Genomic DNA, 57671 nt, shown 5'->3' on the forward strand with positions numbered 1-57671 from the left:
AAATGTTTCCAAGTGGTACGGCGCCTTCCAGGTGCTGACCGACATCAACCTGACGGTCCGCAAGGGCGAACGCATCGTGATTTGCGGTCCGTCCGGATCCGGCAAATCTACCTTGATCCGGTGCTTCAACCGCCTGGAAGCGCACCAGGAAGGTGAGATCGTCGTCAACGGCATCAACCTGCATCCGAAGATGCGCAATGTCTCGGATGTGCGCCGCAACGTCGGCATGGTGTTCCAGCACTTCAACCTTTTCCCGCACATGACCGTGCTGATGAACTGCATGGTCGGACCGATGTGGATCAACGGCGTGCCGGAAGCGGAGGCGCGGGCAAGGGCGCTCACATTCCTCGATCGGGTACGCATCCCGGAACAGGCCCACAAGTTTCCAATCCAGCTTTCCGGCGGCCAACAGCAGCGCGTCGCGATCGCGCGCTCGCTCTGCATGCAGCCGGCCGTGATGCTGTTTGACGAACCGACATCCGCGCTCGACCCCGAGATGGTGTCCGAAGTCCTTGATACCATGACGAGCCTGGCAAAGGACGGCATGACGATGGTCTGCGTCACCCACGAGATGGGGTTCGCCAGGGCCGTCGCAGATCGCGTAATCTTCATGAACTCGGGACAGATTCTCGAGGAGGCTAGGCCCGATGATTTCTTCGACAATCCAAAACACGAGCGGACCAAGCTGTTTCTCGGTCAGATCCTGAAGCATTAGCTCGGCGCCCAACAGTTTCAGCTACCAGTTGATGCTCGTTGGTGCGTTCTGATGCGCGGAACGCGCTCGGCGTGTCTCCGAACGCTTTGCGAAACTCACGCGAGAAGTGCGCTGTGTCCGCGAAGCCTGTGATATTTGCAATTTCCATCACAGTCAGCGAGCCCCCGGAAAGCAGGTACCGCCCGTAGTTCAGTCGCAAAAAGGTTCAGCCCTTCTGCGCGGCCCGCAAGGCGGAGGCCGGATAACGTAGGGTCGGGTCGAAAGGATTGAGCTTACTGCTGATCGCTTGCGCCTCTGCCTTCAAGAGATCGGTGATCGTGCCGCTTCGCGTTTCCGTCAGGCGCGATGCCAGCGTGCCGATGCTCAAGGAGGCGACGGCGATGCCGTTGCGGTCAAGAACCGGCACGCCGAGCCCGGCCATGCCCTCGATCATCTCGAAGTTCATCTGGGCTGCGCCGATCCGCCTGACCTCCTCGATCTTGATGCGCAGGTCCACCTCGTCGATCGCCGCCCGGTCCATGATGCGAGGCATATTGAACTTGATGATCGCCTCGCGTTCTTCCTCTGGCAGGTGGGCGAGGATGGCGATGCTGCCCTGGCCGATGCCGAGCGGCACCTTGCCACCGATGTCGCCGGTAAAGGAGCGGATCGGGAAGGGACCCTCGACGCGGTCGAGGCAGATTGCGTCAAAATTGCTGCGCACCAGCAGAAAGACCGTGTCGTTGAAGGTGGCGGACAGCCTCAAGAGCGACGGCCGGGCGATGTCGAGGATGCCTTCTCGCCGGCGCGCCTGCGAGGCGATCGAGAAGAACTCCAGCGACAGGCGGTAGGATTTCCCCTCTGGCATTTGCTCGACGAGGCCTTCGGCAATCAGGGTCTTCAATAGCCGATGCGCCGATGGCTGGCTGAGATTCAGCCTCCGCGCGAGATCGATGACCCGCACACCCTCGCTCGCGTTATCTGCGAGGTCTTTCAGGATGTGGATCGCCTTGGTGAGGCTGGAGCTTCCGGCGTTCTCTGATTCCGACATTTGCGAAAATCTTTCAAAATCTGCGTGGCGTAATTCCGTATATCGGATTTTTCTAACAAAAAATTCCGAAATAGAAAATTGCATTTGTGTTTTTCGTCAATTTCCTGGAGTTAATTCACACAAGCCTTCTTCAAGGGGTGGATGTGCCAGACGTGAATAGCCGAGAGGCTATTCCGAGCGCGAAACCGTGCCTTTATCGGTGCACTCGCGTACGCCGGAGATCTCAACGCCTGAAGGAAGGTTCGATGGTTGACGACGTGTCGCAGCCGCCGGGATCGCCGACAAGAAAAATGGGGCAGGCGATCTCAGGGGTAGCGACCCAGGGGAGAATGAGCATGAGTTTCCTGAACCTTGAGAAGGTCTCCAAGTTTTATGGATCGGTCGCAGCCGTTCATGATTTCGATCTGGCGGTCGAAAAGGGCGAGTTTATCTCGCTGCTCGGGCCCTCGGGCTGCGGCAAGACGACGACCCTGCAGATGATCACCGGGCTCGTGCGTCCCTCCTCGGGCACGATAACCATGGGTGGGCGCGACATCACTCATTTGCCGCCGCCGCAACGCGAACTGGGCGTAGTCTTCCAGAGCTATGCGCTCTTCCCCCATATGACCGTGGCGCAGAATGTTTCCTTCGGCCTCGAAATGCGCAAGGTCGCAAAACCGGAGCGCGACAAACGGATCAAGGAGACCCTGTCGCTGGTCCATCTCTCGGCGCTTGCCGATCGCTACCCGCGCGAGATGTCGGGCGGGCAGCGCCAGCGCGTGGCGATTGCCCGGGCGCTTGTCATCAATCCGCCGGTGCTTTTGCTTGACGAGCCGCTATCGAACCTCGATGCGCAGCTTCGCGAGGAGATGCAGTTCGAATTGCGCCGCATCCAGCAGACCGTCGGCATCACGACGATCATGGTGACCCATGATCAGGCTGAGGCGCTGTCGATCAGCGACCGCGTCGTCGTCATGGAGAAGGGGCGCATCACCCAGGTCGATACGCCTTACGAACTCTATGAGCATCCCCGCAACGACTTCATCTCGTCCTTCGTCGGCAAGTCCAACTTCATGTGTGCGACCTCGTCCTTCAACGGCAAGGGCGCGTCGATCAGCATCGACAACACGCCGATCCGCTTCAACACCGACCGCCGCGAGCCGGATGGCAAAGTCTCGATCTTCATCCGCCCGGAAAAGCTCCGGTTAACCGAGCCGGGCGAGGGCCAGATCCAGGGCAAAGTGACGACACGCTATTTCATGGGGAGCCAATGGCTGGTCAGCGCCGAGACACCGGCGGGCGTTCTTGCCGTTGCGGTTCCCAATCTCGGTGCGCCGCCGCCGATGGAAGGCGAAACCGTTGGGCTTGCCTGGCAGAGTGCCGATTGTCGTGTGCTGGCGGGAGCGGCCAAGTGATGAGCGCCGCTACCTCCGCCATCAAGCCGCGCCAGCTCGCGCCGTTGGCTCTTTCCGGGCCGACCACCTTGTTCTTCATCGGCCTCGTGCTCTTGCCGCTTCTGTTGACGGTGATCCTCTCCTTCAACAGCTATGACTATACCGCCGGGATCCAGAGCGACTTCACCTTCGCCAACTACCTCACGGTGTTGCAGGACGAATATTATCTCTCGACCTTCTGGCGGACATTGCGGCTTGCGCTTCTGACGACGGTCATCACGGTGGCGATCGGTGTGCCGGAGGCCTACGTGCTCTCGAACATGCGCAAGCCCTGGCGGTCGATCTTCTTGCTCGTGATCATCGGCCCGCTGCTTGTTTCTGTGGTGGTGCGCACCTTCGGCTGGAGCATGCTGCTCGGCAAGAACGGCTTTGTAAACAGCGCGCTTGCCATTGTCGGCCTTGACCCGGTGCAGCTTCTCTACACCGAGACGGCGATCGTCATCGGTCTCGTCCATATCATGCTGCCGTTCATGGTTATCCCCGTCTGGACCGTTCTGCAGAAACTCGACCCGACGGTCGAGGCGGCAGCGCTCACCCTCGGCGCCTCGCGCTTCACCGCCCTTCGTCGCGTCGTCTTTCCGCAGGCGGCTCTCGGCATCCTCTCGGGCAGCCTCATCGTCTTTGCACTCTCGGCAAGCTCGTTTGCCATCCCCGGCCTGCTTGGCGGCCGGCGGCTGAAAATGGCGGCAACACTTGTCTACGACGAGTTCCTGATCGAGCTGAACTGGCCGCTCGGTGCGACCATCGCGATCATCGTGCTTGTCGCCAATCTCGTCATCATGCTCGCCTATAACCGCCTCATCGAGCGGCAGGCGAAGCGCAAGCTGGGTTGAAGCCATGCAGAGAAACGGACCTATCGCTCTCGCATTCCATAGCCTTGTCGTCGTCTTCATGCTGGCGCCGATGGTGGTCGTCTGCCTCGTGGCCTTCACGCCGGAAAACACCCTGGCGATGCCCTGGAATGGGCTGTCGCTACGGTGGTTCAAGGCGGTTTTCCATCATGCCGACTTTATGTCGTCCTTCGGCAACAGCGTAAGGCTCGCCCTGCTGTCAGCCACCATCTCCACCGTTTTTGCGGTTCCGGCGGCGCTGGCGATCACCCGCTACGATTTCCGCGGCCGTGAGGCGCTGAACGCGCTCTTCCTGTCGCCACTGATCATTCCGCACCTTGTCCTCGGCGTCGCTTTCCTGCGTCTCTTCTCGCTGATGGGCATGGGCGGGTCCTTCGGTTGGCTTGTCGCCACCCATGCGATCGTCGTTACCCCCTATACGCTGCGGCTGATCCTGGCGTCACTCACCAGCATGGACCGCAATGCCGAAAATGCGGCGCGCACGCTGGGGGCTGCGGAGTGGACGGTGTTTCGCCGGATCACCATGCCGCTCATGCTGCCAGGTGTCAGCGGCGGCTGGTTGCTCGCCTTCATCAACAGTTTTGACGAGCTGACCATGTCGATCTTCGTGACCTCGCCGTCGACGGTAACGCTGCCGGTCCGCATGTACATGTACGCAAGCGAATCCATCGATCCGATGATGGCGGCCGTTTCGACGCTCATGATCGGACTCGCCACCGTTACGATGATCATCCTCGATCGCCTGTTCGGTCTCGACCGGCTGCTTGTGGGCAAGGGCTGATATCCGATGTCGATGAACCCGTTACTCCGGCGGCGCTACCGCCTGGACGAGACACTCGTGCCCTTCACATTGAACGGGACGGCCCAAACCGGGCGCCGTGGCGACACGGTACTGACGGCGATACTCTCGGTGAGCGGTCGCCTGAGACAGAGCGAATTCACCGGGGAGAACCGGGCCGGCTTCTGCCTGATCGGCGCCTGTCAGGATTGTTATGTGATGACGGCGCAAGGCAGCCGCGTCCGCGCCTGCAGCACCGCCTTGCTCACGGGCATGGCTTTCATCACCGATCTCGGCGCGGTGTCGGAGACGGCCCATGATTGAGCCGTTGCAGCCCGTCATCGTTGGCGCCGGACCGGCGGGCATACGCGCCGCCGAGCGCCTCGTGCGCGCAGGTCTCAGGCCGATCGTGCTTGACGAAGGTCTGCGCGCTGGCGGGCAGATCTATCGACGCCCGCTGATCGACGACGGTCGATCCTATCGCAGCCGCTATGGTTCGGAAGCCGGCAAGGCAAGAAGGTTACACGAGGCTTTCGAGGCACTCTTGCCTGCGATCGACTATCGCCCCGAAACGCTGGTCTGGAATGTTTCGGCGGCTGAGCACGGCAATCAGCTCGATGTCCTTTTGGCCGGCGTGCATCGGCAGATCGGCTTTTCGCAACTGATCCTGTGCACCGGCGCGACCGATCGCGTGCTGCCATTTCCGGGATGGACGACGCCTGGAGTTTACACGCTCGGCGCCTCCCAAGTGGCGCTGAAAGCCCAGGGCTGCACAATTGGCGACCGCATCGTCTTCATGGGCTCCGGTCCGCTGCTCTACCTCGTTGCCTGGCAATATATGAAGGCCGGCGCGTGCGTGGAGGCGGTGCTCGACACAGCACCCATCACGTCGAAGCGACACTTGCTGTCGCTTGCCATCCATGCGCCGCGCATCGTCGGGCTTGGTGTTTTCTACGGGCTCCAGCTCCAGCTGGCCGGCGTGAAGATCCGCAACGGCGTGCGGCCGGAGGCGGTCCTCGGGACGGGCCAGGTCGAGGGTCTTCGCTTCCGTCGGCGGGCAAGCAAAGGTGAGGTCGTCGAGACGGTATCCTGCGACGCGCTCGCCTACGGTTTTGCCCTTCGTCCAGAAACCCAGCTTGCCGATCTTGCCGGCTGCCGTTTCTGTTTTGACGAGCGCGATCGCGTGTGGCTGCCTGAGCGAGACGCCATGGGGCGCACTAGCCGGGCCAACGTATACGTTGCCGGTGACGGCAGCGGAATTGCCGGCGCCGATGCGGCGGAAGTCTCGGGCGAGCTCGCCGCGGCCGCTCTGCTCGAGGATGCGGGGAAAGCATCAGCGGATGGAGCGCGCCTGGTGGCGGCTCGCGAAGCGATCCTGCGGCAGCGTGATATCCTCGAACGTGCCTTTCCCTTCCCGGTTGATTGGTTCGAGACGGTCCCGGAAGAGACGACGCTGTGTCGTTGCGAGGAGATTACCATTGCAGAAGGACGCCGCGCCATTGCGAGCGGCTCCATCAGCGAGATCAACCGCCTGAAGGCGCTGAGCCGGGTCGGGATGGGACGTTGCCAGGGGCGCATGTGTTCCGCCGCTGCCACCGAGTTGTTAAGCGGGCTTTGTGGTGTTTCGCCCGGTGAGGTTGGTCGCCTTCGCGCTCAGGCGCCGGTCAAGCCGATCCCGCTTGGTTTCGGTGCTGCCGTAGAAGCGGAGGCTCGGTCATGAGCTGGCGCATCTGCGTCGACGTCGCGATCATCGGCGGCGGGCTGGTCGGCAGCTCCGCAGCACTTGCCATGCGTAAAGCGGGGCTTTCAGTCGCCCTCATCGATAGGGGCTATTGTGGCGCGCAGGCGAGCGGGGTGAACTATGGCGGCGTGCGCCGGCAGGGCCGGCCCCCCGAACAATTGCCTTTGTCGCAGCGCGCACACGGTATCTGGCCGCAACTCAAGGCAATGGTCGGCATCGATGCCGAGTACATGCGCTCCGGCCATCTGAAGCTCGCCCGCACGGAAAAGGATTTCGCCAAGCTCGAAGCCTATGCCCAGACGGTTCGGGACTATGGGTTGGGGCTTGAGCTCGTTGCCGGTTCGGCGTTGGCGCCCCGGTTCCCCTGGCTTTCCGTCCAGGCAGTCGGCGCGTCGCTCTGCCCCGATGACGGTCACGCCAATCCGCGTCTCGTTGCGCCCGCCTTCGCAAGAGCCGCCGAGCGCGCGGGCGCGATGGTACTGGAGCAGACGCCGGTGCGCGACGTCGTCGCGACCGGAAATGGTTTCAAGATCCTCGCCGGCGACGGCATCGAGATCCGCTGCCAACAACTGGTCAACAGCGCCGGTGCCTGGTCCGACCGCTTTGCCGCGAATTTCAACGAGCCTGTACCGCTGACACGTATCTATCCCTCGATGGTGGTCACCGAACCTCTGCCATTGCGTCTGCCCGTCAGCATGGGTGAACAGGGCGGCAGCTTCTATGGCCGGCAGGTGGCGCGCGGCAACTACGTCATGGGGGGCGGCCGCGGCCTGCCGCTTGGCGATCCCGACTATTCGCGTCCGTCGGTGACGGCTGCGTCCTCCGTCATGCAGCGTGCAATCACGCTCTTTCCGCATCTGGCTGAAGCCCAGGTCATCCGCTTCTGGTCCGGAACCGAGGCGGAAATGCCCGACGGCAACCCGGTGATCGGCCCGAGCGAGACGACATCAGGCCTCTTCCACGCCTTCGGCTTCTGTGGCGCCGGTTTTCAGACCGCGCCCGCCGTCGGCGAAGTGCTCGCAGAACTCGTCACCGCGGGCCGCAGCACTACGCCGATAGACGCCTTTTCCATTGGCCGCTTCCGCAAGGTGGCGGCCGAAACTGCAGCCTCGTTGTAAACAGAAAGGGGAATACCATGATTGACCAACGGCTTACCAAAACCACGGCCCTCGCACTGCTGGCGTTCGTTATGCAGCAGAATTGTGCCTCGGCGGAAACCAAGACGCTCTACATCGGCATGAACGGCGGAAACTTCGAACGCGCCTACACCGAGCACGTGCTGCCGCCTTTCGAAAAGGCGAACGACGTCAAGGTCGTCGTCGTACCCGGCACATCCGCCGACATCCTCGCCAAGGCAACCGCCGCCAAGGACAATCCGCAGATGCATGTCATGCTGCTTGACGATGGCGTAATGGTGCGCGCCATCGGCGGCGGTCTCTGCCAGAAGATTGCTGCTGATCCGGTGCTTGACCAGATCCAGATGGCTGCCCGCCTGAAAGACGACATGGCGATCGGCGTCGACATGGGCATGACCGGCCTTGCCTATAACAAGAAGCTCTTCGACGAGAAGGGCTGGCCGGCACCGACCTCGTGGATGGACATGGCCGATCCCAAATTCGAAAACGCCGTCGTGTTCCAGTCGGCTTCCGCATCGAGCTTCGGCCTGCACGCCTTCCTGATGTTCAACCGCATCCAGGGCGGCGACGAGACCAACGTTGAACCGGGCTTCGACAAGTTCTCCGATACGATCGGCAAGAACGTCATCGAGTTCATCCCGAGTTCGGCGAAGATCTCCGAAATGGTGCAGACCGGAGAGGCAGCGATCTTCCCGCTGACCCCAACGGCCGTCAACAACCTCAAGGACAAGGGCATTCCAGTGGAATACGCCCAGCCGAAGGAAGGCTCCGTGGTGCTCGCCGTCACCGAATGCGTGATCGCCAACAACAGCGAACCGGAACTCAGTCAGAAGCTCGCCCACTACCTGCTTTCCGCCGAGGCACAGAGCCTGGCGCTCGACCACGGCAACATCATCCCGTCAAACATCGACGCCAAGGCCGGCACAGATGCGGCAAACGCGAAGCTCTCGACGTTCAAAGCCAACATGGAGACCGCCAAGGTCCTCGATTGGGATGCGATCAACCAGAACCGGCAGGAATGGAACAAGCGCTGGAACCGCATGATCGAACGGTAGGTGTGGCGCGAACGCTCATCGCACCGCCAGGCGCGCAGGCGCATGGCGGTGCGACATGGGTTCCTAGGCAAACCAACCGGCCAATCCAGTCAACGAGGGCGCGAACTTGGTGGTGGCGCGCTTGCTTGACCCAAGAACAATGTACAGAGAACCGGTTTAGCGTACGGCGTGCGCACAACGAAAATGAGCCTCCGCAGGGGGGGCGGAGGCTCACGCGCGAAAATATTGTCAGTAACAAGTTTTATAAATATCAAGCAGTTACACGGAAACATGAACCGTAAACGCAGCGGCGGCTGCGTCGAAATTGGGTAGCGGTGTGTGCAAATGCAGGTGCAGTTTGCCAATCGTGATACCGCATAGCAACTCACCCAAATGGACATTATGCGTAGTACCTTGGGCTTAGCCAATGATGCGACGCGACCGCTAGAAAAATCGCGTAACGTTCGTCGGGAACGTTGCGGTATTGCTCCGCCACGTAATGATTGCGATGTTGCTGTGAGGCATCGGCACTCATAATATGTAGACTGAAACGATCAAATCTTCGGGGAAATGCGAAGCGATAACGCATGTAGTGCCCCTCCCGACGGTCGCGACCTAGTCTCGCAACAAACAACGCAAATCACCAACGTCGTGCAATTGTTTTGGACTTACGCCAGCCGCGTCTCACTGTATGCGCGGGAAGCCCCAACTTATACATGTTATCCCGTATATTCTATTGGGATTTATACTTAGTTTATTTTAATGTGAAATGGTGTTCGATTGGCGGTTGCAGTGTAGAGATTAGAATTATCTCCGTTGACATTTTCTGTGTTCTGTATCTTTATAATTATCTTCTTGCATTCTGATAAGTATATCTCAAGCGTGACGTTGCTACGTTCGACGCTGCGAATGCCTTTGGGCTTCCCTAAGCACTATCCGGCGAGCTGGGCCTTAAAGCAGCAGATCTCGTTAAAGCGTCCGTGTTTGCTGGCGCAATTTAAAATTGTGATACTGAATTCTCCGACTGATCGCGCAACGCTTTCTCCGAGGTGCCTTTCATGTCAGAAACAATCACGTGGTCCCTAACCGCAGGTGGCAAGTCAGGCTCTGCCATCCAGACCAAGGGCGCATCGACGGGCGATGGTATCGTTTCCGTATCTGTCGATCTCGACGCCGGAAGTGCAGAGCGCGATCTGACCCTGCAGGTCGACAAGGTCGACAACGTCGCCTTTCTCGCGATCTCTTCCGATCTTCTCGACGGTTCGGTGACGGTCAAGGCAGACGGGGCCAATGCTTCCGCGCTGAGTGGTCCGATCCTCTTGTTCGGAGAGGCGGTCAAGCTCTTTGCGGGCGATCTGACCACCCTGACAGTTCACAACACATCGGCGGATAAAGCCGCCAAGGTAACGGTTCTGATCGGCCTGACGGTCTGATCTGACTTTCAATCCGGTTTCGACGGCCCGCAAGGGCCGTCCGATGCATCGTTCGCTTTTGCATTCACGATCCGTTTGAGAACAGGAGCCGCGCATGCCCATCTCTCCAACCTATCCCGGCGTCTACATTCAGGAGCTCGACTCGGGCGTGCGAACCGTCGCCGGTGTGCCGACCTCGATTGCCGCTTTCGTCGGACGCACGAAAAAGGGGGGTGTCGGGGAACCGACGCCCTGCTTCAACATGGGCGAGTTCAATCGCCGCTTCGGTGGGCTTTGGAGCGACAGCAATGTCTCCTACGCCGTCGACGATTTCTTCGCCAACGGCGGCGGGCAATGCCTGATCGTACGGCTGTTCGAGCAGGACGGCGGCGACGGCTATGCAGGCTTGACTGTGGGCACCCTGATCCTGCGGGCCAAGAGCCCTGGTGCCTGGGGTAATTCGCTCTCAGGGAAAATCTCGCACCCCGACGTCGCCGATCCCGAGGGCGCGGCCGCAGCTGCCAAGAAGTACGGACTGACAGTCAACGACATCTTCGATCTGGAGATCGTCGACACTGCCACTGACACCCGGGAGGTATTGCGTACCCTGTCCATGAGAAGCGATGCGGGCCAGCGCCGGTTCGACCGGATCCTCGCGGCCCAGAGCAACCTCGTTGAAGCGCCGCCGGCCCCGACCTTTTCCAATAGCCGGCCCGCGGATGCCGCCACAGGTACTGCTACCGGTGGCGACGACGGAACGACGCTGGCCGATGCGACCTACCAAGGTGATCCGGCGCTGAAAACCGGCATGCAGGCGCTGCGCAAGGCGGACATCTTCAACCTGCTCTGCATCCCACCCGACACCCGCGAGGCCACCCTGCCCAAGGCAGTCAGGGAAACGGCCGCTGCACTTTGCGCTGAAAGGCGCGCGCTTTACATTGTCGATCCGCCGAACGAATGGGACGCCAACCCCGACACCGCGGCGACGACGGCGAAGAATGCCCAGCTCGACGCCACGGACCAGGTGCTTCCACTCACCAATGCCCGCAACGCCGCGCTCTATTTTCCGCGGCTTCTCAAACGTGATCCGTTGCGCGGCGGTCAAATCGATGCCTTCGCGCCCTGTGGGGCGGTGGCGGGCGTGATCTCCCGCACCGACGTCAATCGTGGGGTCTTCAAGGCGCCGGCCGGCCTGGCCGCGACGCTGTCCAATACCCAGGGGTTGACCGTGAAGCTGACCGATCAGGAAAACGGCCTGCTGAACCCGATCGGCGTCAATTGTCTGAGGTCGTTCCAGAACATCGGCCGCGTCGTCTGGGGCGCTCGCACGCTGGCGGGCTCGGACGTGCTGTCGGACGACTACAAGTACGTGTCGGTCCGGCGCCTCGCGCTCTTCATCGAAGAGAGCCTGTTCCGCGGCACACAATGGGTTGTGTTCGAAGGTAATGACGAACCGCTCTGGGCACAGATCCGTCTCTCGGTGGGATCGTTCATGCAGCGGCTGTTCCGGCAGGGCGCGTTCCAGGGGGCGAGCCCCAAGGAGGCCTATTTCGTCAAGTGCGACGCATCGACGACCACGCAGGACGACATCAATCGCGGCATCGTCAACATCGTCGTCGGCTTCGCGCCGCTGCAGCCGGCCGAATTCGTCATCATTTCGATCCAGCAGATCCGCAGCGCGTCCTAAAGGGAGGGCGGACAAACATGCCACAGTTCACCACGAATGCCGACCGTTTCGACCCCTATAAAACGTACAAGTTCCGTCTGCGCTTGCCGGACGGGGATTACGTTGCCGGCGTCAGCAAGTGTTCAGCGCTCAAGCGCTCGACGGAGGTGGTCAAGCACCGCGAAGGTGGCGACCCCTCGACCAGCCGCAAGTCGCCGGGCCAGACCGAATATGAGGCAATCACGCTGGAGCGCGGGGTTACCCATTCCAAGCAGTTCGAGCAATGGGCCAATAAGGTGTGGAACTATGGGGCGGGCCTCGGGGCGGAGGTGTCGCTCAAGGATTTCCGCAAGGACCTGATACTCGAAATCTACAACGAGGCCGGTCAGATTGTTTTGGCCTACAAGCTCTATCGTTGCTGGCCCTCCGAGTTTTCGGCCTTCTCCGACATGGACGCTTCGGCTAGCGCCATCGCGATCCAGACGCTGAAGCTGGAGAACGAGGGATGGGAGCGGGACGAAGACGTGGCTGAGCCTGAAGAGCCCAGCTTCGAAGTTCCGGCCTGATCATGCCCCTGGGAGCTCCCTCACGGCTGGACGCCTCCGCGGTGATTGAGCTGGCCGACCGCGCGAGCGTGCTGTCGCCGGCTCAATGGTCGGTCGCGCTGCTGCAACGGGCCTATCCCGAGGCCGCGTGCGGGACCCTCTTGGCCCTGCCTATGGGGGCGCGCGACCGTTTGGTTCTGGCGATCCGGGCACGACTGAGGTCGGGCCCGCTCCGGGCGGAACCGGTTTGCGAAGCGTGCGGTAAGATCTACGAGCTCACGCTCGAACCCGCCAGCCTCGGGCTGGCGGGGGAGGCGCTTTGGCCAGAACCTGGTTTTCAAAAGGTGATGATCGGTGGCTGCGAGGCGGTCGTGCGCCCGGTGACCGTCGGCGACATTCTTGAGATCGAGACCATCTCCGAACCTGAAACGGCTGCGCGGATGCTGGCGGCACGGGTCCAGGAAACGGCAATGGATCTGCCGCTCGATGGCCTTGCCGAGGCTCTGGAGGCGATCGATCCGGGCGCCGATGTGTGGTTGGAGACCGGCTGCCCGGAGTGCGGCGCCAGGCAATCCGTGGCTTTCGATTCGGTGCATTTCGTCGCTCATGAGCTGCAACAGATTTCGCGGCAGATCCTGCATGACGTCGTGCACATCGCTCGGGTCTTCCACTGGTCCGAGGCCGAGATCCTCGCTTTGCCGGAGCATCGGCGGGCCTTTTATGTGGCCGAGGCACTGGCATGAGCGCGTTCCTGAGCAACCTTGCCGCGCGCGCGCGCGGCACGCTGCCCCGACTGGCGCCGCGCCGGCCCGGCCCCTTCGAAACGCTGGGCGAAAGGTCCGAACCCTCCGACAGCGATAGGCCGGTGCCGTCCATGTCTTCCGAGGCTCCGTCGCGCACCCCGCGCACCAGAGAGGCCGCCCCTCCGGCGGCCGCCCCCGTCGCGGGTCCGACCATATCCGCAGCAGCTACGACGGTCCTGAGGTCGACACACGCTGCAGCGCCGGTAACGCCAGCCACGTCGGCACCGGCTGCACCGTCGCGTCGCATGATGCCATTGGCGCCCGCCGCAGGCGTTGCTCCGGCTGCTCTTGCTTCGAGGCCGGCGGTCACGCCACCGGTGGCAACGTCGTCGCAAGCCGTTTTGGCCGCTGAAACCCCTCCGGTCGCGCACGCTCCCGTTTCGCTGCCCATCGCGCCGTCCGCCCCGGCGCCGGTGATCGCTAACGGCACACTTGCAGACGCTCTTGGGGACATGTCCGGCGAAACGGCCCGGGCGGATCCCGAACCGGCGGCGTCCCCTGTCGCTGCCGATGGTCGGCCGGTATCGCGATCATCGATTGTCCCGGTCCCGAGGGCCGCCCCGCCATTGCTTGCGCGCGAGGATACCGCGCCGAATTGGGCAGCGCAGGTCCCGCGAGGCAGGAACGCTGACCGAGCTGTGGAGCCGCAACAGCCGCCCCAGGTCGAGATCCGCATCGGCACCATCGAGGTGGTGATGGATCCGCCGCGAGGCGGACAACCAGCCCCGGCAAGGGCGGAGGCTCGGGGGATCAGCCTGGATGACTTTCTCGACGGGAGAGGTGGGCGATGAGCAACCCGCTGGCCATATCCACCGTCAGCGCAGCCTTTCTCCGGCGCATCCTGTCGGCGGCCAACGCCGCGGTGCCAAATGCCAAGGTGCGGTTGGGGGCGCCCACGGCCAAGCTTGCCGAGGATGCAGCGCCGCTCGTCAATCTTCATCTCTACCGGGTCGAGCCCAATGCCGCCCATGCCAATGACCATCTGCCGACGCGTGGTGCCACCGGCCAGATGCGCGGCCCCAGCAAGCTGGCGCTGAACCTGCACTATGTAATGAGCTTCTACGGCAATCACGACGCGTTCGAGCCCGATCTGATGCTGGGCGAGGTGATGCTGGCTCTGGAGCATGAGCCGCTGCTGAGCAAGACCACGATCCACAACGCCATCGAAGACAACGACGAGCTGGAAGATAGCGACCTGGAGGCGGCGTTGGCGCGGCTGCGCGTGACGCGCCAACTGATGACGATCGATGATTTCTCGAAGATCTGGTCAATCTTCTATCAGGTCCCCTATGTGCTGTCGCTCTCCTACGAGGTTAGCCATGTGGTGATCGAGACGTCCGCCACGCCACCGGTTCCTACCCCGGTGGCGCATCCCGGGCTTTGGGTCTCGCCGGTTTCAACGCTCCGGCTCGACGCAGCGGGCAGGGCGCCCGGCAGTATCATCCCGCCGGTCTGGGGCGGTATCCTCCACGTGGCGGGCAGGGGCCTGGCCAAGCCGGGGCTCGAGCTGGAAGTCGATGGTGGCGGTCTTGCCATGAGCGGGGTTCGGCAGTCGGAGGCGGCGCTTGCAGTGACGCTCGATGCCCCCACCTTCGGCGGCGTCGAGTTGGCCGTCGGCGTCCACAAACTGCAGGCGATTGCACCCAGGACCAGCGCTGACCAGCCGGATCACGTGCGCGCCCGCTCCAACGCATTGGCCTTTGCACTCAGCCCGGCGATCGTCGTCGGTACGATCACCGCGCCGGCGGGTGGAACGACGGCGACAGGTACGGTCGATATCGGCTTCACCCCTTCGATCCGGTCGGATCAGGCGGTCCGGTTGCTTCTCGATGTCCGCAACTCGGCAGCGCCGGCGCAGGTGATCCTGGCCGGGCGTATCCCTGTGGAGGGTGGAGCGAACGCCGCCTCGCTCACCTTTTCCTTTGTCAGCTTGCCGCGCGGCGATTATCTGGTGAGGGCCGATGTCGACGGGCTCCTCAGCCCGGTCACGCTCGACAGCACCGCGGGCAGCTCCACCTATGGCCAGATCATCGGCCCGGAGCTTTCGCTGTGAGCCGCGCCGAACATATCGCGTCCCTGGCCGACGCCTTCCCGGTCGTGCGCGCCTGGCTCGAACACGGCCCGGTCGCCGAAACCAAGCCGCCGCGCACCGCTGCCTGCGAGCTGGCCGAAATCTTCCGACTGGATGCGTTCAGTCGCAACATCCTGCTCTTGTGCGCCTATGTCGCCTTGGAACCGGACGGGCGTGACATCGTCGCCCGGTTGCTTGACGATCCTTTGACCTCTGCCCCCACGCTGTCGCTGGCACTGACGCGTCTGCCGGGCGCACACTGGAAGGGACTGTCGGCCGAGGCGCCACTGCGCCGGGCAGGGCTGGTCCGGATCGAGGGCAGCGGCTCGCTGGTCGATGCGCGCCTGCGCCTTGCGGACACGGTGCTGCTGCGCCTTGTCGGTGCGCCCTCGCTGGACGCCGGGGCCTCCGCCCTGCTGCGCCGCATTCCGCGACCGTTGTCATTGGCACCCAACCGCGCCAGGCTCGCCCGGGAAATCGGTTCCCGCCTGTCTCTACCGGACACACCGGTGCTGCACCTGACCGGCGGCGATCCCGAGGGCAAGCTTTGCGCTTTTGCCGAAGCCTCAGCCGGGATCAACGCCATCACCTATGCGCTGAACTCGCAGCTTCTGCCCCAGACAGCCGTCGAACTGGTGGACTTCGCCGCTGGGCTCACCCGGGATATGATGCTGTGTGCCGGGCGGTTGGTGCTGATGCATGACGACATGGGCGAGACACGGACCGCCCAGCTCTTTGCCGAAACCTATGGCGGGCCGCTCGCCATCGCCTCGGTCGAACCGATGCGGGTCGGTCACCGGTTGGCGCTCCGCCTGGAGATGCCGCGCCTGAAGGCGTCCGAGCAGCTTGCCGTGTGGCACAGCGTTCTCAGTGATGACGATACCGATCTTATCCCGGCCCTGCCGCGCCTTGCCGCCACCTTCTGCGTGGCTCCCGAAGTTGCGCGTGCTGTCGCTGCAGAAATGTCGCTGGAGAGCAATCGCGATCCGAAGCATCTGGCGACCTGCGCCTGGGAGGCCTGCCGCCGCACCGCGCGGCCCCGCATGGACGACCTGGCGCATCGCGTGGCCTCGCCCGCGACGTGGGACGACCTGATCCTGGCGCCGCGACAGAAGGATGTGCTCGAAAGCATCATTGCCCAGGTGCGCAACCGCACGCAGGTCTACGAGGAGTGGGGCTTCGGCGTGCGGCTCCAGCACAAGGGGCTCGGGGTCTCGGCGTTATTTTCAGGCCCGTCGGGCGCGGGCAAGTCGATGGCCGGCGAAGTCATCGGCAATGCGCTCGACCTTGATGTCTACCGCGTCGACCTTTCCGCGATGGTCTCGAAATGGGTCGGCGAGACCGAGAAGAACCTGCGCCGGGTCTTCGATGCGGCCGAGGATGGCGGCGTGATCCTGCAATTCGACGAGGCCGATGCGCTCTTCGGCCGCCGCTCCGAGGTTAAGGACAGCCATGACCGCCACGCCAATATCGAGGTGAGCTACCTGCTCCAGCGGCTCGAGGCCTATCGCGGGCTTTGCATCCTGACCACCAATATGCGCGACAATATCGACGACGCGTTCCTGCGTCGCCTGCGCTTCATCGTCGATTTCCGCTTTCCCAATCTGGCCGAACGCCGGGCGATCTGGATGCGGATCTTTCCTGACGCACAACCTCGCGAGCAACTGGATTACGACAAGCTGGCACAGCTCAACCTGGCCGGCGGATCGATCCGCAACATCGCGCTGGGCGCGGCCTTCCTCGCGGCCGACCGCGGTTGCGCAGTGTCGATGGCCGAGATCCTGCAGGCGGCGCAACTCGAATACGACAAGGTTGGCCGGCAGATGACCGACGCTGAACGCGCGGGGTGGCTGCAATGACTGCCGGGCCACGGATCGTTCTCAACATCGACCGGCTTCGCGTTCATGGCGTGCACGCAAGCGACGCTGCCGCGTTGGCGAAGGGGCTGAGGACGGCGCTTGCCGCGCAGCTTGCCGCCAATGGCGGCGCGCTGGCCGGGCAGGGTGGCGCCGATCATTTGCGTTTGAGCCTGCCACCGGCTGCAGGGCGCGGCCCTAACGCGCTCGGACGTCTCGCCGGTCAGCGGATCGCCGGGGCGCTCACCCGCCCGAAAGGAGGTGGCTGATGTCCCTGCGCGCTGCTCTGCGTGCCCGACGTTCGATGCCCCGTTCCGCACGCAACCGCGGTGGCTCGGGCGTGTGTGAACCTAAGATGCGGCTGCCCGGATCGCTCAGCGCGGTGCCCGGCGTACTTCAGCGTAAGCCGGTGGTCGGTCCGGCGAACGACGCCTATGAGCGCGAGGCCGATCAGGTTGCCGGTACCGTCGCAAAGGGCAGTGCTGCACGGGCTGTCACGCCCATGACGGCCGCTTCGGTGCAGCGGCAAGGCGGCGGGTCCGGGGGCAACACTCGGGGCAACACTGGGGGCGGGCCATCCGGCGCTGCCACGGCGGCCAAAGCGGTTTCTGCGGGCGGCCGCATGCTCAGTGTCGCTGAAGCCGGCTTCTTCGTACCGCGTTTCCGGCGGGACCTTTCGCATGTGCGCGTCCATGAAGGGCCGCAGGTCGATCAGGCCGCGGCCATGATCGGGGCGCGCGCCTATACGCTTGGAAACGATATTGCGCTGGCCAAGGGCGAGTACATCCCCGGAACCACCGAGGGCCGACGTCTGATGGCGCACGAGTTGACGCATAGCCTGCAACAGACCGCTGGCGAGCAAACCATCCGCCGCGCGCCGGACGGCGAACGCAAGGCCACCGACTTCAAGAAAGTCACGATGGTCTTCAACGGTGAGGAACTGATCGTTTACGGCGACGGCGAGGAAACCATGCGCTACGACGGCGATTCCGGTCGCCCGATCAAGATTACCGAAGAGGATGCCAAGGCCTGCGGCGCAGATGTCGATGTCGACACCTATCTGAACGACAAACGTTTCACCGGCATCAAGGACAAGGGGCCGATCCCGGAGGGCACCTATAGTTTTTCGCCACCGGGTATCAGCCAATTTTCAACCGGGGAACAGCTGGACCTTTTGGTCGGCGGCATCGTCGGCAAGAAAAACGTCACGGTCCAGGGGCAGAGCATTCATGCCGGCGACTGGGGGGCCGGACGGGTGCACCTCAATCCTGTCGCGGTCAGGGAGGGGCCGTGTGGCAATGCCGGAAGGCGAAGCGCGTTCTTCCTGCACGGCGGGCTACTGCGCGGCAGCTCAGGCTGCATCGATATCCAAACCAGCTTCGACGAACTGGCTGCCTTTCTCGACGGCTACAAAAATCCGGTCACGCTCAAGGTCGAGTATACCGATCCGGCGACCAGGGTCGGGTTCTGGACTGGGCTCGGCGGCGCGCTTGCCTATCAGGGCTTCCATTTCACCAGTCAGGGAACCGGCTTGTTAGGCGCCGAGGTGGCGGGCGACAGGACAAGTTTCGTCGCCTCGCTGCAATACAATGTGCTGCTGGACTGGGCCGGCGGTGCCCTGACCGCCGGCGTTCATGTCGATGTGCCGGTCGACGATCGGGACGCCTTTATCCGCGCCGGATTGCGCGGCGGTGCGGAGTATCGTGTCTACCGGTCCCTCTACGGGCGGATTTTCGGAGGCGGTTACTATGATACCGCGCGCGGCGATCTTCCGGCCGGGTTCGGCCTCCAGGCCGGCGGCGGCCTCGGCTATGATTTCGGACCGGTGCAAATGGAGGTGCTCTACAATTTCCTGGCGCCTCTGGGCGACGAGGATGCCGCCACTTCAGGCCGACCGGAGCGCCAAAGGGCGCACCAGGTCCTCACAGGGATCGGCTTCGAATGGTAGGGCGGGGCGACATAGCGCGACCTGCGCCGGCGATCACCTGCAGCACCAGGCCAACTGCCGGGGGGCTGCCATGTCCGTGAGCGTCGCCCAAGCCGCCAAGCCCCCCGCCTTTGCCGTCGCGACGCCGACGAAACACAAGGCCGAGCCGTTGCCGGATCAAGACCAGGTGCCTCGGCGCCTGCTTTCTTCGCTGTCCTCGGTTCCTTCGGTTCAGCGCGTCTGCGCTGAATGCGCCCGAGAGGATGACGAGCACACCATGCCAGTCATGCCGCGGCTTGAAGTGGGCCCGGTGGACGACCCGTTCGAGCGCGAAGCGGATGACATAGCCGGACGTGTGATGGCGACCCGCGAGCCAAATTCCGTTCAACGTGCCGGGCTCGACGCAGAAACGCCGGACGCCATGCCCCGTCGCATCAGGCGGAAATGCTCGGCCTGCGGAGGTGACGAAACGCCGGTGATACCGAGACTGGAGGTGGGACCGGTTGACCATCCGCACGAGGCCGAAGCGGATTCAATCGCAGCGACCGTCATGACCCAGCGCCCCGGCACCGGTCTTCAGCGCCGGAGCGAAGACGACGAGCCGGAAGTGATGGCACGCAGATCGGTCGTTCAACGCAAATGCGCCGCTTGCAGCGCTGCTGAGGAAGAGATGCCGGTCATGCCGCGTCGGGCCGTAGCGACGGTGCAGCGCATACCCTCGCCGCTGCTTGAGCGCGAGATGTTGCATGACTTGACTGACATGCCGCGGATGCGGGCCGACGGCCCTGCGGGTACCGAACACATTGCCGCCTCGGCCGGTCAGCTGGAATCCGGCGGCAGCGCCCTCTCGCCGCAAACCCGAGACTTTTTCGAAAGCCGCATGGGGCGCGACCTCTCTGGCGTGCGCATCCATCGCGGCAGCGCCTCGGATGCGCTGAATGACAGCATCTCGTCGCTCGCCTTTACCTACCGCAATCATGTCTGGCTGGGGCGAAACGAAGCGGAAGCGCCGTCCTTCACTATGGCGCACGAATTGGCGCATGTGTTGCAACAGACCCAGCCGGATGAAGTGCAGCCGAAAGTGCGCCGCGTCCCGTCCGAGATCATCAGCGAAACGCTCTACTTCGGCGAGGATCCCCAAAAGACACCCACCCATGACCTCGTCGTTGCCGACGCGGTCAAGAAGAATGCAAAACTCATGGGTGAGGTGGCGGTGCCCAACGCGCAGCGCGACAAGGGCTCTGTGGACGACGGATTTGGCTATGCCGACCTGGTCATCTCAGATCCCAACAAGCTCTGGGGACTGCGATTTGCACCGTACACTGGCATTGGCAGCAGCACCGGGACGGGGACCGGAACTGGCGCTGGCGGGCCGACCGCACTGCCGTGGTACGTCGTGTCGGACGGCGGTAAGAACGTCGTACCCAAGAGCCTGGGTTACGACACAAGAAAGTCGCTTCACATCGGCGGCGCCGCGCTGAGACCGGGCGGAGGCTACGAGAAATACAGCACGGAATCGAGCCCTCGCTGGGCGACCACCGACTTCATTCGATCCGCACTCGATGCGCCCTCGAGCTACGAGATTGGCGACGTAAAATTCGCCGGTGACAGGGATCGCATGAGCGACGCGGAAAAACAGGTTGGCGACTACGCCACCGGTTTCAACGAAGCCGCCCGGCGCTACAACAAGACGGTGGAACAGAGCGAGGCCGTCAAGAATGGCACCGCGCCAGCCGGAACCCTGACCGGGTCGTCGCGAAGCAATTCGCTCGCCAGGACCAACTTCAGCGCCGCCAAGATGGCGAGCTCCGCCAGCAGCGGCGATTTCATCCCTCTGGAAAGTGCATTGAAGCTGCGCCTCAACAAGTACAGCAAGACGATCCTTGGTCGTGACAAGTACGAGAACGTTACAGGGTTCACCTATACGGGGAAGTCCTATTACCGGCAGAAAAGCGGCGCCAAGTTCCTGTGGGAGTATGTGTTCTGGCCCGATGAAATCAAGGAACAGGACACCAGCACATCACGGTCCAACCGGCGCGACAAGCTGACCGAGGCGAGCCAGACCCTGTACGACCAAATGGTCTCTTCGCCGACGGGCAAGAAGGTGATGCCGCTGCGCCATGCCGATGCCCGCGTTCAACCCAAGAAACCAAAAAAGCCGCTGCCGCCACAGGAGGATCCGTTCCAGGCGCAGTACAACACCTGGAAGGAAAAGCAGAGAACCTTCACCAGGACCTTTGCCGACTACACCAACATCAAGACCGGGACCGGTAAGGCGGACATCGCCAAGCTGGCCTTCGACACAGCGATCCAGAACACCGTCAAGCTGCTGGGTGGCACCGGTCCCGACGGTTCGCGACCGGTGCAGGACACAGCCGCGCTGACCAAGGCGCAAACCGAATTCAACCGTGCCGAGCTCATGGAAGGGCGGTCGGGGCGGATGCTCGGGGCAATGCGCAAGACCTTTGGTGCGACTTTCGTCAAGGCGCTCAACATCTACCACCGGCTGAAGACCAAGTTCGAAAACTTCCTGGCGGGCGCGAAGAAGCGCACGAGTGGCGGCAAGATCGGCAAGGCGATCATGAAGGTCGGCGGCGTGATCTTCGGCGCGATCATCAAGGTCATGCTGCCGCAGGTTGGCGCCTATCTGGTCGACTGCGTCGAGGAAGGGTTCAAATCGCTGCTGAAGTCGATGATCGGCTCCGATTTCAGCAAATACACCGACTCGATCGAAGGCGAGTTCGTCAAGAAGTATGAGGAAATCGCGGCTCAGATCGAAGCCAAGGTCGAAGAGGCGGCCGAGGCGATCAAGACCCGTTTCGGCAGCATCTATGAAGCCGTGATGGACACCTGGGAAGCTGCCAAGACCCTGATCAGCATCGCCCGGCATGTGTTCAACGTCGCCCGCATCGCCTCCTGCGCCGCCGGCGGGCTCGAAACGGTGGGAATTTCCTGCGTCGTTGCCGGTGTCGACTACATCCTTTCGCTCTTCGACATCTCGCCCAGCGAGTATCTTCTGTCGCACATGCTGGGCTCCTGTGTCGCACAGGACCTGATCAAGGAGTTCATCCTCGGCCGGGCGATCATCCAGAACCTGCCGAAGGAAATCGCCGAGACGATCCGCAGCCATCTCAAGGACATCCTGCCGCCCGAGGTGAAGCCGCTGCTTTGCGATCATATCGGCGATGCGCCCGATCTGCCTGACGCGGCCGAGGTCCCGTGCGAGGACATCGACAATCCAGGTAGCGGACGGGGCGGCAGCGACCTCTCGAAACCGCCGCCGGGCTTCCCGCCGGGCATGAACGAGCGCCGGGCCACCCAGAAGGAAATCCGCGAACATGGTCGCCTGGGCACTGGAATCGTTGACAACGCAGGCAAGGTCGACCGCAGCAAACTGCCGGAAGAATTCCGCAAGCTGCTCGAGCCGGAAGCGCCGCCGCCTCCGGGCACTCCGGAGGTCTGGGATCCACCGGACAAGAGCAGCCCGCCGACCGCCAAAAGCAGCCCACCGGCGGACAAGCAAACCGTACCCGACGCGGCAAAAGACAAGCCCGCGGGACAGCCCCCCGAGCAGAAGCCCGCAGGCGGCGCGGCCGGCGGCAGCGGCGGCCAACCCGGATCCGGCGGGCAATCGACCCAGTCGGTACGCCGTGGACAAATCGCCGATCCGAGCGGGACGGTAACGAGCTATCACACCATCCTGCCAGGGCCTTCCGGTGGTTTCGCGCAAGGGCGGGGCGACGCCAAGACCTTGTTCGACGTCTACCTCTACGTCCAGACGTCGGACTTGAAGACCTTCGGACCGCTACCCATCCGGATCAAGGTCATCGAGGTGGGGCGTGACAAGTCCGGCGACTGGATCAAGTACCTCCCGGACGGCCCCTATGTGCTGAAGAACGATACCGAAATCGAGATCAATCCCACCGGCAGCGACGGGTTCTGGGCAAAGCTGAGTGCTGACAGATGAGACCGTTTCCAAAGAATGACTTCACTGGTTCCACGTCCGGCGTCTCAGATCGGAGCCTGCTATGACGGGTCTAACCATCTCCCCACAAGTCCAGAAAGGCGCTCTTGTCGGGCTTGATCTTTTCAACCCGCTCTCTTCGGTGGCGATCTTCCAGTACAACCCCGACCAGATCACCCGGTCGATCGCGCCGAACTACAGCCAGGCAGGCAACGGGCGGGCGGAACCGTTGCGGCTGGCCGGGCCTCCCACGGAGACGATCAGCGCCAACCTCAAGATGGACCTGATCGACCAGATGGAGGAGGGCGAGAACGGACCTCTGGGCGGCGGCATTTCGGGCTATCTCGCAGCGCTCGAGATGATGGTCTATCCGAAAACCATCGCCGTTGCGATCAACCAGGCGCTGATGCTGGCAGGAACCATGGAGGTGGTGCCGCCGGCCGCACCGCTGACGCTTTTCATCTACGGCTGGAAGCGGGTGGTGCCTGTCAAGATCGAAAGTCTGTCGATCACCGAGACCGCGCACGACCCGGCTTTAAACCCGATCCGCGCCGATGTCGCGGTCTCGATGAAAGTGCTGACCTACAACGATCTGTCCATGACCAACCCGGGCTACTGGGCCTTCCTGACCCACCAGGTGATCAAGGAGACGCTCGCCACCGTCGCAAGCGTCAACAACATCGCCGATGTGGCGGGCAACCTGGATTTCTGAGAGGGCGTGATGATCACAGCAACGAGCCGATACGCCATCGCCACCGAAACCGAATTCACCCGGCCGGACGGCAGCAAAGTGCGCCACATCGTGCCGCCGATCCTGCCGCACCCCGAGGATCACACCGTGGCGCGCCAGCACCGCGTCAGCGACAGCGACCGCGCGGATATCATCGCCGCACAGACCTATGGCCAGGCGACCGCCTGGTGGATGATCGCCAATGCCAATTCCGCCGCGCATCCCGACCAGTTGACCGCGGTGCCCGGCGCTCCACTGGTCATTCCGATGCCCGATGCGAGGGGAGGCAGGACCACGTGAGCGCCTTCGGCAACATCCTCGGCATTCGCGTCACGCTGCTTCTGGGCAGGGAGGCCGTCGTGCTGCCCGCACCGCTCGAGGCGATGGAGGCGATCGAAGAGATCGAGGTGCGCCAGGCGATGAAAAAGGACTCAGGCTTCAAGATCACGCTGCTGGCCGGGCGAGAGGGACCGCTTGGCGCATTTGGCCCTCCGTTCGTCAATGATCCCCGGTTCCAGCGCGGAGCGCGGGTGGTGGTCGTTGTCTGGAACGGGGTGGTGCCGACGCCGATCTTCGACGGGGTGGTGACCAAGACCCAGTACATACCCGGCGAAGGGTCGAATGAAGGCAAGTACCTGATGTTGGGCCGCGACCTGACTTTTGTCATGGACCGCGAAGAGAAACGCGCCCAGCACCCGGCTCAGGACGAAACCGTGATCATGAATGCCATGGCGCTGAAATATGCCACCTACGGCGTGATCCCGGTGATTATGCCGCCGCCGGTGATCGATCCGCCGATCCCGGTCGACCGCACGCCGCAGCAGACCTGCACGGACCTCGGCTATGCCAAGAAGATGGCCAGGCGCCACGGCTACAAGGTGTTCATCGATCCCGGCCCGGCGCCGGGGATCAGCCAGCTCTACTTCGGTCCGGTGCCGCGCCCCGGCCTGCCGCAGAAGCCGATCTCGGTCAATCTGGGGCCAATGTCGGATGCCTACGACGTCACGGTCAACCACGATGGCGAGACCCTGACGGCTGCGCGCGCCAAGGTGCATGACCGCTCCACAGGGCAGGTGGTTTCGCTGGAGATCCCGACCTCCACCAACACGCCGATGTCGGCCCTGTCGGAGGCGCTGACGCAGATGGGCAATATCAAGACGAAGGAGATAGTGACCTCGGGCCTCAACACCGCGCAGGTGCTTGCGCGTCTGATGGCTGAGGTGAACGAACCGGCCGAAAGGGTACTGGAGGTGACCGGCACCATCGACAACACGCGCTACAACGCGGTGCTTAAACCCTACTACGCGGTCGATATCCGCGGCCTGGGGATGATCTACAACGGAACCTATACGGTGGCCGAAGTCAGGCACGTGCTCAAACCCGGTGCCTATACCCAGTCGTTCGCACTTCAGCGCGACGGGCTCTATCCGATCCTGCCGGCCGTCGCACCGGAGGTATCGCCGATATGAGCTGCGAGGACGAAAAATTCTTCGGCAAATACCGCGGCAAGGTTGAGCTCAACATCGACCCCTTGGGCCTTGGCCGAGTGCAGGTCAGCGTGGCTGATGTCATGGGGGATGGCACGCTCGCCTGGGCCATGCCCTGTCTGCCGGGCGCCGGACCGGGCGTTGGCATCTTCGCCATCCCGCCCTCGGGCGCCAATGTCTGGGTCGAGTTCGAGCGCGGCGACCCGGACTATCCAATCTGGTCTGGCGGGTTCTGGGACGCCGGAGACACGCCGGCGGCGATGGGACCGACGCAGGCGCTGACGCGGATCTGGGCGGGCGACAACTTCAAACTGGAGGTGCTCGACGCGCCGGGCATGGGGGAACTCACGCTCAGCATGACCACGGTCATGGGGGATGCCGTGCTGAAGGCGGGGGCGGACGCCATGGAACTGAGCTTTTCCGGATCGACGGTCAAGCTTGGTCCCGATGGGGTCACGATCAACAACGGAAATCTGAAGGTGCTGCCATGACCACGCCGATCGTCACGCAGGGAACCGTCGCCACCTGCCCGCATTCCATCCCGATCACGATCGCGGCGACGGGTGTGAAGCTTTTGATCGACGGCACGCCGGCAGCCCTTCTCGGCGACAAGGGCACGATCGCAGGTTGCCCGTTCACGACGCCCGAACCCAAGCCGCAGCCCTGTCTCATTGCTGAGTTCACCAAGGCGGCCAGCAAGGTGCAGTCGGCCGGCAAGCCGGTGTTGTTGGTCAATCCCGGCGACCTTTGCAAATCCGGCCAGATCCCCAACGGTCCGGTGGTCTGGTCTTCGCCGCAAACCAAGGTTGTCGCGATATGACCTGGTTTTCCTTCCCCTACCGGATCTCAGCCGCCGGAACCACGGCCGAGGCCGACCGCGACCAGCAGATCCGCGACATGATCGAGCAGGTGCTGTTCACGCGCCGCGGCGAGCGGCTCAACCGGCCTGAATTCGGTGCCGGGCTGCACGAGATGGTGTTTTCGGAGAACACGCCGGAGATCGCAGCCGCCGTCCAGCACATGGTCCAGGGGGCGCTTCAGCAATGGCTGGTCGAGGTGATCGAACTGCGTGGTGTGCGGGTTGAGGCCGTGGACAGCCAGTTGCGGGTCACGGTCGTCTACAGCCGCCTCGGCGACGACGAGATTCGCCGCGCCGTGGTGGAGGGCGCGATATGACGAAGTGCAGGTGTCATTGCGGCACGTCGCTGCGCCGGCAGAGGGTTCTGGACAGCAACGCCGACATGGGCGGCGGGCTTGAGATCAACGGCATCGACTTCGTCGAGGTGTTGGACAGCGGCGCACCGGCTGGCATGGCGCAGAAACTGCTCGACGTAGCTTTCCTCAAACCCGATGGCGTCGCCGCCCTGAACGAGGACAACTTCGCCGTGACAGGCGGAACGCGGGTCAAGGGCATCAAGGTGCTATCGCTGGCGCTGCAGCCGGACGGGTTGACCCAGCGGCTGACCCTGGACCAGGCCGGGGATTTCTCGCCTTATGTGCTGTCGCTGCGGCAAGGGGCGGTGAACGCTGCACCGCCCGCCAATATGGATCGCCAGCTGGCGAGCGTGTGCTTCTCCTTCAAAGTCGAATGCCGCTCGGATTTCGATTGCGCCGACCCTGCACTTTCGGTTCCGGCGCGTCGTCAGGGGCCGCCGACAGATTACCTGACCCGCGATTTCACCGGCTTTCGCACGATGATGCTGGACCGCATGTCTGCCACCATGGCCGACTGGACCGAGCGCAATCCGGCGGATCTGGGCGTGACCCTTGTTGAGGTGCTGGCGGATGCTGCCGACAAGGTGAGCTGGTTTCAGGACGCCATAGGCACCGAAGCGTTCTTCGAGCGCACGCGCTTTCGGCAGTCACTCGTGCGCCACGCCCGGCTACTCGGCTATCGTCCGGGCGAGGGTTGCAATGCGCGCACAGCCGTCGCCGTGACGGCGGATGTCGACCGGGATGGCGCACCTGACGTGATTGCGCGCGGCACCCGGTTCCTGACCCGCCCAGAGGACCGGGGGCAGCAGCGGCCGACGGTGATCACACCAGAGGCGGAGCTTTTCGAAGACATGGTCCGACGTGGGTCAGTGGTGTTCGAGGCACTGGAACCGCTGAAGTCGCTGCGCGTGGCGCGCAACGATGCGGGCTTCCACGATTGGGGCGACGAGGGCTGCTGCCTCACCAAGGGCGCAACCTCCGCTTTCCTGACGAAGGCTCCCGGCGATCTTGACCTTGTGGCAGGCGATCTTCTTTTGCTGGAGGAGCGCATTCCTTTTGGCGGTAGCACCGAGGATCCGCCGGATCCGACGCACCGCCAGGTCGTGCGTCTGTCGGAAGGCCCCAAGCCTGCAAGTGATCCGATCTTCGGTCTCGCCTTGACTGAGGTGCGCTGGTTCGCCGAAGACGCGTTGAGGTTCGCTCTGCCGATCGGTACCCTCGATGGCAAGCCGATGTCGGTGGCGCGTGGCAATGTTCTATTGGTCGACGAAGGCCGTACCGTCGATCACGGCGACCCCGCGCACGAAGACGAAATCCTCTTGGAAACCCTCTCCACCGACGGCCTGCTGCCAGATGACGGGCCTGGCCAGGTGCTGCGCTACCGGCTGGCCGCCGGAGAGGTGGTGCGCGCGCCGCCTTTCGATCCGGAGAGTGCACGCACCGCCTCGGCGGCTGCGTCGCTTTCGCCGGTGGCCGAACCGGTCGCACAGGTCGCGCTCGTCGGCGACGGTGAGATATGGACGACGGTGCCGGACCTTCTGGCGTCGGAGCGTTTCGCGCCGCATGTGGCGGTCGAGGCAGGCACCGTGCCAGGGGCGGCCTATGTGCGCTTCGGCGACGGGGTACTGGGCCGCCGCCCAACCGATGGAGCCGCGTTTGTCGCGCGTATCCGTCACGGCGGCGGTTTGCGCGGCAACATCGGGGCCGGCGCGATCGCCCATGTGGTGACCGGCGACGGCAACGGCATCTTCGCGCTGAGCAACCCTGTCCCGGCAACCGGCGGCATCGTGCCGGAACCACGCACGGCAGTGCATGTTGCCGCGCCACAGGCGTTTCGCGTCTCGCGTCGTGCGGTCACGGCGGCCGACTACGCCGTGGTTGCCGCCCGCCACCCGAGCGTCGAACGAGCCTTCGGGCGCCGCCGCTGGACCGGCAGCTGGCACACGGTCACGCTGGCGCTCGACCTCGTCGGAGGCGGCGAGGTGGACGCTGCAGTCGAGGCCGAGTTGCGCGCGTTCATCGAAGATCATCGGTTGGCGGGCCACGATCTAGAATTTGTCTCGCCGGTCTTCGTACCGCTCGACATCATCCTCTTTGTCTGTGCCGCGCCCGACGCCTATGCGTCGGACATCAACCGCGATCTCCTGGCGCTCTTTTCCGATCGCGATCTGCCGGATGGAACCCGCGGGCTCTTTCATCCGGATGTCCTGGAGTTCGGAGCGGACGTGGCGTTGTCGCCGATGATCGCCCGCGCGATGCGGATCGACGGCGTGTCCTGGATCGGCACCACCGACGAAAGCAACGCGCCGGTGGGCCGTTTTGCCCGGATGGATCAGCCCGGTGTGGACTATGCCGCCGAGGCGATCCTGCCGATCGCCAGCGCCGAGATTGCCCGGCTCGACAACGATCCCAGCCGTCCCGAGAACGGCCGGGTCCGCTTCATCGTGGAGGGGGGGCGCTGATCATGGCAACGCGCGACAAAAGCTCGCCGTGTGGCGGCATCGACCTTGGTCCGCATCGCCCTGCCAACCGTGCCGGGCTTTCACAGGTGGATTACCGGATCACGACCCAGCCCGAGGCGCTGGCGCGAATGCTGCATCTTCTGCCGCGACACGGGGTGATAGACCCGGAGACCGGTGCCGAGCTCCAGCCGTTGGAGGCGTTGCGGACGCGCGACCTTCGCGATCCGACGATCAGCCTGTTCGACGCCTGGGCCATGGCCTGCGACGTGGTGTCCTTCTATTCGGAGCGCATCGCCAACGAAGGTTTCATCGGGACCGCCACCCAGCGCCGTTCGGTGCTCGAATTGGCGCGGATGATCGGCTATGAGCTCGCCCCCGGCGTGGCGTCCAGCGCCCATCTGGCATTCTCGGTCGAGGACACGGACAATCCCTATCGCGTGGTCCAGATCGGTATCGGTGTGCAGGCGATGTCGATTCCGCACGAGAAGGGCAAACTGCCGCAGATCTTCGAAACGGTCGAAGAGATCACCGCACGCGCCGAATGGAACAACATTCACGCCCGAACCGAGCGTCCTCAGAACCTGGTGCTCTACAACAACCTCGAAAGTGATGGGGACACAGCCAACGGCACGCTCTACCTCTTCGATCTGGACAACTCCTTCGACGACGCCACATTGGCCGATCCTGACCTCGTTACCATTGCTGCCGAGGCGGATCTGGAACACTACCACCCGATGACCCGACGGCTCGATCTGCCCGCCGCGCTGGCGAAACGTATCGAGGACAACGAAACGAACGAAGAGATCGACCCGGTGCTCTACGCGCTGCCGGTGAACGAGGTCTGCCTTACGGGGCTCGGGCTCAACCTGCGCAAGGGCACCCGGTTGTTGGCGGTGGCGCAGGCGGCGAGCGATGGCGCGCCGGTCACGGCCATACCGATGCGGGTGGTATCGGCCACCGAGGACCGAGCCTTCGGCCTGACGAAAGTCGTTTTGACGCGCAGCGGCCACGCGCCCGAGAAGGTGCGCCGCGCACCGCCCTTCCGGCTCGCGAAACTGCTGATCGGCATCATGCCCTCGATGCGCATCGCGCTGGGCACTCAGGCGATCGAGACGCATGTGCGCGGCCGGACCTGGTCGGGAGACGGGCTCTCGGCGCTGGTGCAATCCCAATCCTGGCAGCGCGCCAAAATCATGACGCTGGTTCGCCTGCTGGTCTTGCCGCCGCCGGAGAAGGACGATGGCGAGGTGCCGGCACTCGGCCTGCATGTCATGCGCGACAGTTCCGGGTTCTTCGGCAGTACTGCGCCGCTCCACGCCACGGTGAATTATGGCACCAAGGCCGATGGGACCTATGACAAGGGTCCCTATACCCACAACTGGGATGGGGCCACGGGCGGATCACCCAACACGATCTGGCTGGACGGGATGGGGGCAAAGTACATCGACAAGGGCGCCTCCCACGTCTACCTCGACCGCGAGCTGAAGGAATTGCAGCCCAACGGCTGGGCGATCATCGAGAACGCCGCGGGCGGGTCTCTCGGTTTGCGGGTCGTGCATGCGGCGGCGGAATCACGGGCGGACTACGCAATCACGGGAAAGTCGACCGGCCTGGGGTTCCGCACCGCCAATGGCGGACTGTTGGAGCTCGGCGGCACCGACTCGACCACAATCTACAATTCCTTCCTGTTTCGGGGTTCGCAGATCCATGCGGTCAGCGCGCATCTTCCGCTTGCCGGTGTGCCGCTGTCGCCGGAGCTGCCGCACAGGTCCACCTCGGTCGAGCTGGACCGGCTTTATCTTGATCTCGAACGCGGACGGCCCGTTTCGCTTTCCGGCGCACGCAACGATGCCGAGGGCATCACCGGGCGCGAGACCCATATCATCGACGAGGTCCAGCATATCGACGGGATCACGCGGCTGGTGCTGACCGGCGAGACCGCCTGGCCCTATGACCGCACCACCGTGCGCATCAACGCAAATGTCGCGCTCGCCACCCATGGCGAGGCGGTGGCCGAAGACATCGGGAATGGCGACGCCCGGCTGACGTTCCAGACCTTCACGCTGAAGAAGCCGCCGCTCACTTACGTTTCAGCCGCAAACGAGGCCGGTCGCGCCTCGACCCTGAAGATCCGTATCGACGGTGCGCTCTGGCAGGAGGTGACGGCACTGGGCCAGGCCGGGCCGGAGGACCCCGTCTACGAGGTGCGCCTGTCCGACGACGGCAAGGCGCATGTGCGCTTCGGTGACGGCCGGACCGGGCGTCGCCTGCCCACCGGCTTGCTGAACGTAAAGGCGGAGTACCGCAGCGGCATCGGCCGCGCCGGCGAAGTGCCGGAAGAGGCGATCAGTCAGCTGAGAACCCGGCCGCTCGGTGTGCGCGCAGTGGTGAACCCGTCGCCCGCAACAGGCTCGGCCGATCCCGAGACGCTGGATAGCGCGCGCGAAACCGCACCGGGCACGGTCAAGACCCTCGGGCGCATCGTCTCGCTCACCGACTACGCCGATTTTGCGCGTAGTTTTGCCGGCATCGGCAAGGCCCAGGCGTGCGAGCTGTGGTCAGGGCAGAACAAGGTGATCCATGTCACGGTGGCCCCTGAAGCGGACGCCGAGCTCACGGCAAGCGATCCGCTGATGTCCAACCTTGCCGATGCAATGGCCAAGGCGCGCGATCCTGCACGTCCCCTGATCTTGCAACCCTACGCGCGCCGGTTCTTTTCCCTTACGGCCAAGATTTATCCCGATCCGACCTACCGCGCCGAGGACGTCAAGCTCTGGGCGCGCCAGCAGATCGAGGCGCTTTTCGGTTACGACGCGCGCAAGCTCGCCCAATCGGTGAGTGCTGCCGAGGTCATTGCCGCGCTGCATCGGGCGCGCGGTGTCGTATCGGTCGATCTCGACGCGCTCGAGGTGCTGCTCGACGGCTCTACCACCGGTTCTGTGGCTGCTGATCTGTCCTCGGTGCTGCCCTCGCTCCCAGCCGTCGGGCCGGGCCAGCGCGGGCAGCGCCACGACTTTGCCCCGGCGCAATTGCTGACCGTGCTGCCGTCGGCGGTCAGCCTGACGATGATGGAGACCGCAAATGTATAATCGCGCGACCGGCAACCTTTTCGAACGGCTGCCCAGCCATTTCCGCACGCGCGATGCCGAAGAGGGTCGTGCGCTTCAGGCGCTGATGGAGATCATGGCACAGGAGCTGGTCATCCTGGAGCGCGACATAGACCAGCTCTACGACGACTGGTTCGTCGAGACCTGCGAGCCGTGGGCACTGCCCTACATCGCTGCCCTGATCGGCGCCCGGCCGATGCGCGAGATCGGGTCCGACCAGATAGGGCTTCTGCGCGGATACGTCGCCAATGTGCTGCGCAACCGGCAGGCAAAAGGCACCGCCGCGGCGATCGAGCAGGTGGCGCGCGAAGTGTCCGGATGGTCGGTGGTGGCGGTCGAATTCTTCCAGAGGCTTGCGACCTCGCAGCATATGAACCATGTGCGACCGGCTGCACCGGGCTTTGCCGACCTGCGCAACACCGCGCGCTGCCGCGCCAGCCGGTCGCCGTTCTCAACGATGGCGCATTCGCCGGCCGCCGGGCAGCCGGGCGCCTATGCCGGGCGCTACAACATTCCGCATCTGGGGCTGTTCATTTGGCGGCGCGCGGCGGCACCGATCTGGCCTGTGGAAAATCCAGCCGCAGGGTATCTGGGCGGGGCCGTTCCGCGTCCCGATGCACCGGATCCGGGGCTTTTGACCTTTGATCCGCTGGGACGCGACCTGCCGTTGGTCAACCGCCCGGCGGCCGACATGAGCGTGGGTGCGCGGATGACCGCGCGCACCGTGCCTGCGACATTGTCCCGTGATGAGGTCTTCGCCGCGCTCAACGCTGCCCGCGCAGACGGCGCCACTCCGGGCCGCTGGTTTGAGGAAAGCCCGCCGTTTCGAGTGCGTCTGGACGGCGCGGAGGTGTCGCCTGAAAAGCTCTTCTGCTGCAATCTGGAAAAGGCCGAAAACGGCACCTGGCGGCGGCCGGCCGTGGCTGGCACGGTGATGGTCGACCCTGAGCTCGGCCGGATCTCGCTGCACGCTTCGGACGAGGGCAAGGCGGTCGAGACCGGTTTTGCCACCGGGCAGCCCTTCGATATCGGCGGCGGCGCCTATGACCGGCGGTCGAGCCTTGAGAAATGGCTGCCCGATCTCGTAGTGCCCGGCGAGGCGCCGCCCTGGCAGATCGGTGTGACGAAGGTGGCGGGCCATGTGACCGACAACCCGCTTCAGGGTGGGCCGGTGGTCGCGAGCCTGCGCGATGCGGTCGACCGCTGGAATGCCCAGGCCACCGCGGGCTCGCGCGGGATCATCGCGGTGATGGACAACGCCACCTATGTCGAGGGGTTGAACGCCACCCATGCAATCACGTTGCCGAAAGGCGCAACGCTGGCGATTGTGGCTGCCGCCTGGCCGGTGGTGGAGGAGCCGGGCGGGGTGCGTCGCCGCTTTGCGGGCCAATTGTCGCCGATGCACCGGCGGCCTCTTGTTCTGGCGCCGGCGATGATCGAGGCGGCGGATGCGGGCGACGACCCGGCCGGTTCGCTGGTGATCGACGGATTGGTGATCACCGGCAATCTCACCGCCCGGCCTGGAGGCGATCTTGGGGCTCTCCGGCTTTACAATTGCACGATCGGCGCCTCGGGCGCGGCGCTGGACTATTCGGTGCGTGCCACCACCGAGAACGCCAGGATGAGCCTGGTCCTCGACCGCTGCATTGTCGGCAAGGTGGAGCTACCGCAGGCGACAGGCGCGATCGAGATCACGCGATCGATCATCGGGGAGGATCAGACCGCCGGTGGCGGCGGGGCAGGGGCTGGCGCCTTGGTGCTGCGCGTGCCGCTCATGGACATGAGCTGCAGCGGCAGTACCGTCCTTGGCCGCACCACCTCCCGCAGCCTGCAGGCGGAAAACAGCATCCTCACTGGGCGGATCACCGTCGAGCACCGGCAGAGCGGCTGCGTCCGGTTCTGCTATGTCGACGAGACCTCGGTCTTGCCGCGCCGCTACCGCTGCGTGCCGCGTGCGAGCGACGACCCCAAGCCGCGGCCGGTCTTCGTCTCGACCCGTTTTCAGGATCCCGAATTCGGGCTCTTAAGCCTGCGCACGCCACAGGCCATCCTCGAAGGGGCCGAGGATGGCATGGAGATGGGAGTGGGCTACGCCAACCGCGACCCCGCCCGCCGCGCCAACATCCGCGATGCCATCGAGGAATTTGCGCCATTCGGCCTTGTTCCGGGCTTCGTTTACATGAGTTAGGAGGCCTGCCATGACCGGCGATATTTCGAGAAAGACCTTCGATCCCGTCAAGGATTTCAGCCTTGTGGGGATGCAGCAGGGCCGCCTGTTCACCGATGCCGACTGGAACGAACAGGGCGGCATCCTGCGCGCCTCGGATCGGGAGACGGCGGCTGATATCATCGGCCCCGCCGGCTTTCCGGAGGACGATGCGGGCTTCGGACTGATCCCGGATGCCGGGACCGGAACGCTGGTGATCACCCCTGGTACCGGATACGTGGCAGGTGTGGGCCATGTGCTGCGCTGGCCTTTTGGCTTTTCGCTGACCCGTCAGTCGGGCACCGGCGGCAATGCGGTCTGGCGGATCGACGATGGCGGGGAGCTGGCTGACGACGACGTGCTGAGCACTGACCCGGCGGGCCTGAGCGTTTTCGTCAAAGTGCGCAACTTCGCTGAGGATGCGAACGGCGTGCGGACCTTCCGTACCACGCCAGCCCTTGGTGATGCCGTGACCCGCGCCTTCCGGCCGGCAACAGTCCAGCGGCAACCATATGGGGCAGGCACGCCGCTTCCGGCGGTGGCCGGCGACTACCTGGCCGTGCTCAAGTCCACAGATCTGATCGTGACCGCCCTCGATGAACCGCTGCTGCGCGAGGTGGCTTTCGACGGGCCGGATACGGCCTATCGTGAGCGGACCATCTGGCAAGTCCAGCTGGTCGCGCGCGCGGCGCTCCTGGCGCTTGGATACCAGGCTTCCGACCTGACCTGCCCGGCGCTGTCAAAGGGGTTCGATCCCGTCCTTGCCGACCGTGCGCAGGGCGAGATGCGCGCGCGGGCGGAGCTTTCCGACCTTAGCGCCGGCCCCTGCAACCTGCCGCCCGCCGCGGGCTACCGCAGTCTCGACAATTTTCTCTTCCGCGTCGAGATCCATCTGGCTGGCGACGAGGCGGCGGCGTTCTACAAATGGTCGCGCGAGAATGCCATTCACCGCACGCGATACCGCGAGATCGACGCAGGCGTCTTGGTGGTGGACAGCATCGGCCGTGATGAGATGACCGCGTTGAAGGCGGGCGACTGGATCGAGATCCGCGATCAGGCGGCGATCTATGGGGAGGCGCCTGGCTTCTTCGCCCGGATCGACGAGGTGGTCGGCCAACGCGTCTCGCTTGCCGAACTGCGCGATCCGCTCACGCTTGCGCCACTCCTCAACAACGGTCTCCCGGACACAGACAAGCTTCCGGCGGAGGCGTTCGTCACCCGTTGGGAAGGCGGGCTTCCGGCGCAGGTGGACGATGCCGCGGCCGATTGGGCAGATCTGGAGAATGGTGTCCAGATCCGCTTCGAAGCCGGTCAGTATCAACCCGGCGATCACTGGATCATTCCGGCGCGCGCCGTGTCCGGCGATGTGGAATGGCCACGCAATCCGGTCACCGGCGAACCGTTGCCGAAACCTGCAGAAGGACCGCGGCGCAACTATGCGGCGCTCGCCTGGCTCGTGCTCGACGGTGCCGGCGCCTGGACCGTAGCCGAAGATTGCCGCCCGCTTTTCCCGCCGATTACCCGCGCCAAGCAGGTGCTCTACGCCGGCGGCGACGGGCAAGAGGCCCTGGACGATCCCCTAAATGCGGCCGCCTTGGTACCTCTACCAAAGGAGCTTTCCGTCGCGGTGGTGCGCGGCCATAAACCGGTCCAGGGAGAGACGATCCGTTTCACCGTTGCGGAGGGGGCCGGGCAGTTTGGTAACGGCATGCCAACCCAAGAGGCCACCACCGATGGCACCGGCGTGGCGTCGGTGACCTTTAGCCTTGACGGCACGAACCGGGTGCAGCGCGTCTTTGCCCAGCGCCTGGATGCCGCCGGAACACCGACCCATGCGCCCATCAGCTTCAACGCGACACTCGCGCGTGCGACCCACGTCAGTTTCAACCCGGCCAATACGCCCGCGCTTGCGCTCGCCAATACGGTGCAGAAGGCTATCGAGGCTTTGGCGGGGCTCCAGCATGTCGGCTGCACCACGATCGTCATCCAGCCGGGTGAGGACTGGGTGGCGCGGCTGGAGGGGCTGCAGCCGGGCGAGAATGCCTCGATCTGTTTTGCAAGGGGCACCTACACCACAGGGCGCACCGTTGAGATGATCGGTCTTGGTCATATCCGCATCAGCGGCGCCGGGCCCGGGACCGTCCAGATTCTGGCCTATCGCACGGAGGCGGCCATCGCCTTTGCAGCCTGCGCCAGCGTTGTGGTCAGCGGGCTTGAATTTGCAACGCCCGACAGCAACAGCGCGGTCGATCCCGGTCGGAAGATCCACCGTCAGGGCACGCTGGACTTCGGTCACTGCGACGCGGTTGAAGTGCATGGCTGCACGCTGAGTTGCGGCGGCGGCACCTCGACCGAGCGCACCTGCCTGACGGTCCGGGGCTACAGCGAGACGCTGAAGAGCTTGAGGGTCACGCAATCGGTTCGGATCACCAACAACAGTCTGACGGTCGGCAACCTTCAGGAGGGGATCGTCGTGACCGATGCCGTCGACGTCGATGTGTCCGGCAACATCCTGACCGCCAAGCCGGGCAAGGGCTCGCTCAACATCAAGGCGTTCCTTTCCGACAAGGTCTGGCTAGCCACGACCGCAAACAGCTTCATCACCCGCCCCGTGAAGGGCTATGTCGGCCGGGGTACCGGCTTCAAGGAGATTGGCGTCAAGGAATGGCGCATGACCTTCGACAGTCCAGTGCCGCAGAAGGACTGGGACGCGCTGGTCGCTACAAACCCGCCCGCCGCGGCGGACCTCAAGAACCAGGAAACGTTCGGTCGCTGGGCGCAGGGGCTCGTCGCCTCCGTGGCAGAGAACCCCGACCGGATGCCGGTGTTTCGCAAGCAGTTGAAGCGGCTTGGGGACTCGTTCGGCACCCATGGTGAGGGGCTGGACAATACGAAGGTGCGCACCACGCTCCTCGTTTCGAGCGACCCGGTCGTGCAGCGCTTCGATGCGAGATCGGGTGCTGAGCGACAGGTCGTGGTCGAGGCGAACGGGCAGGTCGTCGCCTTCGACAGTGCCTTCAGCCAGAAGGATTGGACGACGCTCATTTCCCGCAGCGGCTCGGCTGCCAAGATCGCAAATGCAGACGAACTTCTGGGGCTGAGCTACGGCCTGGCGAAGAAGGTATTGGAGGATGCCGAGCTCCGCGCCGGGCTGGGATCGGTCCAGAACTGGCTGAAGGGGCTTGAGGAAAACTCGGTCAGCCTGGGGGCGCAGGGCATCGTCTGCGGTGGACGGCGGATGGACAATGTCGCGATCCGGGGCAATGCGATCCGCGCCTTCCAGGTGGGGGTGCGGGTGGCGGTCAGCCACATGCGCAACGCGAATGTGCGGGCCAGATCGGTGTCGATCGACGACAACCGCATGGAGTTGATGGCGCCCTACGCACAAGCCTATGCCGGTTACGGTGTGCTTGTCGGGAATGTCGATACCCTGCGCATCCGGGGCAACGAGATGGCACTGTCGACCCGGCCGAATTTCAGCAGGTATTTTGCGCAGGGCATCCGCATCTGGGGCTTCATCGGTCACCAGGTGCTGGTGGCGGAGAACCGGATTTCGATGGCCACGATGGGCATCCGCCTGGTTTCGGTCGTCGCGTTCGGCGACGAGGATCCGCACCTTTGGGTGTTCCGCGAAAACCTGATCGAGGGACCGGGGATCCGTGGCTGGAAGGTGACGCCATCCTGGCAGCTCGTCGACCAGAACAATCTGACGCGTAGCGTCTAAGGATGGCCTGACGCCGATTTTCGTTGTATGATTGTGTTTCCTGGCTCTTATGGCAATGATTTTGTGGTGCCACCGGGTTCGAGTCCCTGTCAGGTAAGCGAAGCGGAGCGGGACACCGGTCCGCTTCCCGCATTTTTAGGCATGCAAAACCTGTGTGCCGGGTCCGTCCGGATTGCCCGTTTTCCAGCTTCGACGACGTGATCCGGACCCTCACACGTTACGTCCGGGGCAGTCCGAGGTGACGATCGGAACGTCGAGCGAGATCACGGCGATGCACCGGGACGGCAGGACGCTGATCTCCGATCTTTTGAGCCGGCTGGTCGTAGGTGACTTCAAGGGGTCTTGGCGGTATCGGTCGTCAGTTGAACCAGAAGATACGTGACGATTGCATCCCGCTTGGCCAACCCCTTGGGGCGGCCCTCGGGGTCCAGGGCAACCAGCGTTTTGCGTGCCAGCTGATCCATTTTTGTGAGCGCTTCGGCGTTCGTCGCGTCGGCTGCGATCGCTTCCTTCGTAAAGCCTGGTAGCTCAAGAAGTTTGCCGGCGTCGGGCGCGTCGAGCGCCTCGCGGAATCGTGCCTGGGTCTCAGAACCGTTCTGGCCCGACAGGTAGCTGATCACCGCTCGGCCGTCGGCGGCCGCGGCGAATTTCCCATCCGGGTCCGTGACCACCAACGTCAATTCCGGATCAAAGCTCGACAGTGCCTGAAGGTAGAGGACGACGGCCGACGGGGCGTAGTAACCCGGGCGGCCAAGATGGAGGACAAGCGCTACCGGTCGCCCCGGCGTGAGGGTGCGCGTCAAGCCTTCGATCGCTGCGACGCCCTCCTTCTCAATCGATTGGAAATTTTCGACGACATCCGTAAGGGGCAATAGCTTGACTTCGGATTTAGCGGCCTCGCGAAACGTCAGTGCGACACCGCCCGCGGACAACTCGCTGATCGTCCCAGACGCGATGCCCCAGACCCCGAGCGGGAGCAGAAGCAGCGCGATGAAGGTGGTGCTCTCGCCAATCTTCAGATGTTTGAGGATCAGGGCAAGCAGCACAGCCAGTGGGATGCTTGCGATGGCATATACTATGGCGCTCATGGCTGCCCCCGCTCTAAAATCGAGCTATCGCGTATATCCTTAAACATTATAATCAGCCATTTTGGCTTTAACTGTTACATTTGGAACAGGTTCGTCACCAATCGTCATGTAAAGTATCGGAGGCTGGCTGAATAAACTCAGTCAAAGGCTATGTCCGATACTAAATGTCAGGGATTTTCGTCCGAAAATCCGACGGATATCCTTGTTTTATCGCCAAAGTGAACGTTTCTCGTTGAATTTTTAACGAGGTGGATCTTTTCCATAGTGTTGCACACGAAACCCGACGACCAACTGACGGCTCTGTCCCAATGTGAAGCAGAGCCCGACGGCGGTTGGACATGCCCTGGCGTTGGTCTGGGCGATTGGCAGGTCCCGCGTGGCGTGACCGTGCCAACTTGAACGCACAGTAAACCGACCATCAGCCGCGGCAGAACTAGCGGGCAACAGCGCGCTACAAAAACGATGGGAGGCTTCCGTGAAGACAAGTGTACGCGGCATATGCGCCATGCTCGCCGAAGAGGCAATCGTCCTATCAGCCTACAACGATGGCACAGGAACCATGACGGTCGGCGCCGGACATACGGCGGCGGCCGGTCCACCTGTTCCCCGCTCCGGCCTGACGATCACCCTGACGGAGGCGATCAACATCTTCCGCACCGATCTTGCCAAGTTCGAGGCGCAGGTCCAGGCAGCCGTCAGGACCCCACTGGCGCAGCATCAGTTCGATGCCCTTGTGTCGTGGCACTTCAATACGGGCGCGATATCGAAGGCAGGCTTGACGCAGAAGCTCAATGCCGGAGACGCTGTTGGCGCGGCCGCCGAATTTGCGCGCTGGAACAAGAGCAACGGCAAGGTGCTCGACGGCTTGGTCGCGCGTCGCGAGCGTGAAGCAGCCATGTTCGCAAAGGGAGAGTATGGCAGCCCGAAGATCCGCGTTCTGGAGAGCAGGGGCGGCCCGGACGAAATCTTCACCGCCGACCAGATCGAGACGCTCCTCGGGGGTGCCCCGAACTCGGAAGAAGAACAGACCACCGAAGAACTGCTGGCCAATCCGATCTCGCAGCTTCTCCCGCTCAACCGGCCCAAGCAATCCGCCGCGCTCACGAACACCGTGCTTCAGGAGTTTAGAAACCTCATCCCGGAAGAGGGGCGTGATGACGCTGTGACGTTGGTCGCCGTGCGCGGCTACTACCTCAACTCGATGGGCAAGGAGAGCGCAAACGATCGCGGCGTCTACGACGACGCGATCTTCATCGTCGAGCCGAGCGGTGTCCACAACTTCAACGCCAATACGGACCCCAGCCGTTTCGGTCGCGGTATCGCGCGGCTGAAGCCACGCCAGGCGATCCGGTACAGACCCGGTCTACACGGGTTTGGGCGCAAGAACGGACCCTATCCCGCCTTCCGGCAGGACAGCGACTGCACGGTCATTCGCGATGAAACCGGTGAGGATACGGATTCGCAGGATGGCCGCTTCTGGATCAATCTCCACCGCGGCGGCGTCACGTCCACCTCCAGCCTCGGTTGCCAGACGGTCCCACCGCATCAGTGGAACGAATTCAAGACCCTCGTAGACGGTCTGCTGAAGAAGCATGGACAGGAGACTTTTTACTACTTGCTCGTCGATCAGGACGATGTCCCACAGGAGGAAACGACCATGCCTGTTATCACGCAGCCGGCACCGGCTCCGGCGACGACCGAGGCGAACCCCGCACAATTGCTGCAACAGATCCTCGCGCTCGCTGCGATGTCGCGCGGACACAAGCCCGCGAACCAGGGCGAGATGACCTGGCTGGTCGATGTCTTGCGGGCACTTGTCACCCAACCGACGATCAATGGCGTTGTCCTGAATGGCGCGAAACCGGACCCGCTCGCATCGGTCAGCGACCCTGACCTGACGCCGGTCAACGGTGCGCTCGGAAAGACGCTCGGGAATGCGCTCGACGGCCGCAAGACCGCGATAGGTGCCATCGGCATGCTCGCCACGACCCTTCTGCCAATCTTCTTCCCGCAGCTGGCGCCGGTCACGGCGATCGCTGCACCCTTGATCGAGGGGGCGGCGAACGCGGGCGCCACAGCGGCGGCGACGCATGCTGGCGGAGGGCTCGGCAGCGAGCTTGTAACGGCCGCCTTCCCTGTCTTTGCCGCGATCAGCGGCTGGGGCGTGATGGGCAAGGTTGAAAAATGGGTCCGCGCCCTTCGGGGCGGGCTTGAAGCGCCGGCCGCGTGAGAACCGCGGCTGCTCACGCCAAGACAACAGGGAAACGCACATCAGGGCCATAAAGGAAAAAAGAGATGAAACGCTTGGTTGTTTGTTTCGACGGAACCTGGAACGACGCCGATAGTGCCCGTTCCGAAACGAATGTCGCGCTGATCGCACGCTCCATTCGCGCATGCCAGCAGGATACAGGTGGTATTCCGCAGTCGGTCCTCTACCTGCGCGGCGTGGGATCGTCCGGCCTGCAGATTCAACGCATCCTGGATGGCGCAATCGGCACCGGCGTCGATGAGAACATTCGCTCCGGATATATGTTCCTGGCCCAAAATTACGTTGCGGGCGACGAGATCTATCTCTTTGGCTTCTCGCGCGGGGCCTTTTCCGCCCGCAGCCTTGCAGGACTGGTCGCTTCATGCGGGCTTCTCAAGCGTCAACGGCTTGGGGATCTGCGCAACGCCTGGCACTACTACCGGAATTACGAGAAACGGTCGCCCGAGGATTTCGTGGAGAAGTATTCGACGGACGCGCATGTCGATGTTGAAATCACGATGTTGGGGGTCTGGGACACGGTCGGAGCGCTCGGGGTGCCCAGCCACATGTTCAGTGCCTTCAACCGAAGGGAATACGGCTTTCACAACACCACGGCATCTCGGATAACGCGTCACGCCTATCACGCAATGGCCATCGACGAGGCGAGGGACGAGTTCGTGCCGACGCTTTGGACCGGCGACGCCCCGGAAAAAGAGTCGGGCCGGACCGTTGAACAGGTCTGGTTCGCAGGCAGTCATGGCGACGTTGGCGGCGGCTATGTTGATCGTTCGCTGGCCGACATTCCGCTGGTCTGGATGGCCGAAAAAGCGCAGGCCTGCGGATTGGTCATCGACTGGGATATGTTGCCGAAAGAGCTCGACATATATGCTCCCCACCACGACTCGCGCGCAGGCTGGTCTTTCAAAGATCGGCTGACGCCGACTTTTCGGCAGATCTGCGAAAAGCCGTTCAAGGTGGACTACTACGAGACGCTCTACCGGCCGCGCGATGAAAGAGGCTTTCTGCGTACGATCAACGAGTCTCTCCATCAAAGCGTTATCGACCGCTATGGGCGGATGGCCCTCTTTTCTCCCAACGACGACCCGACGGCGCGCATGCAGCAGCTCTACAGACCACGAAATCTGGGCCCACTGTTCCCGACCCCGGTCTTGAGACGGCGCCCCTTGGTGCCGAACTCCGTCGGAACTGTGCAGCCAATCGGTCTTGGGGCCTCCTGAGTTCTATCGATCCAGTTCATGGGGGCTGAATGTGCCAGGCAAGACCGGAAGGTTTTGCCTGGTACTTTTTGATCAGGCTGATACTGAAGTCGAAAGGCAGTGACGATGATGGGCGAGAGCGAGGTATCGACGGGGTACCTGGAGAGTAGCCCGAATATTCGCGTTGTCGCGATCAAAATGCGGATGCCAATGCAGACCGGGAGCACGACGTCTGCATCCGGCGAAAATCCCAAGAAATTGTGTGCACCACCTGTCCATGGGAGGGTACGTTGCAAGAGTAGGAATGCCGGCGCAACCGGATGATGTCGCGACCTGATCTGCCGGCGACTCCACAGTTGGGCTGCGTTCTTACTCCGACTTTGGAGCGGGGGACTTATTGCGAACTAAAAACAACACCGTTGGACACCACCCACAATTTTCGTTAGCCCGTCCGTGATGACTTCACTCTTTTAGAACGTAGACTGCCGAACTGGTAAAAAGGCTCGCGCGGCGGACGCCCACTGGACAGCGGAAACACGCAAGCAGGGGATCTTTTATCTCCTTTGGTGCGTCGCCTCCCGCGGGGATACTGTTGATCCGGAACAGTGTGGCGAGATGTTGAGATTTCTGCGCCCCCGGAAAATGGCCCGTAAACAGCCGTTCGACAGTGCCATCCTCGAACATGCCGTAGAGCGCAAGAGTTACGCGCTCGGGAAAGTCTGTAAAGTGGTGCGACGACACTACCAGAGCATAAGGCTCATAGCTGCCAGTTGCGGCAGGAGTGAAATCTGCGCCGCAGCGGGTGTTGGCGTTTTCGCTATAACCGGCGAGGGCGGCCCTAATCATCTCAACGTCCCCATAATAGCGGGCTAAGCGCCCAGAGCAGAACTCTTTTGCTGCGTCTTCGTGCGAGGGCATTGACCGCGGGCATACAATCAAACCGTCCTTTGATTGGGCCTTGGCTTGTTGCTCGGCCGCCTCCTGGGATGTCGATCCTTCGACATATCCCCAGAATGCAAATGATTTCGTTTGTATGCCGTCACCCTGCGATGAACGGCTGAGAGTGAGGTCGAACTTGTATTTGAGCCACCCGAGAAAACCGCTCGAAGCGGGAGGCGGAGACCCGTTCGAATCTGCGGCTTTTGCCTTTGGCGATGGCCACCACTTCCACTCCTCTGGTTTCTCGCCTTTAACCTTGTCCATCCACCTGACAATTTCGTTGCAGGTTGGGTTGTCGGCGCCTTCTGGAAGGTCACCAGCTGCGTTTGGCGCAACGGTGCCCCGTCGTGGTTGGACGTAGGAGCCGTTTGCAACAAAGATGATCGGTGAGAATTGAAGATACGGTACGCCGCCGTTGTAGGCAAAGTTCCGCATTCGCCGGAGCGTGATTGTAGTCGGATCACACAGAAGGTCGAAGTCTCCCGTTCCCATGTTTAGAAACTCGGCCCGTTGTCTTGTGTTGACGGTCACCGCCTTGAGGCGGTAACCGGCGCGTTGGACCGCTTCTGTGCATATATCCCAGAATAAGCCGTTATATCCGTTTGTGTTTTTGTCCTGCCAAATAAAGGGTCGTGCGTCGTTGCGTACCCCGACCGTGGCTTCTTCGCTGCCGATGGTGTCAGCGCGGGCCGCATAGGTCAGAGCGTGCGCTGGAAGCAGGGCGGCGAACACGAGTTTTGTAAACAACGGGCGCATCGGCTACTCCGCGGGTGTTGGCTCTGGCGTTGCACCGCCGGACGTCTTCCGTTCAGTGTGCTGTTGGGTGCCGCTGTGCTGGTTGAGGAGTGCCGAAACAATGCAGAATACGACAAAGAAACCAATGAGAGCAGAAAAGACTATTGAGTAGTAGATTAGGCCCCTGTGCATGTCGGTGAGGCTCTGTGCGGACAGTGGCATCGCGGCCCACGCCGAGGAGTACCGGGTTATCCCCCCACACAAAGCCATCACAACGGCAGAACTAAATGCCCAGATTAGACTCGAAAGACAAGTTGGCCTTAGGGACAATGACCACGCACGCGCCGACCATGCATCGAGCAGAAACGCGACGATCAGGGCAAGCACGGTGCCTCGGAGAACTGTCGGCGCATTGTATTCGAACGAGAGTTGTAGGATCACCCAGAGGCTTTGGCCATCAGCATTCCAACCAGTGTCGAGCCCGGATTTCCAGAGCTGCAAGCCGATGACGAACAGCGTAGCTACGGCCCATGACGCGATAAGTACGAGCACAAGCTGCGGCAGCCATTTGGTCCAGTTCGTTTTGCGGATGTTTTGCCAACGGCGGGATTGCATAGCTGCATCACGAAGTCCTAGCGTGACGATGACCGGAATGCAGTAGTTGTTGAATGCATAAAAAATACAGCTCAGCGTGCGCGAATAGGTATTAGGTGGGATGTCCCACGCAAGCTCGTTTTCATATCGGCCGGGCAGCGTGCTCCAAAACAGGCTGATGAAGAACACGACGCCAAGTGTCCAGAGCGTAGCCATCGTCGTATAGGATCTTCGGTAGCTCGCGGTCGGGTGGGGATTAAGCAGCCCGCCGAGGAAGGTGTCGAGCTTCTTCTTTGCAACGAACTGCTGGTGTGCGGCGTCTCCGTCAGAAGAAGCAATTATGATGCCATGCTCAACATAGAGAGCGAGCAAGAAGCAGAAATCGTCGGCAAGATTGTCAGCGTCCAGAGCAAGTCGCTCCCAACTCGCGCGTTTGCGCTCGCCAAGGCTTGCATCGCCGGCACCGCTGCTTGCGGCGGCGATGCGCTTCGTTGCGGTTGAGCCGAAACCCGATCGGTCGTCGAGTTCGAAGATCAACTGATCGAGCCGTTTGCGTAGTTCCTCCTCGAGACGTTGGAAACGCTCCCGCACCGGGGCATTGGCGAGCTTGAGCTTTCGATCGAGAATCCAAGAGGAGACGGCGAAGATCAGTTCCAGATCGAACCGAAATTCCTCTCGGTCGTTCACCTGCTCCTTCGCAGCAGCTTGGTAGTGTTTCAAGCGATCCCAACTGCTAAGCGGAATTAGAAGATACTGCTTTACAGCGGTCGCCCCGGCAGCCGGTGTCGAGATCGCAACATCCTTTTCGCGCAGTTTAAGATCCCTTCGGCGTAGATCCTCGCTGGCGCCGATGACGTATGTGGGAATTCCGGCCAATCGATGTGCCGCTCCCCGCATCCAGTCCTCGAAGTTCGCGAGGAGCGGGAAGGTGGGGGCCAGGCCAACCATGATCAATGCTATGGCAAGCGACACGGATGCATCGATCCCGATATCGAAGTCGCGTTCCGCGGATGAGTCTACAACGCCTGACAGTGTCCACGGGATGGCAGCAGCGTCATTGTCCCGAGCGAAGCCAGCGACTACAGCCGCTGGCGCATCGGCCGAGGGCACAGGAAGCTTGCTCGCGCCGACTGTGAGGTCCGGCCCCCCGAGCAGTGGTAACAGTTCGGCGTAGGCGCAGAGGAAGAGGTAAATGAGCAGCAGTATAAGCGCGTAAAATGTATAGGCATGCAGAACGATGCGCCGCGCCCGAAGCTTGTCGGGTGACAGCAGGCTGACAAGACGCTCCATCTGCTGTCCACCTTCGTAGGTGACACGGTTGAAGCGTCCATAAGAATAAAACAGGACAATCGCCGCTCCGAAGAGCAGCGCGACAAGGTTCGGCATGGTGGTAAATCACAGTTTGGAGCAGTGCCTTAACGGCACTGCTGTACCGCCGGGTTGCATTGTGCAGCTGCCGTCGCAGGCACGAATGACGTCAGGGCAATGAGCACGAGCAATAGTTTCATCATGGCATCCTCCCTTGCAATTTTGCTTTTTGATGCAGGAAGCGATCAGTTAACAAGTCGCGTTGTCGAAAGGCATAAGTTGCAAGACAACCGAATGTTCAAGGAACTACTTTCCCGATTATATGATACCAAACGCGTCACGACGTGGATGTTACGTTCGTAACACCTGAAGTCTCTGGGCAGGTGTAATTTACATCGGTCTCTGTGCGTTCCGCGCCGTCGCAAGCGCGGTCACCAATCTCCGGATCTCCAGGCAACGCGCCGGCGAAAACCGGATGGATGGATCTCTAGCGCAGCCGCGGGCTGCCGCGGAATATCTCAGCAGCTCTACGGGCCGATGTCATGCCCTTTTGGGACGATAGGCGGCGCTTGAGCCGTCGCTGACATTCGATTGGTGTGCACGGTTGCTGGCGGCGACCCTGAGGCCAAAGCGGCGCACGAGATTGACGCCGACCGGATAGGACCAAGTCTTCCGTCCAAATGGGGCGGCCCGCATCGTTATGGACTGGGAGGCCTGCCACTGGCTGGCGCCAACTGGTACAAGACGGTCCTCATGGCACCATAAGGGACGCTCCACGGCGAGGTAGGGAATGGCTGCTGCACGGAAGAAGAACCTGACTTGCGCAATCGCGGATCGGGCGGGCAGTTCGCGCGAACCGGCTTTGTTCGCTTTCGCAGCCGCCGCCTGGTACACCCACTTTGCCGTCTGAGCGGCACCGCGACCACCGCCGTGTTCGTGGATCCGTTTCGCGGTGCCTACGCACCCTTGCCAAATCGGCTTTCGAGATATGCCACACCAAACGACACGATGTCCCGCGCGTCGAAGAGGTGGCAGAACGCATCTCCGACCGTCCCGCTCCGGTGCCGGCTAGTGGCAACGTAGGCATTCGCAATCGTTTCGACCGCGTCGGCCTGGCCCGCGACCGCAAAACAATCAAGGATGCCGTTGGTGTCAAAGTCTTCGGCGGTCTCCCATACCGTTTCACCATTCGGACCAAGAAGCGGCATCTCGTAAGTCACGCGCCGCTTGCCGGGGATGTCGGCGATGGCTTCCGCATAGTGGAGAGCGGTAACGGAGTTCAAAGGGGCGCCCAGCAAGAGCACTTTTCCCCTAAGTTCGACAAATCGTTGGATTGGCGAGCCATTTCCCAAAGCCTGGCCAAGCCGATGAGGCTCGATCAACGTCTCGGAAAGTGGCCCAACCGCAACCATGGATGCGTCGGGATGAGCGCTACGGCGTGCGCCGGGCGCTTCAACAAGAAACTGGTTGAGCAGGCCGAAACCCGGATAGGTGCGAGCGGTTGCGGGATCGAACGGCGGCCAAGTACGACGCGCTTCATCAGCCATCCGGACGCCATTCAAAGTTTCCTCGTAGGGTGAGCGGTCCCATGAGGCATAGCCCATAAGGGTGCCCGATGACCCAATCGCATCGAGAAGTGCGCCGACAATGGCCGTCGGCCCGCCCTTGACAGCACCAACGGCTTTCAAGGAGGCGTGCACCATCACAAGATCGCCCGTTCGAACGCCCAGTTGTCGAAGATCCGTCGTAATTTCAGTCCGGGTTTTCATCGAACCAGTTCAGATTTTCCGAGGTCTTGAAATCAGACCGCCAGGGCCAGCACGAGTACCCACGCTACCAGTGAGGGCGAAGGTCAAAGCCAGCATGCGTGTGCGGAGGCCGGCGGGCGACTTGCCAATTGTAGGGCATGAACTGTCTCCTCTCCGAGCAAACAATGCTTAATTGAGGCTGGATGCAGAGGCGTGTTCCATGCGATGTTTAAAGCGGACGCCCGACGAGCCGTAGCGAGCACCGTGGCCTAGAGGGCCTCGCTCGCGACTTTGGCCGCCATCGATACCAGGAGTGCTGCCAAAGCCACGGCTGTTCCAAACCTCGCGATCTTCATACGGCGTTCGCGACGGCCGTTCCAGTCATATCCCATCAGCGTCGCCTCCCGTTCCGCATTTGGTTTGGTCCGCCAAGGGCTTTCAATCGACCTTGCGCCCTGGCCGGCGTTCTTGAAGTAACTTGAGGTATCTGCGCCGGATGCAATCGATGGGTACATCGCCGGTGAACCGCAGCTTGAGCAGGACCTCGACCTCGGCATCACGCTCGATCGCCATGCCGCGCTCTGCCCATTTCGCAACGACACGATCGGCGATTTCCTTCCGCGTGGTCACGAACGTCCCTTTGCTTTGGGTCATTTTCGTTGCAGGGCGAGCGCGCCGGCCTCCCGGCAGACACCCCGCAGCGATGAAGACCGATCCGCAAGGCCTCCCAACGTCCCACTGATGTGATCGGCCTGTTGTCTGGTTAATCTGAACTGCAGCGCCGACACATCCGTGAGATTGGGGTCGACGCTGAATTCGATCCTCAAGAAAACGTCGCCCGTTTCATCGCCTTTTGCCGGCTCGGCTTTCCAGCCGACGATGGTCGAGGACCTGACATTGCCACGCCCGTCCGTACTCCAGTCGTTCATGTGCTTGCAAACCTCTCTCATTGCGAAAACCAACGACAGACAAGAAGCTCTAGACCGCACGCCAGGAAGAATGTCCGAAAGTGCGCGTATCAGAATTGATACATACCAGTGTTAAGCAATAGTTTTGATTTATGCATTTGGCATTTAAAAATTACAGGTCGCTAAAAGATTGATGCGACAATAGAGCCAGACACTTCCTTGCGCTGATTGTTAGCGCAAGGATTGCAGCTTGCCTGTAGGATGTCCTTTCTCAAAGCAAACGGGAGGTTGTTATGAGTGATCACGTCTATAAGAAGGTAGAGCTGGTCGGCAGTTCGAAGTCGTCTGTTACCGACGCTATCGAAACCGCGATCGCGCGTGCATCGAAGACCATGAGAAACCTGGAATGGTTCGAGGTCGACCAGATCAGGGGACGCATCAAGGATGGCGAAGTCGCGCACTACCAGGGGGTCATGAAGGTCGGGTTTCGTATTGACGACTGAACAGGCGGCGCCTGGGCGCCAGCTTGGATCGACTGGCGCTTGCAGCAACGATCGTTGCGCCACGCCGGTAAAACACGCGGCTCAGTCGATTGTGCAGGGTTAGTAAGGGCTACATTCTGCTCCAGCATAAAGCTCCGCGCATGGCAGGGGTGTGCCATGGAGCCCCTGCGGGCACGCTGCTGCAGAGCGAAAGAAGACGTGGTGGCCAGGACGCGGGACAACGATCGACTGCGCGGGATCATGGCGAGGTTCCGCCGAAGCCGGGGCCATATGGGCCGTCCAAATGCTCGCTCGAGAAAGGGAGGATAGGCAATGGAAAATACGCAAGGTGGGCCGCTTAGCCGCGATCTCCTTCTTGGAAGCTGGAGGATGACCTCGTGGGTTGCGAGAGACGTCGCGACTGGAGAGCGCAAGGATGCACTCGGTCAGAACCCTCAGGGCACGGTCGTCTACACACCGCAGCGCGTGACTTTTCTTATTCTCAAGAACAATCGCAAGCGGCCCGAGCGATTGCCGCCGTCAGACGAAGAGAAGATCGCTTTGTTTGAGACGATGTTTGCCTATTCGGGCACCTACACGGTTGAGTCGGATCGGGTCGTGCACCACGTCGATATGAGCTGGAATGAAGCATGGAGCGGCACAGAGCAGGTAAGGTTCTGCAAGGTCGACGAACATACGCTGACTTACACCTCGGCCCCAGCCCCAAGCCCATTCGACGGGCGTGAGGTCGTCCACGAAGTGACTTATGTCCGAGAAAAGTGACCAGCGAATGTGCCGCTACAAAATTCTGCCAGTAACTTGTAGCGGCCTCCGCAGGCGTCGATGTTGTGCGTGCATAACGAGGCTCCGGGCACGATGATCCTGGAAATCAAGCGGATCCTGCCGTTTCGCGCCACACCTAATAGAAATGTCAGCGGTCGGATACGAGGTGGCGCGCGTTGGCGCGGCACGGCTCTGGATTCCTATCTCCGCGCGCCACCGACGAGCGAGATCGAGCGCGCCGCAGCAGTTACCAGCGGGGCAAACCGTTCCTCAGTTTCCTCGGGCGTGTAGCGACTGCGCGAGACGGCAATGTTGATAGCGCCATAGGGTGTGCCCTTGGCATCGAGCACCGGTGCTGCGATCGACAGGTCCCCGTGGAAGTACTCTTCGAAGGCGGTGGCATAGCCCTTGGTCGCGGACACCTGCAACTTTGTCTTCAGGGCCTCGATCGCCCAGGTCGTGTGGGGCGTGAACGGGTAGAGATCCGACCTTTCGAGAATAGAATGCGCGACGTCTTCTGCCAAGCCCGAGAGAATGGCAATACCCGGCGCCGTGCAATAGGCCGGCAGCCGTGTGCCGGTGATGACGTCGTTGTTGAGTACGTGGCGGCTCATGAAGCGCGAAACGAAAACGATGTCTGTATCGTCGAGCACTGTGAGGTTGACCGTCTCCTCCGTCGCCTTGCTCAGGTGCAGGAGATAGGGCATGCCGCGTTCGACGAAACCGCTTGCGCGGGTGTAGTGATATCCGAAATCGAGCGCCTTCACCGTCAGTTCAAAGCGCTTGGTGTCGGGATTCTTGCCGAGATAACCGAGTTTGGAAAGCGTGTGGGTGAAACGCTGGGCGGCGCTCATGTCGAGCCCGGTCTCTTCGGCGATCTGTGAAAGACTGAGGTTCGGGCGACGGCCGTCAAAGGCTCGCAGAACCCTGAAGGCCTTCTCGACCGATTGCACGAGCAAGGGATCGCGATCTTCTCCCGGTGCTTCGTTTTCTTCTGTCGCAGACTTGCTCGCCTTGCGTGCCATGTATCCCCGATTCCCGCGGTTTCCCACATATCGATAACAGAATCGCCAAGCATCGGAAAAGCTGCTTGACAGCTAAAATAAACATAATCACACTATGACATAACAATTATCGCATTGCAATAGTTGTTTCATCGCAGCAACGGAGAAAATCATGGATCGCTTCATCCTGACAGAACGACGTGGCGAGGTCGGCGTGATCACGCTGAACCGCCCGGAAATCCTCAATGCCTGGCATAGCCAGATGCGCCAGCAGCTGGTTGCCGCCTTCAAGGCGTTCGAAGAAGACGAGGGGGTCCGTGCAATTATCCTCACCGGTGCCGGCGACCGTGCGTTCAGTGCAGGCCAGGATCTGAACGAGGCCCGCTCGTTTGATGGCGCCCGCGGCCAGGAATGGGTCGGTGAATGGGAACGGCTCTATGACGCGATGCGTTCGCTGTCGAAGCCGCTGATTGCTGCGCTCAACGGCGTTGCCGCCGGCTCGGCATTCCAGGTGGCGCTTTTGTGCGACTTCCGCGTCGCCCATCCTGGCGTGCGCATGGGGCAGCCTGAAATCAATTCGGGCATCGCCAGCACCACGGGCCCTTGGATGATGCGCGAAATGATCGGCCTCTCCCGCACCATCGACTTGACGTTGAGCGGTCGTCTCATGGACGCAGACGAATGCAAGGATATCGGCATCATCAACCGCATCGTTCCGCAGGGACGCGTGATGGAGGAAGCCCTCTCGCTGGCGCAGGAACTCGGCGCCAAGCCGCCCGTCGCCATGCGGCTTGACAAACAGCGCTTCAGAGAGATGACAGAGGCTGGTTTCCGCGACTGCCTCGAAGCCGGCGCGCGCATACAGCGCGAAGCCTATGCCTCCGGCGAGCCGGCGCGGATGATGGAGCAGTTCCTCGCACGGCGTGCAGCCAGCAAAGCCTGACAAAGGCCATGCCGCTCATGGAGGCGGCGAACAATCCAAAACAAGAGGGTAGAACAAATGACCAACGACAAACGCATGATGATTGATCGTCGCACCTTGCTGAAAATCGGCGGAGGCTTGGGCGTCACCCTGGCCGCGCCTGCCGTCTTCACACGATCGGCATTCGCAGCCGAGCAATTGACCGTCGCCGATCCCGGCGGTCCCTATAGCCCAGGATACCGAAAGGCGTTCTATGACCCCTTTGAACAGGCAACAGGCATCAAGGTCATCAATGTTGCACGTGATGCCGAGCCGACCGCGCAGTTCAGGGCGATGGTCGAGACGCAATCCTATAGCTGGGACGTCTGCACGCTGACGCTGTCGGCCCGTGATATCCTGGAGAAGCGCGACCTGCTGGAGCCGATCAATCTGGCGGCGGCCGACGTACCCGGCCTGATGCCCGACGCTCTCACCGAACTGTGGCTCGGCGTGGACGTCTATTCCACCATCATGGCTTATCGCACCGACCGTTTTGACCCTGCCAATGGTCCGGGATCCTGGGCCGATTTCTGGAACATCGAAAAGTTCCCGGGACGTCGCGCGCTGCGCAAGAACCCGATCGACACCCTGGAGCAGGCGCTGCTCGCCGATGGCGTGCCCCTGGCCGAGCTCTACCCGCTCGACATCGAGCGCGCCTATGCAAGCCTCGAGAAGATCAAGCCGCATGTCGCCGTCTGGTGGACCGGTGGGGCGCAGTCGAGCCAGCTGATCCAGAGCGGTGAAGTCGACCTGATCGCGCTATGGAACGCTCGCGCCCAGGCGGTCATCGATGGCGGCGCCCCGGTCAAGATCGGGTGGAACCAGGGCCTTTACTCGATTGAGGGATGGGGCATTCCCAAGGGATCGCCGCGGGCCGATATCGCCCGTCAGTTCGTCAAGTTCTGCGCGGACGCGAAGCAGCAGGCGCTGTTTACGGAATTCCTTGCCTACGGTCCGACGAACCTGAAGGCCTATGAGCATATCCCGGCGGAACGTGCGGCAGCCCTGCCGACCTCCGAGGCTAACCTCAAGGTCATGACTATTGCCCGCGAAGACTGGTGGAGCGCCAATCGCTCGGAAATGACCGAGCGCTTCAACGCCTGGATCCTGGGTTAAGGGGAAAACCAATGCTCGCGAAGCCCGAACAAGCCACTCGCCCAAAACTCCTTGTCGATGGATTGGCAAAGAGCTACGGCGTCGCCATCGCTCTTAAGCCCACTCATGTCGCGGTCAAGACCGGCGAGTTCCTGACGCTTCTCGGGCCTTCGGGCTCAGGCAAGACCACCCTGCTGCAGATGATCAGCGGGTTGGTCACGCCGACAGAGGGCCGTCTGTTCATCGACGGCGGCGACGAGACGAACACCCCGGTGCACAAGCGCGACATCGGCCTGGTCTTTCAACACTACGCATTGTTTCCCCATCTGACAGTCGCAGAAAACATCGGCTTTCCCCTGAAGATGCGAGGCAAGACCTCGGCCGAGATCGACCGCCAGGTCAACGGAGCCCTGGACATGGTTCAGCTCGGCCATCTGTCGGGGCGGTTCCCGCGCGAACTCTCGGGCGGTCAGCAGCAGCGCGTCGCGCTCGCGCGCTGCTTCGTCTACCAGCCGTCGATCATTTTGATGGACGAGCCTCTGGGGGCACTCGACAAGAAGTTGCGTGAGCATATGCAGTTTGAAATCAAGCAGCTGCATCGGCAGACGGGCGCAACGATCATCTATGTCACCCACGACCAGGAGGAGGCGCTGGCGCTTTCCGACCGCATCTGCCTGATGAACCACGCGATGGTCGAGCAGATCGGTCCACCGCAGGAAATCTACTCCCGGCCACGAACCGCCTTTGCCGCCGATTTCATTGGCATCTCCAATATTTTTCGCGGCCGCGTTGAGCTCGGATCGAGTGGTGCCGCCCATCTGGCCACGGCGAGCGGCCGCTTCGGGATCGATGGCGCAGGCGTGTCGAACAATGCAGAGATGGCGCTCGTGGTGCGTCCCGAGCATCTCGAAATCGGATCGAGCGGGGCGAACGAGATCACTGGTCGGGTGGTCGAGCTGGTCTATGCCGGTTCAGAAACCCGCCTGCTCGTTGATATCGCGGCGGAGCAATTCGTGACAGTTCGTGTCCTTCCCGGCAAGCCATTGCCGAGTCTTGGCGAAAACATCACGCTGAGCTGGGCGCCGGAATCCGCCGTTCTGGTGATGCCATGACCGCGACCACCGTTTCTACAACAGGCGCTGCGCGCGCCAGCCGTTTCCGCTTTGGGCCGCTCTGGCTTGCCGCACCGGGTATCGCGTTTCTTTTGATCTTCTTCCTCGTTCCGGTCGCAAGGCTGATGGGTTTGAGCGTCGAGGATGCCGACACTGGCGTGTTGACCGCGGGCCACTATGCGCGCATCTTCCAGACCGACGTGTATTTTCGCGTGCTTCTGATCACCTTCCGCATCGCCGGCCTCACGACGCTCTTCTCGCTGCTATTGGGATATCCCCTGGCCTATTGGCTGTCGCGGCTACCGGACCGGACGCGCGGAATGATGATACTGCTCGTCATGGTTCCGTTTTGGACGAGTTATCTCGTCAAGAGCTTTGCCTGGGTAATCGTGCTCGGACGCACCGGGGTCATTAACCAGATCGGACTTGGAACCGGCCTCCTCAGCCAACCGCTCGAACTGCTGCACAATGAACTCGGCGTGATGATCGGTATGGTTCATGCGATGGTTCCGCTTGCGGTTCTGACCATGCTGCCCGTGATGACCGGCGTTGATCGCCGATTGACGCAGGCATCGGGGACGTTGGGTGCGACGCCCGCTAAGGGGTTCTGGCTCATCTATTTCCCGCTTTCGCTGCCTGGCGCTGCAGCCGCTGGCCTGCTTACGTTTATCTCCTCGCTTGGCTTCTTCATTGTCCCGGCGCTCCTCGGCGGCCGTCAGCAGACGATGCTGGCTCAGCTGATCATTGTCCAGGTGCAGGAGATCTTGAACTGGGCCTTTGCCGGGGCACTGGCTGCCATGATGCTGGCTGCAGCACTGGTCACGTGTTGGCTTTACGACCGGGTGTTTGGCCTTTCGAGCCTGTCTGGCGAACCTTCTGACGGCAAGGCCGGCCGCAAGGGCATATTGCGTGCGCTCGGTCTGGCTGTCCTCGATCGGTTTGCAGGTATCAGCAGCGCCCTCGCGAATGGCAGCCATCGGCTGCTCGGGGCTGCGGTTTCGAGCCGGATGCTCGGGCTCTATAGCCTGCTGATGTTCGCCTTCCTGATGCTTCCGACGCTTGTCGTGCTGCCGATCGCCTTTACCAGCTCGCAGTTCCTCGAGTTCCCGCCACCGGGTTATGGGATGGAATGGTTCAGGACTTACTTCACTTCCGATCTCTGGGTGGCGGCCACCGTCCGCTCGTTCGGCGTCGCCTTCGCAACAGCCATAGTTGCTACGGTGATCGGCGGTTTTGCGGCGTTGGCGCTTGCCCGTTCGCGCTCGCGCTGGCGCGGCATCATCTTCGCCTTCTTCCTGGCGCCGATGATCGTGCCTCGCATCGTGATTGCCGTCGGCCTGTTTTATCTCTTTGCCCAGATAGGCCTGGTCGCGACTGATATAGGCCTGGTGATCGGGCACACGGTGCTGGCATTGCCCTTTGCCTTCGTCGCCATCGCCGCGGTGCTGAAAAGTTATGACTGGCGGCTCGACCAGGCAGCCGCGACGCTCGGGGCAAACCGCGTCCAGGCCCTGCGCTTCGTCACCGTACCGCAAATCAAAAGCGGCCTGACGGCAGCGTTCCTGTTCGCCTTCATCACCTCGTTCGACGAACTGACCGTGGCAATCTTCGTCAGCGGCGGCGTCAAGACGACCCTGCCGAAACAGATGTGGGACGACATGATCCTTCAGCTGAACCCGACGCTCGCGGCAGTTTCGGTCGTCGTTTTCGTCGTTGTGACATCACTTCTCCTGGCGGCGGAAAAACTCCGCCGCTCCTCCTGAACCTATATTCGAGATCTCCCATGACTGTTTCTCTCGAAGGCTTCCTCGGAAGCTTCATGATGAAGGCTGCCCGCAAACCGGAACAGGTTTTCGCCCGTTTCAACGGCGAGCCGATCACCTTTGGCGCGCTTGATGCAATGTCGGCAGCGCTTGCAGCCGCGCTTCGCCAGCGTGGCCTGAAACCCGGCGATCGCGCCGCGGTGATGATGCGCAACTCGCGCCTGTCGCTTGCCGTCCTCTTCGGCCTTACCAAGGCCGGCGTCATCTGGGTTCCGGTCAACGCCCAGCTGCGCGGCGAGGGCCTGCGCTATATCCTGGAACATTGTGAGCCAGGCGTCTTCATCTGTGACGCCGAACTTGCCGAAACCATCGCTGAGAGCGGTGCCGCTCTGCCTGAGGCGGGGATTATTCTCGCGGGTGAACCGACGGGCGCGGCATCGCTTGAAACGATCTTGACTTCAGGGGTGGCCTTCAACGAGGCGCCGCCTGTCGCCGATGATCTTTTTGCGATCATGTATACCTCCGGCACCACTGGGCGACCCAAGGGCGTGCTGGTGACCCACGGTATGATCCGGCTTGCCGGCGAAGCGGTGCGTACGCTCTCGGTAGCCGGTCCAGGCGACGTCTTCTTTGTCTGGGAACCGCTCTATCACATCGGCGGCGCGCAGTTGATCGTTCTGCCGATCATCGAGGACCTGTCGCTTGCCATGGTGGATCGGTTCAGCGCCAGCCGCTTCTGGGATCAGGTGAGAACCTACGGTGCCACCCATATCCACTACCTCGGCGGGATCCTGCAGATCCTTCTAAAACAGCCCGAAAGTAAAGGTGATCGCGAGCATCCCGTGCGGATCGCATGGGGCGGCGGCTGCCCGAAGGAAGTGTGGCCGCTCTTCAAGGAGCGTTTTGGTGTAGAGATGCGCGAGTGCTACGGCATGACGGAAGCCTCCAGCATCACCACCTGCAACGCAGCCGGTGTCGTCGGTGCCGTCGGTCAGCCGATGCCGTGGTTCTCGGTCGATATCCTGGATGAGAAGGGTGAGTCGGTGCCGACGGGCGACAAGGGCGAGATCGTCGTGCGCACTTCGCTGGAGGGCGCGCTGTTCAAAGGCTACCTGCGCAATCCCGAAGCGACCGAAAAGGCCCTTCGGGGCGGCGCCCTGCACACTGGCGATTCCGGCTCGTTCGATGCCGACGGTAATCTCTGGTTCCACGGGCGGCTCACCGACAGTGTCCGCTGCAAGGGCGAAAATGTTTCCGCCTGGGAGGTGGAACACGTCGCCGCCGCCTATCCGGCGGTCGAAGATTGCGCAATGATCGGTGTTGCCGCCGATGTCGGCGAGCAGGACATCAAGCTTTTCGTCAAGCCCAAGCCCGGCAGCGCGATCGATCCGATCGACCTTTCGGGGTGGCTCGCCCATCGGCTCGCGCCTTACCAGAACCCGCGCTACATCGCCGTCGTCGACGAGTTCGAACGCACGCCGAGCCAGCGGATCATGAAGCATCGGCTGTCTGTCGCACTCGACGATTCTTGGGACCGGCTGGCGCAGAAATAGGGCTGGGGTGCTTTGGGTCGACTGCGGCGCATGAAGGGAAGCGACGGTATGGGTCAGTCTGGCGAAATCGTGCTGGTTGGTTGCGGCAACATGGGTTTTGCGCTGCTTGAAGGCTGGGTGGCCCGGTTTGGCATTGCCGCTGACCGAATTCATGTGGTCGAGCCGGTGGAGGCCCTCCGCCGGCGCGCAACGGCAGCGGGCGCTGCGGCCTACGCGGATGCGTCCGACCTGCCGCAGGCA

The 57671-nt window shown here is 62.4% G+C and carries 47 protein-coding genes (2 of these 47 cut by a window edge); 38 read left to right on the forward strand and 9 right to left on the reverse strand.

Annotation, left to right across the window (positions count from 1 at the left end):
* Positions 1–715, forward strand: the 3' portion of a protein-coding gene (locus OVA00_RS35205) for an amino acid ABC transporter ATP-binding protein (protein ID WP_034799947.1). The gene continues 29 nt to the left of window position 1, outside the view; only the last 715 of its 744 coding nucleotides appear in the window; its start codon lies beyond the left edge, outside the window; the stop codon is at positions 713–715.
* Here the strand turns inward: OVA00_RS35205 and OVA00_RS40155 are convergent.
* Both OVA00_RS40155 and OVA00_RS35210 read right to left on the reverse strand, forming a co-directional pair.
* Positions 639–914, reverse strand: a complete 276-nt coding sequence (locus OVA00_RS40155) for a helix-turn-helix domain-containing protein (RefSeq protein WP_082566333.1) — start codon at positions 912–914, stop codon at positions 639–641. The two genes, OVA00_RS35205 and OVA00_RS40155, sit on opposite strands and share 77 nt — an antisense overlap.
* 6 nt (positions 915–920) lie before the next feature.
* Positions 921–1745: an IclR family transcriptional regulator gene (locus OVA00_RS35210; RefSeq protein ID WP_060519046.1), complete on the reverse strand. Its 825-nt coding sequence runs from the start codon at positions 1743–1745 to the stop codon at positions 921–923.
* A gap of 335 nt (positions 1746–2080) precedes the next feature.
* On the opposite strand from OVA00_RS35210, the gene OVA00_RS35215 reads away from it, so the two are divergent.
* From OVA00_RS35215 to OVA00_RS40160, 27 genes are all read left to right on the forward strand, one after another.
* Positions 2081–3139, forward strand: a complete 1059-nt coding sequence (locus tag OVA00_RS35215) for an ABC transporter ATP-binding protein (RefSeq protein WP_268090712.1) — start codon at positions 2081–2083, stop codon at positions 3137–3139.
* Positions 3139–4011: an ABC transporter permease gene (locus OVA00_RS35220; protein WP_034799957.1), complete on the forward strand. Its 873-nt coding sequence runs from the start codon at positions 3139–3141 to the stop codon at positions 4009–4011. Before OVA00_RS35215 ends, OVA00_RS35220 begins: the two co-directional genes overlap by 1 nt.
* Before the next feature lie 4 nt (positions 4012–4015).
* Positions 4016–4810, forward strand: coding sequence for an ABC transporter permease (locus tag OVA00_RS35225; protein WP_060607891.1), 795 nt, complete (start codon positions 4016–4018; stop codon positions 4808–4810).
* 12 nt (positions 4811–4822) lie between these two features.
* Complete coding sequence (locus tag OVA00_RS35230; protein WP_268090713.1) at positions 4823–5131, forward strand: (2Fe-2S)-binding protein; 309 nt, start codon at positions 4823–4825, stop codon at positions 5129–5131.
* Positions 5124–6527, forward strand: a complete 1404-nt coding sequence (locus OVA00_RS35235) for an FAD/NAD(P)-dependent oxidoreductase (protein ID WP_268090714.1) — start codon at positions 5124–5126, stop codon at positions 6525–6527. The genes OVA00_RS35230 and OVA00_RS35235 overlap by 8 nt, the downstream gene beginning before the upstream one ends.
* Positions 6524–7666 (forward strand): NAD(P)/FAD-dependent oxidoreductase, encoded by a 1143-nt coding sequence (locus OVA00_RS35240; RefSeq protein ID WP_268090715.1) that lies wholly within the window; start codon positions 6524–6526, stop codon positions 7664–7666. The genes OVA00_RS35235 and OVA00_RS35240 overlap by 4 nt, the downstream gene beginning before the upstream one ends.
* Positions 7667–7683: 17 nt before the next feature.
* A complete protein-coding gene (locus OVA00_RS35245; protein ID WP_268090716.1) occupies positions 7684–8739 on the forward strand; it encodes an ABC transporter substrate-binding protein in 1056 nt (351 codons plus the stop codon).
* Positions 8740–9776: 1037 nt separating this feature from the next.
* Positions 9777–10151: a hypothetical protein gene (locus tag OVA00_RS35250; RefSeq protein ID WP_113080468.1), complete on the forward strand. Its 375-nt coding sequence runs from the start codon at positions 9777–9779 to the stop codon at positions 10149–10151.
* Positions 10152–10299: 148 nt separating this feature from the next.
* Positions 10300–11817, forward strand: coding sequence for a phage tail sheath family protein (locus tag OVA00_RS35255; RefSeq protein WP_268090718.1), 1518 nt, complete (start codon positions 10300–10302; stop codon positions 11815–11817).
* Positions 11818–11834: 17 nt separating this feature from the next.
* Positions 11835–12362, forward strand: a complete 528-nt coding sequence (locus OVA00_RS35260) for a phage tail protein (RefSeq protein ID WP_060519070.1) — start codon at positions 11835–11837, stop codon at positions 12360–12362.
* 41 nt (positions 12363–12403) lie between these two features.
* On the forward strand, positions 12404–13084 hold the full coding sequence (locus tag OVA00_RS35265) for a hypothetical protein (protein ID WP_268090720.1): 681 nt from the start codon (positions 12404–12406) through the stop codon (positions 13082–13084).
* 847 nt (positions 13085–13931) lie between these two features.
* Positions 13932–15197 carry a DUF4255 domain-containing protein gene (locus tag OVA00_RS35270; RefSeq protein WP_090300660.1) on the forward strand — a complete coding sequence of 422 codons (1266 nt, stop codon included), beginning with the start codon at positions 13932–13934 and terminating at the stop codon, positions 15195–15197.
* Positions 15194–17074: an ATP-binding protein gene (locus tag OVA00_RS35275; RefSeq protein ID WP_268090721.1), complete on the forward strand. Its 1881-nt coding sequence runs from the start codon at positions 15194–15196 to the stop codon at positions 17072–17074. The genes OVA00_RS35270 and OVA00_RS35275 overlap by 4 nt, the downstream gene beginning before the upstream one ends.
* Positions 17071–17340, forward strand: a complete 270-nt coding sequence (locus tag OVA00_RS35280; protein ID WP_060519078.1) for a hypothetical protein — start codon at positions 17071–17073, stop codon at positions 17338–17340. Before OVA00_RS35275 ends, OVA00_RS35280 begins: the two co-directional genes overlap by 4 nt.
* A complete protein-coding gene (locus OVA00_RS35285; RefSeq protein ID WP_268090722.1) occupies positions 17340–19019 on the forward strand; it encodes an eCIS core domain-containing protein in 1680 nt (559 codons plus the stop codon). The genes OVA00_RS35280 and OVA00_RS35285 overlap by 1 nt, the downstream gene beginning before the upstream one ends.
* Before the next feature lie 70 nt (positions 19020–19089).
* Positions 19090–22965, forward strand: a complete 3876-nt coding sequence (locus tag OVA00_RS35290; RefSeq protein WP_162731860.1) for an eCIS core domain-containing protein — start codon at positions 19090–19092, stop codon at positions 22963–22965.
* Positions 22966–23026: 61 nt separating this feature from the next.
* Complete coding sequence (locus OVA00_RS35295; protein WP_060519084.1) at positions 23027–23674, forward strand: hypothetical protein; 648 nt, start codon at positions 23027–23029, stop codon at positions 23672–23674.
* Between the two features lie 9 nt (positions 23675–23683).
* Entirely contained in the window at positions 23684–23992 is a 309-nt protein-coding gene (locus tag OVA00_RS35300) for a LysM domain-containing protein (protein WP_113080087.1), read from the forward strand.
* Entirely contained in the window at positions 23989–25161 is a 1173-nt protein-coding gene (locus OVA00_RS35305) for a hypothetical protein (RefSeq protein WP_090300664.1), read from the forward strand. Before OVA00_RS35300 ends, OVA00_RS35305 begins: the two co-directional genes overlap by 4 nt.
* Complete coding sequence (locus tag OVA00_RS35310) at positions 25158–25670, forward strand: phage baseplate assembly protein V (protein WP_268090726.1); 513 nt, start codon at positions 25158–25160, stop codon at positions 25668–25670. Before OVA00_RS35305 ends, OVA00_RS35310 begins: the two co-directional genes overlap by 4 nt.
* Positions 25667–25999, forward strand: coding sequence for a hypothetical protein (locus tag OVA00_RS35315; RefSeq protein WP_060519092.1), 333 nt, complete (start codon positions 25667–25669; stop codon positions 25997–25999). The genes OVA00_RS35310 and OVA00_RS35315 overlap by 4 nt, the downstream gene beginning before the upstream one ends.
* Positions 25996–26355, forward strand: a complete 360-nt coding sequence (locus OVA00_RS35320) for a GPW/gp25 family protein (RefSeq protein ID WP_060519094.1) — start codon at positions 25996–25998, stop codon at positions 26353–26355. The genes OVA00_RS35315 and OVA00_RS35320 overlap by 4 nt, the downstream gene beginning before the upstream one ends.
* Entirely contained in the window at positions 26352–28856 is a 2505-nt protein-coding gene (locus OVA00_RS35325) for a putative baseplate assembly protein (protein WP_192438952.1), read from the forward strand. The genes OVA00_RS35320 and OVA00_RS35325 overlap by 4 nt, the downstream gene beginning before the upstream one ends.
* Before the next feature lie 2 nt (positions 28857–28858).
* Positions 28859–31945, forward strand: coding sequence for a putative baseplate assembly protein (locus OVA00_RS35330; RefSeq protein ID WP_268090727.1), 3087 nt, complete (start codon positions 28859–28861; stop codon positions 31943–31945).
* A gap of 85 nt (positions 31946–32030) precedes the next feature.
* Positions 32031–34151, forward strand: a complete 2121-nt coding sequence (locus OVA00_RS35335; RefSeq protein WP_268090728.1) for a hypothetical protein — start codon at positions 32031–32033, stop codon at positions 34149–34151.
* Between the two features lie 10 nt (positions 34152–34161).
* Positions 34162–37893 carry a DUF6519 domain-containing protein gene (locus OVA00_RS35340; RefSeq protein WP_268090730.1) on the forward strand — a complete coding sequence of 1244 codons (3732 nt, stop codon included), beginning with the start codon at positions 34162–34164 and terminating at the stop codon, positions 37891–37893.
* Positions 37894–38047: 154 nt separating this feature from the next.
* Entirely contained in the window at positions 38048–38275 is a 228-nt protein-coding gene (locus OVA00_RS40160) for an enoyl ACP reductase FabMG family protein (RefSeq protein WP_442780588.1), read from the forward strand.
* Here the strand turns inward: OVA00_RS40160 and OVA00_RS35345 are convergent.
* Positions 38226–38981, reverse strand: coding sequence for a hypothetical protein (locus OVA00_RS35345; protein ID WP_060582062.1), 756 nt, complete (start codon positions 38979–38981; stop codon positions 38226–38228). The genes OVA00_RS40160 and OVA00_RS35345 overlap by 50 nt on opposite strands.
* A gap of 475 nt (positions 38982–39456) precedes the next feature.
* Here OVA00_RS35345 and OVA00_RS35350 point away from each other — a divergent pair, with 475 nt between their 5' ends.
* Entirely contained in the window at positions 39457–41211 is a 1755-nt protein-coding gene (locus OVA00_RS35350; RefSeq protein WP_268090731.1) for a lysozyme, read from the forward strand.
* A 65-nt stretch (positions 41212–41276) separates the two neighbouring features.
* Positions 41277–42467: a DUF2235 domain-containing protein gene (locus tag OVA00_RS35355; RefSeq protein WP_192340557.1), complete on the forward strand. Its 1191-nt coding sequence runs from the start codon at positions 41277–41279 to the stop codon at positions 42465–42467.
* A gap of 441 nt (positions 42468–42908) precedes the next feature.
* On the opposite strand, the gene OVA00_RS35360 is transcribed toward OVA00_RS35355, so the two are convergent.
* From OVA00_RS35360 to OVA00_RS35380, 5 genes are all read right to left on the reverse strand, one after another.
* Positions 42909–44141, reverse strand: a complete 1233-nt coding sequence (locus tag OVA00_RS35360; protein ID WP_268090732.1) for a substrate-binding periplasmic protein — start codon at positions 44139–44141, stop codon at positions 42909–42911.
* A gap of 3 nt (positions 44142–44144) precedes the next feature.
* Positions 44145–46100: a hypothetical protein gene (locus OVA00_RS35365; RefSeq protein WP_268090733.1), complete on the reverse strand. Its 1956-nt coding sequence runs from the start codon at positions 46098–46100 to the stop codon at positions 44145–44147.
* Positions 46101–46978: 878 nt separating this feature from the next.
* Positions 46979–47791, reverse strand: coding sequence for an aminoglycoside 3-N-acetyltransferase (gene aac(3) / locus OVA00_RS35370; protein ID WP_112986060.1), 813 nt, complete (start codon positions 47789–47791; stop codon positions 46979–46981).
* Between the two features lie 417 nt (positions 47792–48208).
* Entirely contained in the window at positions 48209–48400 is a 192-nt protein-coding gene (locus tag OVA00_RS35375) for a hypothetical protein (protein ID WP_127890351.1), read from the reverse strand.
* Between the two features lie 20 nt (positions 48401–48420).
* Positions 48421–48699, reverse strand: a complete 279-nt coding sequence (locus tag OVA00_RS35380) for a hypothetical protein (RefSeq protein WP_034799974.1) — start codon at positions 48697–48699, stop codon at positions 48421–48423.
* Between the two features lie 272 nt (positions 48700–48971).
* Between OVA00_RS35380 and OVA00_RS35385 the strand changes: the two genes are divergently transcribed.
* A complete protein-coding gene (locus tag OVA00_RS35385; protein ID WP_268090735.1) occupies positions 48972–49181 on the forward strand; it encodes a dodecin in 210 nt (69 codons plus the stop codon).
* Positions 49182–49493: 312 nt separating this feature from the next.
* Positions 49494–49943 (forward strand): lipocalin-like domain-containing protein, encoded by a 450-nt coding sequence (locus OVA00_RS35390; RefSeq protein ID WP_113294937.1) that lies wholly within the window; start codon positions 49494–49496, stop codon positions 49941–49943.
* Between the two features lie 200 nt (positions 49944–50143).
* Here OVA00_RS35390 and OVA00_RS35395 read toward each other — a convergent pair whose 3' ends face one another.
* Entirely contained in the window at positions 50144–50968 is an 825-nt protein-coding gene (locus tag OVA00_RS35395; RefSeq protein WP_268090736.1) for an IclR family transcriptional regulator, read from the reverse strand.
* A gap of 151 nt (positions 50969–51119) precedes the next feature.
* Here OVA00_RS35395 and OVA00_RS35400 point away from each other — a divergent pair, with 151 nt between their 5' ends.
* The 6 genes in view from OVA00_RS35400 to proC are tightly spaced (at most 57 nt apart) and all read left to right on the forward strand, a layout consistent with a single transcriptional unit that may run on beyond the window.
* Entirely contained in the window at positions 51120–51890 is a 771-nt protein-coding gene (locus tag OVA00_RS35400; RefSeq protein WP_112986055.1) for an enoyl-CoA hydratase/isomerase family protein, read from the forward strand.
* 57 nt (positions 51891–51947) lie between these two features.
* Entirely contained in the window at positions 51948–53024 is a 1077-nt protein-coding gene (locus OVA00_RS35405; RefSeq protein ID WP_112986054.1) for a polyamine ABC transporter substrate-binding protein, read from the forward strand.
* An 11-nt stretch (positions 53025–53035) separates the two neighbouring features.
* Positions 53036–54115, forward strand: coding sequence for an ABC transporter ATP-binding protein (locus tag OVA00_RS35410; RefSeq protein WP_112986053.1), 1080 nt, complete (start codon positions 53036–53038; stop codon positions 54113–54115).
* On the forward strand, positions 54112–55878 hold the full coding sequence (locus OVA00_RS35415; RefSeq protein ID WP_192340549.1) for an ABC transporter permease subunit: 1767 nt from the start codon (positions 54112–54114) through the stop codon (positions 55876–55878). Before OVA00_RS35410 ends, OVA00_RS35415 begins: the two co-directional genes overlap by 4 nt.
* Positions 55879–55898: 20 nt before the next feature.
* Entirely contained in the window at positions 55899–57431 is a 1533-nt protein-coding gene (locus tag OVA00_RS35420) for an AMP-binding protein (RefSeq protein ID WP_112986051.1), read from the forward strand.
* Positions 57432–57479: 48 nt separating this feature from the next.
* Positions 57480–57671: the 5' end (the start) of a pyrroline-5-carboxylate reductase gene (proC, locus tag OVA00_RS35425; protein WP_268090737.1), read on the forward strand. It continues 630 nt past the right edge of the window; 192 of the gene's 822 nt are visible here — the first part of the coding sequence; it begins with the start codon at positions 57480–57482; its stop codon lies beyond the right edge, outside the window.

The organism is Ensifer sp. SL37 (assembly GCF_026672675.1).
GTDB lineage: Bacteria > Pseudomonadota > Alphaproteobacteria > Rhizobiales > Rhizobiaceae > Ensifer > Ensifer adhaerens.

Excerpts from the sequence above, each read along its gene's own strand:
- OVA00_RS35360 (WP_268090732.1), bottom strand. The coding sequence starts at position 44,141 with ATGCGCCCGTTGTTTACAAAACTCGTGTTCGCCGCCCTGCTTCCAGCG.
- OVA00_RS35260 (WP_060519070.1), top strand. The coding sequence starts at position 11,835 with ATGCCACAGTTCACCACGAATGCCGACCGTTTCGACCCCTATAAAACG.
- OVA00_RS35310 (WP_268090726.1), top strand. The coding sequence starts at position 25,158 with ATGAGCTGCGAGGACGAAAAATTCTTCGGCAAATACCGCGGCAAGGTT.
- OVA00_RS35280 (WP_060519078.1), top strand. The coding sequence starts at position 17,071 with ATGACTGCCGGGCCACGGATCGTTCTCAACATCGACCGGCTTCGCGTT.
- OVA00_RS35330 (WP_268090727.1), top strand. The coding sequence starts at position 28,859 with ATGGCAACGCGCGACAAAAGCTCGCCGTGTGGCGGCATCGACCTTGGT.
- OVA00_RS35295 (WP_060519084.1), top strand. The coding sequence starts at position 23,027 with ATGACGGGTCTAACCATCTCCCCACAAGTCCAGAAAGGCGCTCTTGTC.
- OVA00_RS35405 (WP_112986054.1), top strand. The coding sequence starts at position 51,948 with ATGACCAACGACAAACGCATGATGATTGATCGTCGCACCTTGCTGAAA.
- OVA00_RS35215 (WP_268090712.1), top strand. The coding sequence starts at position 2,081 with ATGAGTTTCCTGAACCTTGAGAAGGTCTCCAAGTTTTATGGATCGGTC.
- OVA00_RS35365 (WP_268090733.1), bottom strand. The coding sequence starts at position 46,100 with ATGCCGAACCTTGTCGCGCTGCTCTTCGGAGCGGCGATTGTCCTGTTT.
- OVA00_RS35300 (WP_113080087.1), top strand. The coding sequence starts at position 23,684 with ATGATCACAGCAACGAGCCGATACGCCATCGCCACCGAAACCGAATTC.
- OVA00_RS35315 (WP_060519092.1), top strand. The coding sequence starts at position 25,667 with ATGACCACGCCGATCGTCACGCAGGGAACCGTCGCCACCTGCCCGCAT.
- OVA00_RS35235 (WP_268090714.1), top strand. The coding sequence starts at position 5,124 with ATGATTGAGCCGTTGCAGCCCGTCATCGTTGGCGCCGGACCGGCGGGC.
- OVA00_RS35230 (WP_268090713.1), top strand. The coding sequence starts at position 4,823 with ATGAACCCGTTACTCCGGCGGCGCTACCGCCTGGACGAGACACTCGTG.
- OVA00_RS35270 (WP_090300660.1), top strand. The coding sequence starts at position 13,932 with ATGAGCAACCCGCTGGCCATATCCACCGTCAGCGCAGCCTTTCTCCGG.
- OVA00_RS35220 (WP_034799957.1), top strand. The coding sequence starts at position 3,139 with ATGAGCGCCGCTACCTCCGCCATCAAGCCGCGCCAGCTCGCGCCGTTG.
- OVA00_RS35390 (WP_113294937.1), top strand. The coding sequence starts at position 49,494 with ATGGAAAATACGCAAGGTGGGCCGCTTAGCCGCGATCTCCTTCTTGGA.
- OVA00_RS35385 (WP_268090735.1), top strand. The coding sequence starts at position 48,972 with ATGAGTGATCACGTCTATAAGAAGGTAGAGCTGGTCGGCAGTTCGAAG.
- OVA00_RS35395 (WP_268090736.1), bottom strand. The coding sequence starts at position 50,968 with ATGGCACGCAAGGCGAGCAAGTCTGCGACAGAAGAAAACGAAGCACCG.
- OVA00_RS35290 (WP_162731860.1), top strand. The coding sequence starts at position 19,090 with ATGTCCGTGAGCGTCGCCCAAGCCGCCAAGCCCCCCGCCTTTGCCGTC.
- OVA00_RS35355 (WP_192340557.1), top strand. The coding sequence starts at position 41,277 with ATGAAACGCTTGGTTGTTTGTTTCGACGGAACCTGGAACGACGCCGAT.
- OVA00_RS35340 (WP_268090730.1), top strand. The coding sequence starts at position 34,162 with ATGACCGGCGATATTTCGAGAAAGACCTTCGATCCCGTCAAGGATTTC.
- OVA00_RS35325 (WP_192438952.1), top strand. The coding sequence starts at position 26,352 with ATGACGAAGTGCAGGTGTCATTGCGGCACGTCGCTGCGCCGGCAGAGG.
- OVA00_RS35400 (WP_112986055.1), top strand. The coding sequence starts at position 51,120 with ATGGATCGCTTCATCCTGACAGAACGACGTGGCGAGGTCGGCGTGATC.
- OVA00_RS35420 (WP_112986051.1), top strand. The coding sequence starts at position 55,899 with ATGACTGTTTCTCTCGAAGGCTTCCTCGGAAGCTTCATGATGAAGGCT.
- OVA00_RS35380 (WP_034799974.1), bottom strand. The coding sequence starts at position 48,699 with ATGAACGACTGGAGTACGGACGGGCGTGGCAATGTCAGGTCCTCGACC.
- OVA00_RS35335 (WP_268090728.1), top strand. The coding sequence starts at position 32,031 with ATGGAGATCATGGCACAGGAGCTGGTCATCCTGGAGCGCGACATAGAC.
- OVA00_RS35285 (WP_268090722.1), top strand. The coding sequence starts at position 17,340 with ATGTCCCTGCGCGCTGCTCTGCGTGCCCGACGTTCGATGCCCCGTTCC.
- OVA00_RS35320 (WP_060519094.1), top strand. The coding sequence starts at position 25,996 with ATGACCTGGTTTTCCTTCCCCTACCGGATCTCAGCCGCCGGAACCACG.
- OVA00_RS35225 (WP_060607891.1), top strand. The coding sequence starts at position 4,016 with ATGCAGAGAAACGGACCTATCGCTCTCGCATTCCATAGCCTTGTCGTC.
- OVA00_RS35415 (WP_192340549.1), top strand. The coding sequence starts at position 54,112 with ATGACCGCGACCACCGTTTCTACAACAGGCGCTGCGCGCGCCAGCCGT.
- OVA00_RS35345 (WP_060582062.1), bottom strand. The coding sequence starts at position 38,981 with ATGAGCGCCATAGTATATGCCATCGCAAGCATCCCACTGGCTGTGCTG.
- OVA00_RS35245 (WP_268090716.1), top strand. The coding sequence starts at position 7,684 with ATGATTGACCAACGGCTTACCAAAACCACGGCCCTCGCACTGCTGGCG.
- OVA00_RS35240 (WP_268090715.1), top strand. The coding sequence starts at position 6,524 with ATGAGCTGGCGCATCTGCGTCGACGTCGCGATCATCGGCGGCGGGCTG.
- OVA00_RS35210 (WP_060519046.1), bottom strand. The coding sequence starts at position 1,745 with ATGTCGGAATCAGAGAACGCCGGAAGCTCCAGCCTCACCAAGGCGATC.
- OVA00_RS35250 (WP_113080468.1), top strand. The coding sequence starts at position 9,777 with ATGTCAGAAACAATCACGTGGTCCCTAACCGCAGGTGGCAAGTCAGGC.
- OVA00_RS35410 (WP_112986053.1), top strand. The coding sequence starts at position 53,036 with ATGCTCGCGAAGCCCGAACAAGCCACTCGCCCAAAACTCCTTGTCGAT.